The organism is Pedobacter cryoconitis (genome assembly GCF_014207135.1).
Taxonomy (GTDB): Bacteria; Bacteroidota; Bacteroidia; order Sphingobacteriales; family Sphingobacteriaceae; genus Pedobacter; species Pedobacter cryoconitis_D.
Map to the genome: position 1 here is coordinate 1 of NZ_JACHCC010000008.1, position 57,671 is coordinate 57,671.

Sequence of the window (57,671 nt, forward strand, 5' to 3'; positions counted from 1 at the left end):
CTGTCTGCCAGGTAATCTGGCCAGTATAAATACTGTTGGAAATACTTTTGTGATTTTCGGAAATGAAAGAAATGTAGGTCTCGGCAATTAAGGGGATCCTAGTTCTGGGCATTGACAAATAGCCTGTTCCTTCGACTCTTTTAGCCGCATAAAGCTCATGTATGGCAATTCGTTTTTCTGGTATATAAGCCAACAACATCACCTGATCACTATCCTTTATTCCATGGGCCACAAATTTAGCATCCCAACTAAATAAAAGGCTACCTTCTGTTGCTTTTACCCTGGTCATCGGGGTTTCCGGCATTTTGCCCTTGCTCAATAAAACTTTGGTAAAATCAATATGTTGCGAAGGATATGTACCGGTAATTGCATTTAACCTGGTATATGATGTAGCCACAGCATAATAGCTTTTAGAAATTTGCTTTGCTTCCAAATCGAATCCAATTTTGATAAATTCTTTAACAGGTTTCAGAAAAGCCGAAGTCAATGCCGTTGCCTGCCAAATAGATAACACTGGAACGGTGGGGGCATCTGTACGAATACCAATTGCTCTTTTCACAATTTTTCCATACAGACTATAAGTTACCGTATTGCCAATTTTACCTGTAAATCCTCCATTTAAACCTTTTTTAAGTATAGCCATAATTGCATGTTTTACATAAACTACCTCAATTTTCTATTAAAGATATAAAATTATTAACAACAGACAATCATAACCAAATTTAGTTTCTAAACTATATTTAAGTGGGTTTGAACTGGGATTGAAGTGGGGTTGAACTGGGTTAAGGCACTTCAACCCTACTTCAACCTCACTTCAACCCCAGCTCAATATAAAACAGAAACCGACTAGAACCACAACTGTCCTACATCTTCTTACAATAGAAAAACTTTCATAATTCAAAACAAAAAAGTCGTCCTGACACATCTAAACACAGATCAAAAGGACATACATTTAACAAACAAATAACATTACCTTAACTACACAAACACATAATTAAGATTTCATATTATAAATTTACAGACATTATAACATCCAATCTTATCAACTTATTGTGAGAAATCTATCAGACATACCATAGTGTAAAAAACACCTTGAACTTTTATTCATTACATAAAGCAGAACAGAGATATTTTGTCCTGAAAGACAATAATGTCTATAAAATGAATAAAATCTCACTAAAAAGTTAAAGTAATTGACCTCTATATCTGACAGAATTAAAAATCAGAAGGTATGAAGAGTTAGTGGCAACATAATCTCTAGAAAACCTATTAATCCCCCAAACAACTATAATATCAATGAAAGGAAAATTTCTTTTTTGTATTTTTTCTTTTTGCGTAAACTGTGTTTTTGCCCAAGAAGAGTATTCCAAAATAAACCAAGTCACACCTCCCTCACCAACAGCTGCATCTCTTGGGGCATATGGAAACTATCCATTAAGTGATTTCCGTGGCGTTCCAAATATAAATATCCCTTTGGCTGAAATCAGTCTAAAGAATACAAAACTACCTATTTCATTAAGTTATGACCCTTCTGGGATTAAAACAGACCAGATTGCCGGTTGGGTAGGTTTAGGTTGGTCACTCAATTGTGGAGGAGTAATTACTAGATCCGTAGTTGATATAGCTGACGATTTTAATGGGCTTGCGAATGTAGGGCGCCAGACAGGTATGTTGTATAATAATTACTATAAGCCGGGTCTTGTCAATTCAAATGGAGCTAGACAGCCCGGATTAGATCTTGCTGTAACCCCACCATATCAGATCACTCAGAACTTAATGTTCATGAGACAGCAGAAAATGGACACCGAGCCTGATGTTTTTTATTTTAATTTTAATGGTCAATCAGGGAAGTTCGTTATTAGACCAGTTACCAATTCGGACCCATCAGGTCATCAGATAGCCTTCTCTCCCTACAAGGATATCAAAGTACAATATAACATGGAAACTGCCGCAGGTAATCCTGACATGTCAGGCTCCATAAGTCAATTCATTTTAACAGACGAAAAGGGTGACCGATACTATTTTGATGTTACTGAAAAACAATTCAGTAACACATGGAGTGGAATTGTTGACTATGTAGCCGGAATAGCTACCTGTAATGGAGCAGGAAGCAGCAATAGCCAGTCTCCTTTTTACAATTCGTCCTGGTACTTGTCCAAAATTGTTACTTCTTTAGGAGAAACGGTCAATTTCACTTATGCAGATGAGCAATACACCTATAATTCTGTTGGTAATATCTCTGCAACCAACTCTCCAATAAACCTTTCTGATACCGATGGGTGCAAAATTGGCCCTAGCGATTTTAATAATGGATATGCCGAAGATCAAACAACAACAACGGTACAAGGAAAGAGACTTTCTGCTATCGAGGGAGACGACTTTAAGATTACCTTTTTAGCTAATGCACAAAGAAAAGATATACCAGGTATGTCTGCACTTACCAATATTAAAGTTTTCTCAAAAACTGGTGGAGTTCTTACTCCTGTTAAAGGATTTGATTTCAGTTATCACTACATGGCAGACCTCAGTAAGCCACAAAAAAAATTCGATCAGGTTTTCATGGCAACTGGCGATTCAAGGCAGCATTTATTCCTCGATACAATACAGAATAAGGATAACGCAAATAATATTATATCGAATTATCAATTCGTTTATAATGAAGCTTTAACATTGCCCGACCGTTTTTCTTACCAAAAGGACTTTTGGGGATATTTTAACAACAACAACTGCAACTCCCCAATTGCCAAACTCTACATCTATCCAAATGCAAGTACACCAGACGGTGGCCCTATTCAATCTAACTACAGTATATTTCCACAAAATAACTGGGGAACTCAGTTATCATTACCAGGAGCCAACAGAAATTCAAACTCTGCGGCAATTTTAACCGGAACCTTAACTAAAATCATATTCCCAACCGGCGGTTACACTCAGTTTAATCTTGAGCCACATACATTTAATTTTAATGGACAAAATATTACAGGTGGTGGTTTGCGTTTACAACAATCAATCTCATATGATGGCATTGATCACGCTCATGATAATATAAAAAGCTATAGTTATCTAAACTCAGCAGATCACACAAACTCAAGTGGAGTTATATTTAATATGCCAATTTTCGCTTATTATGAAGCACTTACCAATACCAATTTGGAGACGAATCTTTTTTATAGTAAGAATACTATTCGTTCCGATGTTTCGCATAGTCCTTTAAGTGGATTTGATGGATATAGTATTGGTTATCGTGAAATCACTGAAACACTATCAGACGGTAGTAAGACATTGCGAAGATACAGTACACCAGGAGCATTTGGCATTTTGGGCGATTATGCTATTAATGGTTGTACAATAGAACAATCTGGTTTTTGTGACGGTTTCTTTAATGCAGTCCCTTCAATCACAATGCCCTGGGTTGTAGACAACGGAACAACTCAGGGACAGGTACTTGATGGCCAAATCAGTGATGAGACACCAAACATCTACCCTTTTGCACCTAATACAAACTATGATTGGAACCGGGGTTTATTATTAACGGAAACCGCATTTAACAACGGTGGAGTTAAACAAAAACAAATAGATTACAATTATCAGTTATTTACACCAAAGAATAGCGGTCCTGTTTTCGTTAGAGGGCTAAAAAAAGGGAGATTAAAGAACTATAATTTTTTCCATCAAAGAACAAATGGTTCTTCTTTGACCTGCGATTTGGTTAGGTATGATATTGTTGCTGAGTACCAAACAATCACTCAAGTAGCCAAAGTTCCCCTTAATGAAGTGATTTCAGAGTATGATGCAAGTGGAAATGTATTAACCAACACTAAAACATACACCTATAATTTCAATAGTCTGAAGTCATCAAAAGTAGAGACGGATAACAGTGATGGGATGCACAGTATATTTAATATGACCTATGTGAATGATCTGGATCTGACTCAAGCATCTATACAACCAGATTATGCAGGATATAAAAACCTATCTGACAATAATATCAACGCCCTTGTCGAAAGCTTTGTACAGCAGAAAAAACCAGATAACAGCTTGAGTACAATTGCTGGTACCTTAGTCACCTATAAACCAAACCTTCCGCTACCTGGTGCATCTTATGTACTTCGCACCAGTACCCCTTTAGATAGCTTCAACCCTATCTCTGTATCAACCGCAGGAATTACTAAAGATGCTCATTATGATTTGGACCAGTCCCTGGATCAATATGATACTAAAGGAAATCTACTTCAGTTAACGAATAATTCAGTTTCAACCAAATGTTACCTGTGGGGATTTAACAAGCAATATCCTATTGCCCAGGTTACCAACGCCACCAGTAATAATATTTTCTACACAGGCTTTGAAGAAGGCGATGGAAATACATCCCCGGAAGATTGCAAAACCGGACATTTAAGTTACTCGGGTAATTATAATAAAACACTAGCAGGAGTTGACAATGGTGCCTATAAACTAACTTATTGGCAAAAAACAGCAGGTAACTGGTCTTTACAGGTACTTGATGTAAATGTTACAGGCAATAGTTATTCCATAGCGCTAAGCGGCCAGATAGATGACGTAAGATTCTATCCCACCTATTCGCAAATGACAACCTACACTTATGATCCACTTGTTGGAGTAACAAGTAGTACTGATCCTAAAAACCAAATTACCTATTATGAATATGATAGTCTGCAGCGATTGATGAATATAAGAGATAAGGACAAAAACATCATCAAACACAATACTTATCATTATCAGGGACATTAAACATCAATTCATAAGACCAACATCACATGATCGTTTATAAAATATTCAGAACAAGGTTAGCGCGTTTATTTATCTCTTTAATTCTTTTACTTTCGCCTTGTTTCACACAGGCGCAGACCGAAGTAAAATCCCCGTTGATTGGTTCACCGACTGCAGGATCATACTACAGTTATAACAGTATTATTTTGAATCCTGATTTCAGTTTCATCGCTACTGATGGCAACAGCTTGGATCTATACATTGCTGATCCAGACTGCCAACCGCTAACCATGGCATTAAGTGCTAACCAAAACTACATTTACTCATCAACTCCACGGATAGCTGGTTATAACCCTGCGGCAAATACTTACTCTACATGTGATCTGATGCAAACTGTCCAATATATAGACGGACTGGGGCGCCCCCTGCAAACCATACAGGTTAAAGGCACAACTTTGGGTAAAGATATGGTTCAGCCTTTTGTATATGACGCACTCGGCAGGGAAGCACAAAAGTACCTCCCCTATGCTGCACAGGGCACTGCAGATGGTAGTTATAAAAGTACCGGCCTAACTGATCAGGGAGTATTCTACAGCACCCCACCAGTAGGTGTATCTTCGATTTCCCTCCCATCTGCAAGTACCATTTTTGAGGCTTCACCATTAAGCCGGCCATTGGAACAAGGTGCTCCCGGTCAGTCCTGGCAATTGTCAACGAGTAATTTACCAGGTAGTGGGCATACTGTAAAAACAGTATATGAAAATAATGTTGCCGGTGAGGTGATTCTTTGGACTGCAAATACAACGGGCACAGGGGCAACAGGAAATACAAATTACGATGCAAATCAATTATATAAAAAAACGACTGCAGATGAGAATGGAAATAAGGCCATCGAATATAAAGATAAAAAGGGGCGTATAATCTGCAAAAAACTGCAGTCTGATGCCACAACTTTTCTTATTACCTACTATGTATATAATGCTCTGAACAATTTGTCCTATGTAATTCCTCCAATACCTACGAGCACAACTTACCCAACCAGTTTTACCGAAACCGATGCAGTGTTTACTAATTTTGTCTACGGTTATCATTATGATGATCGGAACAGACTGTCCCAGAAGAAAATACCTGGTAAAGACTGGGAGTTTATGGTATACGATAAGATAGACAAATTAGTTGCTAGCCAGGATGGTAACCAGCGGTTGAATAATCAATGGATGATCACTAAATATGATGCTTTAGGCAGAGCGGTGATGACTGGTAGCTGGAGCAACGGCAATACGGCCATCAGCCCTCAAAGCTTAACAGCCTTGGTTTACGCTCAAAATATCAACTGGGAAAATAAAGATAATACACAGGGTTACGGCTATAGCATGACCAATACATATCCTCATACCATGGATAATGTGCTGACGGTAAATTATTATGATAATTATAGTACTCCCTATACCAGCCCTTATACTTATTCGGTAAACAGTCAGATCAGCCCCGCTATGCCAGCAGCAGCAAGTACCATGACTACGGGCCTGTTAACAATGAGTTTGACTGCGGTGTTGAACGGGGTCAATAACAATACGAATCCGGGTAATATGCTGGGTACGGTTTATTATTATGATGATCTGGGGAGGGATATCCAAAGTTATGAAATGCATTACCTGGGAGGCAAATCTATTAACGCAGGTAACTATGACCAGATCAGTCATAGTTATAATTTCACCAATGATATTACTCAGACTGTAAGAATCCATCATAATGCGACCAATTCAGCTTCTCCTGCTGTGATTACCATAGCGAATAGTTATGTCTATGACCATATGGGTAGGAAGCGCCAGACATTTGAACAGATCAATGGAGACAATAATGTTTTACTGAGCCAGAATGATTATAATGAAATTGGCCAGAAGTTGAATAAACATTTGCATTCCGTAGATAATGGAGCAAGTTTTTTACAAAATATTAGTTATGCTTATAATGAGCGGGGTTGGTTGAGTACTCTAAATACTGATGGGAACCTACTTAACTTCAGTTTGAATTATAACAACTCTGGCACAGGTATCACTCCCCAATGGAACGGGAATATCAGTCAGATGGGCTATAATGTAAATAAAGGGACAAATACAGGCGCTCATCAGTTCATTTATAATTATGATGGTTTAAACCGCCTAACGCAGGCTCAATCTACGGGTAGTTTACTAGATGAAAGTCTGAGCTATGACAGAATGGGTAATATCAGCAACTTAACCAGAGGAGGAACAAGTGCGGTCAGCCTTGCTTATACCTATACTGATGCGAATGGGAACTACAGTAACCGGTTACAAAAGGTCACAAACAACAATGTAGCCTTTAGAAGTTATGGATACGATGCGAATGGGAATGCGACTTCGGATGGTGGTACTCAAACGATTAATTATAATCTATTGAACTTGCCGCAAAGTGTTTTGCAAGGTGGAACGACCAAAGCGACTTATATCTATAATGCAGCAGGAAATAAGTTAAAGAACACCGGAAGTGATGGTAGCTGGGATTATGTGAATGGTATCGTTTACCAGAATGGGGTGATCTCTTTTATTCAGACTGAAGAAGGCAGGGCAAATTACAATGTGCAGAATAGTACTTACAATTATGAATATAACCTGAAAGACCATTTAGGAAATACGAGGGTATCATTTGATAAAGACCCATCAGCGGGCACAGCGCGAATCATCCAGGAAGATGAATATTATTCCTTTGGGCTAAGAAAGATAGGAGGTTATGATTTTGCTAACAATAATCGTTATCTCTATAATGGAAAGGAATTACAGACAGATTTAGCTAACCAATACGATTATGGGTCAAGATTCTATGACCCATTAATTGGGCGTTTTAGCATGATAGATCCATATTCAGAGTTCTTCCCATGGATGACCAATTATCAATACGCGTCAAATGGGCCTTCAAGTAAAATTGATTTAGATGGACTGGAGGGTATTTTCTTTTTTGAGGAGACAGCTATTACTCCTGAAGCAGTACCATTTGGGGACCCCGTTGCTAATCTTGCAAAAGCAGGCGGAGAACTTAATGGAGCGCCAATTTCTGAATCAGTAACAAAATTTGAATGGCATCATCTCATACCACAGGTCCTCAGAGGGACTATTGATTTAGTCAAAGAAGCAATAAGAGAAGGTTTTGGTTTTGACAAAGAGGAAAACCTCTCTCTGCAAGAAAAATTCGGCAAAGCTACTGGGAAGGGTGTCCATGGTAATCATCCAAAGTATACCGAGGCAATTAAAGGACAACTTAAAGAAAGTGCGAAAAACAATCCTGGCTCTTCAGCATTAGATATTGTAAGAGGGGTAGCCAATAACGCTCGACAGACGATTATTAATAACCCAGGTGTTAAAATAAATGATCTATTTAATCTGTACTTTTTGGTTCCTTCTAAAACTAGAATACCTAACGTGATCCCAGGAAAGGTATTTAGTGGGCCTATACCATCTGATCCAGAACCAGCCCCTAAAGAAAAACCTAAACCAGAACCTCAATCATGATTTTAATATAATTATGACTATAATCAATGATAAATTTCTTTAATTCGCACCTAATGAAATCTAGCGTGCGAATTAAAGAAATATTTTACTTGTGACTTGAATATCACAACCAGTAATTTCATTTTCGACCAAAGCATCTCTTAAAGTCTGGCTGATATAAAAATTAATATCAAATCTACCTATTTCAAAAAGGTCTAATCCTTTATCAAACTTTGAATTGAGATAAATCTCTTTTGAACCAATAGAACGATAAGGAAGTTTTTTTACAAAAGAATCATCTTGCAACTCTTTAGCCTTACCAAGGAAGTCCTCCTTTGAGGTTAAGGTAATGGGCTTCGGATCAGCATTGGAATATCCAGAAGTTACAAAGTTGGACTTGGGATAATCTACAAAATCTGTATAATCCGAAATTATATGTACGAAAAAGTAACCATCTAGCTCAGTTTTTTTGTGTAATACTTTTGCTGGGTAAAACCGGTGTGGTGGAAGTACAGACTTATCAAATAATGCTTTTAATTTTTCGCTTATAATAAAACCTGATGATATACCAGAGCTTATAATGTCAGTGGGTTTAGCTCTTCCATGAAGTATTAAGCTATCCATATTCGGAGTAAAATCAGGAAAACCGCCGCTTTTTGCTGCAATATAATAGGAATAAAAAGAGTCAGGTTTGTCATCATCATATCCAGGCTTCCATTTTTGGATCTGTGGATAAACAGGACCGGTTTCTTTTGTGGCACAGGACTCTTTGAAAATATAGTATTGCATAAATTAGATCTATCGTTTTGTTACTATGGTCAATATCATAATAAGGGTTATTTAAAACCCTTATTATGATGCTAATTTAGTAAATATTCTTTACCTAAACAGCTAAGATTTTATAACTCTTAACCATTGAAAAAAGATAAGAATGAAATCTCCGTATATGCCAAAAGCAGGAACAGCAACAGCCAAGAGCGGAGCCGTTCCGCAGGCCATAAATGCGGGACGGCCAGTTTGCGGGCATTAATATTAATATTAATAGATAATCCTTATACAAGCTTATAGTCAGTTGTCGATCTCGATAATTTTTGATAATTATGGCGACGCTGCCAGAAAAAGATCTATATTTCCTATTTTCAACCTATTGTTGCAATCACGTTTTACACATACAGTTTTTCAATTAGGTCTTTTAGCTCATGAAAAGTATTAATAATATAAGTTGAGTTTTCTGTTTTCTTTATGCCTGGCCTAAGAATTTGAACCGTTGTCATTCCCAGAGCGTTTCCCGCTTTAATTTCTGATTCAGGATTATCCCCTATGATCCACATCTGAGTAGCCTCTATTTCATGACGATTAGCGATGTCCGCAAAGATATTTTGTTTACCCAACCTGTTTTCCTGATAAGGGTCATCGATTATAATTTCATCAAAATCTCCATCTTTAAATATGGAATTAATTTTTGCTTGTTGCAATTTCGTAATGCCAGTTGTTACTAAAAACCGTTTGCACATGATTTCTTTAACAACTTGATAATCATCAAAGGGTACTAGAGTGAGTTGGTAATCTGTATTAAGTAAAGCCCCCCTTCCTGCCGTAATCATTGAATCGGTGAATCCAAAATTTGAAGCTACAATATCAAAAGGCATCCGCCAAAGATCATCGAAGGCTTGTTCTAGCAAATTTGGAGGGACTACTCCTTGATTGGCGTATTTTATTGCATCGAAAACAGGCTTAAATGTTGAACTGGGTATTGATCGTGTAGGGATGATGGTGTCGTCCAAATCATAAATTAGCGCAAGGTTTTTCATTAGATTATATTTTCTGCTAAAATAGCTTTTCGAACTAGCTTTTTAAATTACCCCAACTTCTTCTTTAGATAATAAACATCTGACCTCTAATCACACTACTAGGTGTAATGATGAGGTTCAAAGGGATAGGAAAAGAGATTGGTTAGATTTATTTATATCTGGGCATGCTTATCGAGCATTCTCTACCCCAGATGAATCAAATTCTAAAACTGCTTTAAATACCATTTAAACCCTTGACATTGTCTTAAATTCGGTAGGTCTCATATTCGTCAATTGGTGAAAATTATTACTGAATGCAGATATATTCGAATATCCAATCTCATAGGCGATTTCGGTCATATTCAGGTCACTGTCTTTAATCAATTCCATAGCCCGAATAATCCTCAACATCTTTACATACTGAATAAAGGTGATGTGAAGTTTTGTCTGAAATAATCTTGTCAAACTTCTTACGCTCATGCCCCATTGTTTGGCCGTACCTTCTAAGGTAAGGTTTTCATTCAGTAGAGTCCGAAGCTGACCAACAATAGCCTGGAGCCGCTGATCGTTAGTAGTAGGAAGTTGAATCGAAAACTTTTTAAGGTTTTCTTTAGGTAGCACGTTTCTCAGTGTTGTTAAAAACTCAAATTCCCAAGATCCTTTGAAATAATCACCGTGCCATTTTTCGCTAAAAGACAGCATTTCAGATAAGAGCTTACTCACCGGATAAATGCCCAGTTCATTATAAAATTCGCCAGAAGTTTCTCCCGGAAAATAAACGTTTATGATATACAGATCCTGCGTGTTGAACATCAGGTTGTGTGGATAATTTTTAGGTATCCAGATATAATGATTGGACGGAATATAGAAATCCTTTTCATCTGTTTGCAGATAAGCAATCCCTCCAAAAACCAATAGTAACTGAGTTTTATGATGTTGATGTGAAGGCAAACGTTGTTCGGTTTGCTGTCGCACCACCAAGATAGAGTCAGGATTCTGGTCAACACTATTTACAAGTTGCTTAAGCATATCCATATGGCCGAATATAACAAATATTAGGCCGATTATATAAAAGGATGTTTCACCAGCATGAATAATTTTGCTATGTAAATAATAGAGTCATTATGAAACAGAAAATCACAAACCCAAATAAAGGCGTTGAGCTTGTGGCACAAGAGAAACCTTGTGATCATGTAGAATCCCATTCAGCAGAAGAAATGGAGGCACTTAATCTCTTCTGGCTTGCCTATTCTTATCCTTTCATGCCCATGATCGATTTAACCATTGTCTTCAGTGAATTAAGAAAGATGATAAAAAAATGGTTCTTAAATAAAAGAGAACGTACAAATCATTTATAAAAAGAAAATCCATGAAACGATATAAATCAATCCCAATTTTGGGAGTTATACTGCTATTATTCGCACAATCTCTCCATGCCCAGGATGTAGAAACTACCCAGACATGGAGTTTGGAAGAAATATGGAAAATCGCCGAATCGAATAATCGCCAACTAAAACTATCGGATTTAAATCTTCAGCAAAGTAATTTAGAAGTACTTGAAGCCAAAGACCGTCTGCTTCCAGAAATTTCAATAGGTGGAGACGTAAAACTCAATACTAAATTTCTCATTTATAATACTGGATTATTCTCATCTCCGCAAGATATACCTGTAAAAGGCTATGGCTACGGAGTCGGATACAACTTAAACTTTAACCTCTTCAACGGTGGTAAAGAGAGAAGAAATATCAAGATGAAGCAGGAAGAAGAGACACGCAGGCAGTACGAAGTCGATCTGCAACTGCACAGCGTAAAATACAATCTTGCTATTGCTTACTTTGATCTGTATAAATATCTGCACTTCCGTGATTTTCTTGCTGCAGAAATTGCTGCTGAGAAAAAACAGCTATCACTCATTGAAAGCTTACACAAAAACGGTATTGTGCTGAAGAGTGATGTGCTGAGAACCTCGGTGAAATTGTCACAGTTGGAATTAAGCCTGTCAGCTATTGAAAAGAAAATCGACGTTACCACACAACGCCTCAATATTCTGATGGGGCGTGATACCAAAGAGGAATTAAAGATCAATTATCGGAGTGGTCTTAAAATGGATGCTATCACGGATTCTGATTACGCCGATTACATAGCTATTGCACTCCACCAATCTCCCGCATATAAGATGGTCAACAGCGACATCAGATTGAGCAAGATGAATATCAAGCAAATTAAGGCTACACTTTTACCTAAAATTTCCTTGTACTCCAATTACAATTATACCTATCCGCAGATCTCATTTTATCCTTACTCGAATGATTTATGGGGATTTGGGCAAACAGGAATCAAGGTGCAATTTTCTATTGATAATTTATATAAAAGTAAACATTCCATAGCACGGGCTCAACTCATCACTAATCAGGCACAAGAAAAAGCCAACATTAAAAATGATGAAATTTCAATTCAGGTAAAAGAAGCTTATTTACAACAGCAACAGGCTTTGGAAAGTGTAGAAACGGTAGAAAAAAATATCATTAAAACTGCCGAAACTGTTCGAGTCATCAGAAACAGTTATCTCAATCAAGAATCACTTTTGATCGATCTTTTGGAAGCAGAAAATGCTTTGTTGGAGGCAAAATTTAACCTAACAACCGCACAAACAAATTTAAAACTCAGTCATATCCAGCTACTGGCAATCGTAGGAATTCTTTAATGCAAAAATTATGAACAAAAACAGAGCAGATAAAATAATCGTAACCCTAACCAAATGGTTTGGCATCGCCTTATTTACAGTAATCATCATTTGGGGAGCAATATATTTCCTGAAAGGATACCGCTATGAACAAACCAATGATGCACAGATAGATGCGTATTTATCACCTGTAAATGCAAAGGTAGGTGGCTATATCCGCAAAATTTATTATAAAGACAATCAGCAGGTTCAAAAAGGAGATACACTTGCTGTTATTGAGCTTGACGAGTACGGACTGAAAAGAAATGCCGCATCAGCAGAACTGATGAGTTCGCATACCAAATTTCCTATTTTGGCTGCTAACGAAGAAACACAAATCAAAAGCATCGAAGTCATAAAAGCACAACTCTCAGGTGCAAAAGCGAGACTGAACCAGCAGCAAAGAGAATTCGACCGTTATAAAAATCTGCTAGCTGATGAATCTACCACACAACAAAAATTCGAGAACGTCAGTATGTCTTTGTCTATCACGCAATCTGATTATGATCAGACAAAAGCCTCCCTACAGGTCGCCGAATCCAAACTAAATGATATTAGCGCACAGCGTAATGCGATAGAGGCAGAAATAAAGATCAAGGAAGCTTTACTTGAACGGCAGGAACTAGACATTAAATATACCGTAATCACTGCACCTTTTGACGGACAGATCGGTAAAAAGACCATTCAGGAAGGGCAATTAATACAGCCGGGGCAAACGTTGGCATTTTTGGTGAACAAAGCCGAAGAAAAATGGGCGATGGCGAACTTCAAGGAAACACAGATCAGCCATTTCAAGATAGGGCAACGCGTATCAATAGAAGTAGATGCTTTTCCAAACGAAAAATTCAGCGGAGTCATCGAATCGCTTTCTCCAACCACAGGTTCCCGTTATTCATTGTTACCGCCAGATAACGCCACTGGTAATTTTGTTAAAATTATTCAACGTATTCCCGTACGAATCAAACTTACTGATACACCTGAAAAATTAGTTAAGCTCTCAGCTGGAATGAATGCCAATGTTTACGTTTTAAAAGATTAATCATGCAAGCACATCAAATTCCGGTTTTCAAACCATGGGTATCCGAATGGATGGCAAGATCCGTGATCTTTGCCATTCTAATGACATGCCTGTTTAGTTTCGCCTTTTACAGCAGTCCTGTTACGGTAATGGGCTATTATGGCGTACAGCCTACCGATGTTCAATATGGCATGGTAGTTATCTATGGCTCAACTGTAGCTTTTCTGGCACTGGACTTTCGTATTGTAAAGTATTTTGCGCCAAGGAAATATCTGATGATGGCACTCGCCACCAATGCGATATGTTCCGTCATCTGTTTTCATTCCAAAGATTGGACACTTTTTGTCATTTGCCAGTTTGTGCAAGGGATTACCTGTGCATTGATGTCAGGCATCGTCTTGCAACTTATTTTTCCAAGATTGCAGTCTACACGTGCCCGGGTAATTGCGTATAGTCTCCTTTATGGAAGTATACAAATCTCCGTTCCGTTTTATTCCATCTGTTCCAGTGCAGTACTTCATTTTTATGACTTCAATTGGCTATTTTATGGTTTCAGTATCATGCTCATCACCCTGGCATTTGTTGTGTTGCTGACGATGAACAGCAAAGCAAGATTTACAAAAAAGATACCACTTTATCAGGTGGATTGGCTGGGGTATCTGTTTTATGTATCTTTTATTTTGCTATTAGGATACATCCTGATCTACGGACGGCAATTGGGCTGGTTTGACAGTCCCTTAATCGTTCTTCTCAGCCTTAGCAATTTAATCATCCTTATGCTATTTGTTATTAGAGAATCGAAGCTTAAACGCCCATTGATCAACTTACAAATTTTCAAGGTAAAGAATTTTGTCATCGGCCTGCTACTGCTTTTTACGTTTTACATTTTCAAAGGAAGTACAGGTCTTACTTATGGTTATCTTGAAGTCATCTTAGGTAATGATCCCCTCAGTACTATTCCGATATGGGTCGCAGTAATTGTCGGAACCATACTGAGTATGTTTGTTACCTCCCGATTTGTCTTGATGGGTTTTAACCTGATAAGGATTATTATAGTAGGTTTTGGTTTTATGGCTTTATATTATGCCTATATGATACTTTTTGTTTCTGTACAGGGAGAAACAATTAACTTCATCCTGCCTATGTTTATTTATGGTATTGCAACAGGAGTTTTATTTGTTCCAATTGTTTCATTTACCAGCTCCACAGCACCGCCAAAGATTGCATTAAATGCATCACTTGTCGGAATATTTGCGAGGTTCACTGGTTTTACAGCCAGTCTGGCTCTTAATAACGAAATTCAATTATTTTCCAAATCTGCAGTTAGAGAGAAGGTTCGGGAAACATTAACCGAAACTAATCCACAGTTGCCAATTACCTTACTGGATATTCAAAATAAATATATAAATGCAGGCAGCGATATCTATACAGCAAAAGCCGTTTCGGCAGGTCACCTCAATAAATTAGTCGGAGAGCAGGTATTGGCTAGTACTACACGCGATTATTACGATTTCATGCTAGTGGGTTTAGTTTTCATAATTGCTATTCTTCTTTTTTCACCACAGATTCAGAAGGTTATTTTAAGGTTAAAAGAGGGAACTATTCCTTATTAGAGTCATTATATTTCCAAAGAAAATTCACTATCTTGAACAGAAAATCATAATCTACAATGAAAAAATTAATTCTTTCAGTTCTTACAGTATTTTTTTCATTGTGTGCCCTGGCTCAAAAGGACAATAAAGTGACCATCGGAACAATTGATAGCATCCAATCGAAAATTCTGAATGAACAAAGAAAAATCTGGGTATATGTACCAAGTAGCTGGAGCGCTGATTCTAAACAGCGATATCCTGTATTATATTTATTGGATGGTGATGCCCATTTTGCTTCAGTAGTAGGTATAATTCAGCACCTCAGTCAGGGTAATACTATTTGCCCCGAAATGATTGTAGTTGGCATTCCAAACACAGACAGAATAAGAGATCTGACACCAACACATGTAAATGCTCCCCCACCCTATACCGACAGTTTAATGTTAAAAACAACAGGAGGTGGCGAACGTTTTGTTTCATTTATTGAAAAAGAACTGATGCCGCGTATTGATTCCCTATACCCAACGCAACCTTACAAAATATTAACCGGACATTCATTTGGAGGCCTAACAGTGATGAACGTTGCATTAAACCATACAAAATTGTTCAACGCCTACATTTGTATAGACCCTAGCATGTGGTGGGATCAAATGAATTTGTTAAATACAGCTAAGAAATCGCTGAAAGAAAAGAATTTTTCAGGTACCACTTTGTATTTAGGAATTGCAAATACCTTGAGAGAGGGCATGGATATAACTAAAGTCCAAAGCGATACCTCTAAAAGTACCAGGCATATCCGTTCAATTCTTAATTTAGATCAATATATTAAAGATCAAAAGCAAAATGGGTTAAGGTATGAAAGTAAATATTACAGCGATGATGATCACGGATCTGTACCTTTCATTACAGAGTATGACGCTTTGCGTTTCATTTTCAACAACTATCGTTTTAAAATTTCCCCTAAAGACATTACAGATCCTACGGTAGACTTAGCAAATAAATTCGAAAAACATTATCAGGAAGTTTCAAAAATGCTGGGTTATAAGCTTTCCCCCCCTGAAATTATAATAAACAACCTGGGGTGTGATGTTTTAGCGCAAAAGCAATATGCCAAAGCTGCAGGACTATTAAAAATGAATGTTGAGAATTATCCTGAAAGTTATAATGTCCAGGATTCTTATGGCGACTATTTCCTGGCAATTGGTGATAAATCAAAAGCAACTGAATATTTCAAAAAAGCTTTGTCCATCAAAGAAAATCCAGAGTCCCGGAGAAAATTAAATAAGTTATTGTCAGGGAGTAATGAATAAACCCTGATTTCCCCTAATGTCAGGTAATTTACCTGCTTACTGATATTCTTAAAGTATCAAAATTTATTATTCTACTGATAGAATAGGGATCATTTTCTAAAGAAGTGCTTCTCGATTTATAATTTTTCGTACTTGTAAGCAAGCATTCTACTGCTAACTTTGAAAATGCTATCCTGTTGTTTATTCTTCTTAGCCTCAGTTAAAAAAACAAAATCAGTGCTTATATAAATCGAAAGATTTACAGGTGGGTCAGACGATGCTAGTATTGCCGGCCCATCTTTTTTGACTGATGCTCTGTAGAGATCACGTCTCCATTTATAAACTGTAGTATCATCACCGTTGTCTTTTTTACAACCTGTTACTAAGATTATCATTACTACTAGCAAAAAAAATCTCATCTTAATAATTTAATTCTGCAACCAGAATGTAAAAACTATCATTAATCGTATTCTTTATACAAAAGAAACTTCGTAAAATAAAGACGGTTGCCATCCAACATTGCCGTCTTTAACCTAACTAACTATTAACTTTTGCACCTAAATTCTTTTGTCCAGATCAAGTTCTTCAGCTTCTTTCGTTTTAAACTAAGCACGGTCGGTAATAGCTTCAATATGCTTAGTATCTTTTAGGCTATAAGCCACAACCAAGAAGTTATAACACAGGTTCTCAATAAACTATACGCGATTTACAGGAATACCCATATGCACAGCAATAAGTTGCTGGTCAATTTCTGGTTTACTCAAAATAGGAAAGAAAACGCTTTCATTAGAACAAATTACATGCTGTACATCTCCTCTTTTCCATATACAGACTAAACCAGCACTTGTGATTTTTTCAAATTCGTTAAAAACGCTTAGATAGCCCAGATCGACATCAAACAAAATAACACGCCCTTTAACAATTGCATAGTTTTGAAACTCTACAGTATATTTTTCTTTATCGTTCATAACTTTTGATACAATGGAAACCATGTCTTGGATTTTTTCACAGCACAAAAGAGTGTATTTTATATGCTAAACTCAACATACAGTTATACGCAACAGCTACTCAATTACACCCAATCAATAAAACCGCACAATTCTGGTGTTTTTTCATCAGCAAATTCAGAGACAAAAGTTTATCAATATGTAATACCAACAGAACCCCATAGAGTATAACCTATCAATCAAAAAAGTGTCGAGATCTGAGATCTGGACGCTTTTTTGATTGAATAAAGAGGCCAAAACTTCAGCTATTTTACTCTTATTTAATAGCCAAAATCTGCTCTAAGTTTGTTTTAAAATCAACATTACTTATTTATTTTATCCTCTTGTTCGGTAATCAGTTTATGATCAGCTTCCATTTTTCTATCTTCTGCCATAAGCATGGCAATTTTGACGGATTTCATAGTTTATGGATATATTAAATAGTTTGTTTTTATTTTTTTATTGTGTTAATACTTATTTCGTTAATCCCCATTCTTGAGTATCAACAATAGCAACCTTAGCTATTTTATTCGGGTTTAAGTTGCTTTTTTTTCCTGTGGCTCCCTGTACTTCATTAATGCAAAGTTTGGGATCAGTTTTAGGGTATAACTTGTAATGTGATCCATCTTTATACCCTGGAACAATTTGCCATAATTGATTATTATTGTTCGCTGTAAATGCTGATACAGTTAGCGTTGAATCTGTGTTCATAGTAAGGGCATTTGTTTTTGTATTTCCGTTTTTATCTTTTGATAAGGTCAGGATCTTATAATAACCATCTTTTACATGTGAAACTTCCCAGGTATAGCGATCTGATCGATCGGCTGTAGTCAGTGTATCGGTAATTACATTTACCCCACTATCTATTTTAGCTTTAGAGTCTGATTTACGGTATTCTATTTCCAGTACCCGACTTGGAGAGCCATACTGTGTAAGTTTATAATTTCCAGTCGCTATATAAGTATCTTTTCCATACCAATACTTAACTGCCTGCTTGTCACCTGCTGAAAGGGCATCCCTTTGATACGTCCAGGCATTTCCATCTATCCTGGTCATTCTGGTTGGATAGAGCATGATAGACCCAAAATCAAACGATCCGACTCCAACTGAACCAACTTTTTCAGCATATTGATAGGTCCAATCCTTTCCATTCTTGTCAATCATGTTATTCCAATTAATATTTATAAATAAATCACGGTCAATACGACCTTGTTCGTGCTCAAGACCTATATGGTGACCAATTTCATGTGCAAAAGAACCAGCTGAAAATGAACCCGGGTCAAAAGTTATGTATTGTTTTCCCCCTGCATAACCAATCGAAGATGAGGCAGCAGAACCGGCTTTGTTTTCTCTTAATTCAATGATATTAGATTGGGTACTATCTAATACAAAGGTAAAACCCTCGTCTTCCCACATCTTTTTCCCTGCATTCCATAGTGTTTTATAGTTATCGGAAGGAGCAAAATATGATGTTGTGGCTTTTCCAGTGTAAAACTTATAATAAATTGTTTTATTTGGCCAAAGATTATTATGCACTGTACCTTCAGTTTTTGGTCGTTGACTCTGACCATTCACCAGTATAATGTCTTTAGCTTCCAGCAAAACATCTCCACCCAATAAATATTGACCATTATCAACTTCGAGCATACTATAAAGATTGTTGTTGTAATAAGCCTGAACAACTTTCCCAATACTCGAGGGGTTATACTGCTCTGCATTATTCTTTGCATCTCCAGAAGATGCATAATTTCCATTTGACGTGTTTTCATTTTTTTTACATCCGATAATTGCGGCCGTCCCCGTAAACAGGACCATCAGGATCAAATAAGACTTTGTTTTCATAAGGTTTTTCATTAAGGTTTAGTTTTTGATATATAATTAATTGATTTTCGAATTCATTTTCATAAAATTTATTGTTGCTGTTGCTGCTGTTGCATGAGCGCATCCATATATCGCTGATAACTATTTTTGGCAGGCAGGCCTGGATCGGCTTTACTGTAGTTAATCTCTTTCGGCTGAAAGTAATTTTCTGTTTCCATAACCTCATCATCATCAAGCCCCACCGATACTGTTACTTCTAGAACATGTCCGGACGCACCTTTAAAAACCCCTTTGACTGGAGAACAGTCACTAAAATTACGGCCGACAGCAAGCCGCACATGATTCTCACTAGCAATACAATTATTTGTTGGGTCCAGCCCCAACCAGCCATACTCAGGAATATAGACTTCGGCCCAGGCATGTGTTGCCCCCTCACCCCTCATTCCATCTTTGTTTGGACAGATATAACCGCTCACATACCGCGCTGGAATTTGCACAAACCTGAGCATCGTAGTAAGTATATGCGCAAAATCCTGGCATACACCTGCTTTTAATCTCAATATTTCATTGAGAGTAGTATCGACACTGGTTAAGCCTTTTATGTATTCAAATTCGGTATAGATGTAATTACAGAACTTAGCTGCAGTTTGGTAAGGCGTATCATTCTCATCCATCAGCTCCATTACCTTTTGTAATAAATTTTCCGACTCCTCAAAATACTCCTGCTTCAGATAGTCCACGAATGGCACTTCATACTTGATGTCTTCAAGCATACACCATTGCTTGCTTACAGGTAGATCATCTTGTGGAAAAGGTTTTGCTATTGTTTCCACATAGATCTTTGAAAAAATCTTTAACTGATTATGCGGCTCGCTTTGGGTAAATATTCCAATTTCATTACCATAATAATCAATGAAAATATCGACTTCCGGACTCCCCGAGATATTAAGATCATGTTTAATGACTTTCTGCCATTCATCCTTAATAGGAAATAGTATGATCTGGTTTGCACTATCACGCACCGGCGATTCATATTTGTAGTTGGTGATGTGTTTTATTTTAAAAACCGGCATTTTATTTAGGATTAAGAGTTCGCAAAGTAATATTCATTCAAAAGGTTGCCAATGGTATATAGTTCGTTTTTTATATTAACCAGATATTGATGCAATCCTTCTTCTTTCATGCTATAAACAGAGCTATAGGTAATACTACTGTTTAGTCTGCCTATATTGAACAATAGGTTATTGTAATGATCTATGTTCTTTTCGCTTTTTAAGCGCTCAAAGTAGCGATGAATGTTGTTGACAGAATAAATTGCAGATCTCGGAAAATCCTTATTCAGCATCACCAGCTCCAATACATTTTCTGCACCAAAACCTTCACGATAAGATTTCAGATAAAGCTCATATCCTCCCAGAGAAAGCAACAAGTGTTTCCAGTAAGAAGTATCAGTAAGTAAATCAGGATTGTCAGAGATCGATATAAATTTTATATCCAGGGTATCTATAGACTGAATACTTCTTTCCAGGTATTTACCGATACTCATAAAACTTCTGATCTCCCCCCTCTCCATTGTACTATCTGCTGTACCGTAATAGAGCATCACCTGCTTAATCAGAATATCCAGAGCAGTGATCGGATCATCTTTTTGAATATGCCATAACAACTTAGGATCTTTAACCGTATGATAATACTCATTGAGACATTGCCATAAATCTTTTGCAATATGTTCCTGAACACTTCTGGCATTTTCTCTGGCCAGTGTAATGATATTAATGATAGAATTAGGATTGTCACGGTTAAATAACAAATACTCCACAACTGAACGACTATCATTCTTCACTGCAGAAATTTCCTTTTCGTTCCCTCCAGAGGAGATCCTTATTACGGGATCCCATGTGAATTCGTGAATGGTATCCTGAGACGAAGCATAATTTATTTTTAACATTCTTAATATGCCATCACTTCGTTCAACATATCTACTTAACCAATATAAACTTGATGCTACTCTGCTTAACATAATGATCCGATAAAATTTAAGATGATAAAACCCAAGTGTCTTTACTACCCCCACCCTGAGAGCTATTTACGACCAATGAGCCTTCCTTCAAAGCAACTCTGGTCAGCCCTCCGGGCACTATTGAAATACCATCAGGGCCATACAAAGCATATGGCCTTAGATCCACACGACGAGGCTGCAACACACCATCCATATAACATGGTGCCGTGGAAAGGCTAATGGTCGGCTGGGCAATAAAGTTGCGTGGATCCTTAAGAATCTCTTTCTTATAGTTTTCAATTTCCAGCTCAGATGCTGCATGCCCCATTAACATTCCATAGCCACCACTTTCGTTGGTTTTTTTGATCACCATTTTATGCATGTTGCTGAAAACATACTCTTTTTCATCAGCGTTTCCCAATCTATAGGTAGGTACATTCTTTAGTAAAGGTTCTTCATTGAGGTAATACCTTATCATTTCGGGAACATAGCTATAAATAGCTTTATCATCTGCAACTCCATTTCCAACAGCATTAATGATAGCCACATTACCCTTACGGTAAGCACTCATTAAACCAGCAACCCCCAGGGCGCTGTTAGGGTTAAAAGCTAAAGGGTCAATAAAATCATCATCTACCCTTCGGTAGATCACATCGACCTGTTGCATTCCTGTTGTCGTTTTCATAAATACCTTCTGGTCCCTGACTATCAGATCTCTCCCCTCAACCAGCTCTACCCCCATTAACCTGGCCAGGGTAGTGTGTTCATAATAAGCAGAATTGTACATTCCCGGACTTAACAAAACTATTGTAGGGTTAGACACTGCACGCGGCGAAAGTGCCAACAGGTTTTTATACAGGATAGAAGGATATTCGGTAACGCTGCGTACCTTGCACCGGGGAATCAAATCAGGGAATAATCTCTTGGTTATTTCCCTGTTTTCTAACATATAACTTACACCCGATGGTGTCCTCAGGTTATCTTCAAGAACATAAAAGGTTCCATCATAATCGCGAATAAGATCTATCCCGGCAATATGGATATAAATATCATGGGGCACATTAAGCTGGTACATTTCCCTTAAAAAATGAGGACAGGAATAGATCAGTGCAGCTGGTATAACCCCGTCCTTTATAATAAACTGACTATTATAAACATCTTTGAGAAAGAGATTCAGGGCTTTTAGGCGCTGTTTGATACCATTTTCAATCAATGACCATTCAAGAGAAGTTATTATACGGGGAATAATGTCAAACGGAAAAATTTTCTCGATCCCTTCACCACTATCATAAACAGTAAAAGTTATCCCCTGGCTCATAAATAATCTTTTAGCAAGCTCCTCTTTCTTATTGAGATCACTCAGGGACTCTTTTTTCAGATAATTAATAATTTCATGATACTGACCTCTTAAATTACCATCATGAACATACATTTCATCCCATGTATTCAATACATTTTTGTAATTATTAACATTTATACCAATCATATTAAATACATATTTGTTAGATTATCATTACATAAATTTTCAACAAATGCTATTTCTAATATCTGACAAAGGATTAATACTATTTACAGCAACACCCAGGTATTCGGCTATAAGTTTCTCATCAGTTACAGGTTTACTCAAAACAGAAAAGTGGACACCTTCATCACAGCAGATGACTTGTTGCCCATTTCCTTTTCTCCATATACAAACTAAACCCGCACTTGTGATGATCTCACCCTGATCAAACATAGTGGAATGATCGAGCCCAATATCAAATAAAATAACATGCCCACTGATAATAGCATATTTTCGAATTTCTACAGTACAATTCTCCTTGTTAAACATAATCTCAATTTTTAATGAATACCTAAAAAATCACCTATAATTTTTTCGTCCAGATCAAGTCTTTCGCTAACAGTTTTAGAAGCTTTCTCATCAACACATAATATTTTCAATTTTTCCATATCATGAAGAATAATAAAAAGACCTGCACTCTCTATTCCATCGGTTTCATGATTTAGACCATTAAATTTAAAGTCAGCTGAAAACAGAATGGGCCTACCATACGTTATTATGTATTTATTCATATTACTTGTTTTGACCTATTGCGTTCATAAGAAAACAAAGGTCATAGTTAATCATAATATTAGTAATCATTCAGGACCCTCACATTCACCCATTTAGCTACTCAAATGCACCCAAACTACAAAAGATGATATTTAGGCTTATTAAAAAGCGCTCCGATCTGAGACCGAAACGCTTTTTGAAATATAAATTAAGGCCCCTTTAATCTAGCTACTTTTAGTAACCAAAAATTTGTTCTAAGGTTAGCTTACTAATTGTTCCGAATTTCTCCAGATCGCCCATATTTATCCTTTTTTCGGAAGCAACAATACAATAGTTATAAGGTTTGCTTGATAAATTAGTTTGATGAAAAGCTTTTATATCATTAAAAGTTAGCGGTTTCAAACCAGTATATAGATCTCTTCTTGAATCATGATCAAAACCAAGTTTTTTATCTGCCAGGTAAGCATAAATAATCCCGTCCTTTGTAATACGTCCAGTTTCAAGATTGTTCAGACTATTGCCCTTAGACAAGTTGAAAGATTTATCAGATTCAGGTAATGTGGTTAATAATTCATTCATCCCAGCAACCGCTTCATTCAATTTATCTGCCTGTGCGCCTACATAAGCAATCATTGTAATTTCTTTTTCTCTACTGTCCGGGATAGAATAACTGGCCTGTGTAGCGTAAGCCAGTGCTTTAGCTTCGCGGATGGTTTGGAATACGACAGAGTTCATATTACCACCATCGCCAAAATAATCATTGAACAGATTTATTTTAGCTGCGTTTACCGGATTGTATAAACCGGAATTACGTACCCAGATGGTTTCTGCCTGTACCATATCGTAATCAGCAAAGTAAACTTTGTTGGTGTTGGTAGTGGTGTATACAAATTTCTTTAATGGAGCTTCTGGTATAAATTCTTTTGGCAATGTATGTAGCTTGATTAGCTCAGTTGAGAAAGAACTTAAATCTTTGGGACCAAAGTAGGTAACAGTATGTTTATAGTTGGTTAGATTATGCAAAAGACTGATTAAATCATCAGCCTTGATATTTTTAATCTCATCGCTACTTAAACTATAATTAAATGGGTTATCCGCGCCAAAAATTGCATAACTCACCAAACCACTTCTAATTATATCTTTGTTCAGTTTGTTATTCTCTCTGACTTTTAAAAGTCGTCCTTTTAAATCTTCAAGCATTTTTTCATTTGGTTTGCAATTAGCTAAAACATGCTCAACCAGAGCAACCGCTTTGTCAAAATTTTCTTGCAAGCCGCTTACAGATACGGTGGTTTCATCCCTGCCCACATTGATACTATAGGTACAGGCAATGTTGTAAAACTCCTTACTAATTTGTTCAGCGCTGTATTTATCTGTACTCAGAAAAGTTAAGTACTGGGCTGCATAAGGTAATAATTTGTAATTATATGATCCTTTATCAAAACGGTAAGTCATACGAAAAATACTATTTTCTGTGTTTTTTACCGCAATCACATCAGCAAGACCAGCTTTACCAAAATTTAAATCTTTGGTATAATTTAAAAACTCAGGCACAATTGGCTTTACCTTTTCATCAATAATCAGTCTGGTAAACGGAGAAACATCATTTTCGTTAGTTTTCACAGCAGTAATAGCCGGTTTTTCAACCTTAACAATACTCTTATCTTCACCCTTATGTTTCAAGACCAAAACATAATTATCAGCGAAGAATCTGTTGGCAAAATCAACAATTTCTTTTTTAGTAACCTTTGCCATTGCATCCGTAGCAGATAAAGTTTTGTTCCATTCCCCCCCTCTGTTTTGAATAAAAGAAGTCATCGTTGCATCAGCGCGCACATCATTGTTGTCATAAGCCCCCAATTCGACCAATTTGGTATTGGCAACAGTTGCCCTAATTAAACTTTCATCAAATTCACCTTTTTTTATCAGATCAACTTGTGCTAACAGAAGTTTACGTGCATCCTCAAGATCCTGACCAGTTTTAGGAGAAGCGGATAAATTAAATACACCATAATCTTTCAACTGATTATAACTGGCACCAGATCTCAATACTCTTTGTTGCTTATTTAAATTGATATCAAGTAAACCAGCTTTACCGTTAGATAAAATACTGCTGATTAAATCTAAGACCAGACTTTCGTGCGAATTTTGAGCATAACCACGATAAGCCACAGAAACATTTTCAGCACCTGGACCATAAACATCAACTTTTTGAATTTGGGTTAATGGCTTTTCGGGTGCCGGATTGTATAATGCTAACGCCTTTGGTACCATATAAGCAAAACTCATGTCTATTTTTTTAATTAATTCATCATAATTGATGTCACCAGACATAATAATAGCCATGTTATTTGGCACGTAATATTTGTTATAATACTTTCTGATTTCTGATAACGAAGGCTTTTTCAGGTCTTCAATGGTACCAATAGTTGTTTGCTGGCCATAATTGTGTGTTGGAAATAGTGCTTTAAGACGGGCTTCAGATACCTTCCGGGAATCATTATCCAAACCCATATTCTTTTCTTCGTATACAGCTTCTAACTCTGTATGGAAAAGGCGAAAAACAGGGGCACGAAAACGTTCTGCCTGTACAGCTAAGAATCTATTGATATTATTTGAAGGTAGATTTTCTTCATACACGGTTTCTTCTACAGAAGTGTGTGCATTAGTTTCTTCACTACCAATAGATTTCATCATCTTGACATATTCATTCGCGATAGAATATTTCGAAGCTTCACCAGAAGTTATATCAATTTCTTTATAAATCTCTTTACGTTTTGCAGCATCGGTAGTTTTGCCATAAACCTCATAAAGTGCCTCTATTTTATCCAATAAAGGTTTCTCTTTTGCATAGTTTAAAGTTCCAAACTTATCGGTTCCTTTAAATAAAAGATGTTCCAGGTAATGTGCCAAGCCTGTATTGGTTTTTGGGTCTGTATTACTTCCTGCACGAACTGCCATTTTAAATACAATCTTTGGCTCTTTACTGTTTTGTGATAAAATTGCAGTCAGACCGTTTTTTAAAGTATAGAAACGTGTTTTAGTTGGGTCATTTGTTACGTACTTATACGTATAACCGCCCGATGTTCCTGTTTTCCACTGATATACTGTCTGAGCCTGGGCTACAGTGCTTACGATCAGGAAACAAGCAAAATTAAATAGCTTAAATTTCATATTGTTTCGATAAATTTTGAATAACTGAAACTAAGATTATTAAATCCACCTAAAGAAAATACAGATATACACTATTACTCAAGACACCTCTTATATCTACTCAATTTTATACGGACCGTCTTTTTTTTAAATATTTAAATCTAAATCCGCTTCATTCTTCCAAATTATAATTTGAAATAAACAATTAAAAAGATTTAGCAAGGCAATAAAGAGGAAATAATTTAATTCAAGACCTCTCAATCCTATTTAACCTACCCAAGTGTACTCATACGTACCCATATCAACACACATACGCACTCAACCAATTATCCAATCTACAAAACGCAATATCTTACAATCAGATCCTCTGGTGATCCTGATTAAATTTTATAATTATTCCAATTTCATTTATATCTCAATGTCATACAGGTGCTTATTTCTATGAATTCCACTCGTTTCTTTCGTGTTATAACTGGTTATCCAGTGAATTTCAATTATATTTTTGCGCTCCTGACCTTGATCTTGTGTCCGTTCCTGGTTTCCGCACAACCTCAAAGAAACAAGGACCTCAAACTGGCACAACGGGTAGATAGCCTGATTAACATAATGCAAAATGCCAATTCAATAGAAGAAAAAACGGAGATAGAGCATGAGGTTTATGACCTATCCACATCGATTGGCTATCATGAAGGATTAATAGCGGGCAAACTTCACCTGTTAAATGAAATGGTTAATAGCTGTAGATTTGATCAGTCTTTGAAACTGATCAATCAACATATGGATGAAGCTTTACAGTTAAATGTCCCTTTATACAGTCTGGAATTACTGAGCCTAAAGTCAACCTGTTATTTATCACTTGGGTTCAAACAGGAAAGCAGAACAGTGATGGAACAAGCCAGGTCATTTGCCCAAGAACTTAAGAACGACAATGAATATCATTATGCCATGGGCCAGATTTACGCTCAAATGGCCTGGAATTATAAAACAACCAATAACGAGCTGGACAGTGTACTCTTTTATTATAGAAATAGTAGTAAGGAATTCGCAAAACTAAATATCAAGCCCGAAGCCAATATTTTTCTTTTCGATGTATTTAATAGAATGGGCATGATTTACTTCGAAAAAAAACAATATGATTCAGCTCAAAAATATCTGCCTTACATTTATCGGATCAAAGAGAAAGGCCGGAATAAAAGTAAGTTGAAACTTTTAATGGAATATATGACGGATGCCAACTTGAGTTTCATTAGAAAAGATTATCAAAAATCGTTGGCAGGCTATCAAGATGCATTAGACCTATCTATATCTCTAAAATTGATTTACTATCAAAAAACTATTTATAAAGAATTGGTTCAGGTTTACGCTCAACTTGGTAATCAAAGAAAACAGGTCATTTCAATAAAACAATATGCTCAGATGAGTGACAGCATTAGTAGAATAGAAAAAAGGGAAATAAGACAATCGTTAGAAACCATTATTAAAGATAAAGATGCAGCCGGGAATAAGGATACAACCTATTATGTGATGATTGTTACCGTACAAGTCTTTCTTATCGCTGGTTCTCTTTTTTTTCTTAGCAATAAAAAAAGAGGGCTAAAGAAAAGGACAGAACCAATTGTTAACTTATTACCAATTAACCGCAATAGTGAGCAAACTCTAAATGATCTCATCGAACTGGCAAAAAGAAACAGTTCCATACTCTACACCAGATTTAATGAATTTGATTCCACATTTTGCAAAAGACTATTAGCAATTGCTCCAGGTCTGCTTATCACTGAACAAGAACTGTGTATCTATATCAGGCTAAACTTTGATACCAAGGAAATAGCCACATACAACAGGTCCTCAATAAAAGCCATCCAGGCTAGAAAACATAGACTTCGCAAAAAGCTCAACATCCCAACAAAAGAAGACTTAACAAACTGGATTTTAAACTTTTAGACACCTATTAGTTGTTTCAGCCGTTCAGTATAATTTACATACACAAGCGGAAAACCTTGAAAATTCAATAAAGCTTTTCTGGTAGTTATGAAATCACCCCGAATATTGTCTTTCAAAAATCCCCCTCCAATGTTGGAATAAATTTTGTAACTTAAATAAAACATTGATTTTGATTATATTTTACTATTGCATTAGTTTCATTTATATCTTCAGGTCATTTAAAGGGCTTGTTTTATGAATTACTCTCGCTTTTTAACTACTCATGCCTTGAATAAATTCAATTACCTACTTATCCTATTAGTACTGTGCCCCTCCATGATCCTCGCTCAACAAAAAAAAATTATCAACCCCAAATTGGTCAGGCGTGTGGATAGCCTAATCACAGCTATTATAAATGCCAATACCACTACAAAAAAAATACAAATAGAGCACGAGGTTTATGATCTGTCTAAAGCTGCTGGTTACCGCGATGGGTTAATAGAGGGCAGAATTAATCTGATCGCTGGGTTAAATGCTTTAGGCAATCAGGACAAAGCTTTGAAACTGATTGATGAATCTATAAATGAAGCTATACAGTTCAATGATTCTTCATACATCATACAATTACTCAAGCTAAAAGCAAGCTGTTATTCGATGCTTGGTTTTTTCGATGAAAGCAAGGCTGCATTGACCCAGGCAATGTCCTATGCACTAAAACTTAACGACAACAATCTATATCGTAGTGCATTGGGGAGTATTGATGAAATGATGGCCTGGAACATTGAAACAGCCAAAGGCAATCCAGATAGCATACTTTTTTATCTGAAAAATGGTAGCCAGCAATATGCAAAATTAACTGTTGAACGAAAAAATAATATTTATTTTTTTAATATACTGAACAGAATTGGTATGAAATATTTTGAGAAAAATCAATATGATTCGGCCCGAAAATATCTGCCATACATTTATCAAATCAAAGAAGAATACCGGAAAAGTAACAGCTCAGGTATTTTTTCAACCTATTTTACAGATGCCCGCTTAAAATACATTAGCAAGGACTACCAAAAGTCTTTAATCGCTTACCAAAATGCCCTGGGAGTATCACAAAACTATCCATATTATCAAAAATATGTTTATAAAGACCTGGCTCAGGTGTATGGTAAACTTAATAATCAAAAAAAGGAGGCTTTCTTCCTGAATAAATATGCAGTACTTAATGACAGTATTAACAGGGCAGAGAAATTGCAGATAAGGCAGCCTCTGGAAAGGATTATAAAAGCTAAAAACACAGCAAAAAACAAAGATAAGGCCTCTTACATTTTGCTTATTGCGGCGCCAGCCTCCCTCCTCATAGGAGTTGTGATTTTTTATAGTTACAGAAAGCGAATCAGAGAGGAACAACAGATAGCAACACCAGGAGAAGACCAGACTGAACTAGCATCCAATCAAAATGAGGATACCCTAATTGAGCTCATTGAGCTGGCAAAAAGAAACAGTCCTATACTCTACACCAGGTTTAACGAACTTGATCCCACATTTTGCAAAAGACTTCTCACCATTGCCCCAGGCCTGCTTATTACTGAACAAGAACTATGTATTTATATAAGACTCAATTTTGATACCAAGGAAATAGCCAGATATACCATGTCTTCGATAAAGGCAGTCCAGGCCAAAAAATATAGAATTCGAAAAAAACTAAATATCTCAACAGAAACAGACATAATGAACTGGATTATAAACTTTTAAAATATCTATTTTATGCTACGTTTAAAAAACTTATTTTTTTTTCATGAAATACACCTGTTTTCTTCGTGTTATGACTGTTTATACAGTAAGGTTATATTATATTCTTGTCCTATTGATCTTCTTCTGCCCTGCCCTCGCTTTTGCCCAACAAAAACAGACCAAAGACCCCAACCTGGCCCAACGGGTAGACAGCCTGATTACGATAATGCAAAATTCCAATTCAACTGAAGAAAAAACAGAAATAGCGCGGCAAGTTTATAACCTCTCCAAATCAATTAGTTATGATAAAGGATTAATGGAAGGCAAACTGACCTTGATATCTGGATTAAATGGATTAGGTAAACAAAGTCAGACCCTGAAACTAATCGACAGTGAGATGTATGAAGCCATACATCTAGGTATTCCTTCATACATCATAAAATTACTTACCTTAAAAGCAAGCTGTTATGCGGAACTTGGGTTCTACGAGGAGAGCAGAACAGCATTGAGCCAGGCTACATCCTATGCCCAAAAGCTCAAAGATAACAATGCATATCACTATGCCCTGGGAGATATTTTTGCTTTTATGGCCTCGAATATTGAAGCAGCCAATGGCAATCCGGACAGTGCACTCTTGTATCTTAAGAATAGTAGTCAACATTACGCAAGATTAACAATCAAGCCAAAAAACAATATTAATCTCTACGGCATATTAAATAGAATTGGCATGACTTATTTTGATAAAGAACAATACGATTCTGCAAAAAAATATCTGCCTAATATTTATTTAGTCAGAGAAGACTACCGGAAAAACAACAAAATTGAGGTTTTAATAACCTATTTAACGGATGCCAGATTAAAATACATTACAAAAAGCTATCAAAAGTCTTTAATAGCTTATCAAAGTGCATTGGATCTATCCATAGCACTCAAAGCATCAGATTTTCAAAAGGCTATATATAAAGACTTATCCCAGGTTTACGATAAGCTTGATGATCAAAAGAATAATGTTTTTTTTATGGAGAAATATGCGAAAATTACAGATAGCCTGAATCTGGCAGGGAAAAAAGAAATGAGACAACCATTAGAAGGTATCATAAAAGATAAAAATAACGCAGCAAGTGCGGGTAGAAATCTTTATATTTCAATTATTGCTGCATTAACTATTCTCATTGTATGTTCTGTTTTTTTTTATCGCTATAGAAAAAGAGATGTAAGACTTAGAAGGATATCGGTACCCCAAGAAGCCCGGTATGAGACACCCTCAGGTCAAAAGGAGAATACTTTAAACGAACTCGTTGATCTGGCAAGAAAAAACAGTCCCATACTCTATGACAGGTTTAATGAACTAGATCCCGAATTTTGCAAAAGACTTCTAGTCATTGCCCCAAGTCTGCTTATAACCGAACTGGAACTGTGTATCTATATAAGGTTAAACTTTGATACCAAGGAAATAGCAAGATATGCCAGATCTTCAGTAAAGGCTGTACAGGCCAGAAAATACAGGCTTCGCAAAAAACTAGATATCCCAACAAAAGAAGATCTAACAAACTGGATCATAAATTTTTAGATAATTTACACACCCACGCATACCTACGTTCACACTCAAAAGTACTCAGTTATCCACAAAAAAATATAATCCGCGGTATATTGGAAATAAAAATCTCTCCGATTATTTCCAATATTACATTGTAGTAATTCTATTTACATTTCAAAATCGACTAATTGCCTTTTTTATGAATTACACTCGCTTTTTTCTTATTAAAACTGCTTATGCAGTGAATTTCAATTCCCTTCTTATCCTGTTGATCCTTTGCCCATCCCTGATTTTCGCTCAACAACGCAAAAAAACAAAATTGACTCTACGAGTAGATAGCCTGATCACAGCCATGCGAAATGCCAATACGATGGCAGAAAAAACAGAAAAAGAGCAGGAAGTTTATGACTTGTCCAAATCTATCGGTTATAATGAAGGACTAACAAAAGGCAAACTTTATCTGTTAAATGAAATAGTTAATTTAACTGGATATGATCACGCTTTGAAACTGATCGATGACCATATGGATGAAGCTTTAAAGTTAGATATTCCTTCTTATACCATAGAATTACTAACACTAAAAGCAAACTGCTATTCTGGCCTTGGGCTTTTCGACGAAAGTAGAACAGTATTAAACCAGGCTAAGTCTTACGCACTAAAGCTTAAGGACAATAATGAATACCACCAGGCACTGGGAGATATTTATGCGCTAATATCCTGGAATATTGAAGAAGCCAACGGCAATCTGGATAGCGTGCTTTTTTATCTTAAAAAAAGCAAAGATCAATATGTAAAATTAACAATCAAGTCTGAAACTAATCTTAACCTCTTCGGCATATTGCATAGAATTGGCATGGTCTACTTTGAAAAAAAACAGTATGATTCGGCTGAAAAATATCTGCCCTACATTTACCAGGTTAAAGAAAAATACATGAAAAACTTTCAGGCAGGGCCTTTAGTAATCTCTATAACAGATGCCCGCTTAAAATATATTAGAAAAGATTATCGAAAGTCTTTAGCAGCCTATCAAAGTGCATTGGATCTATCTATAACATTAAAATCGCCAGATTATCAAAAGGTTGCTTATGACGGCATGGCCCAGGTTTACGCTCAACTTGATGACAAAAAAAACGAAGCTATTTTTCTAGAAAAGTACGCTAATATTTCCGATAGCTTAAATCTAATAAGAAAAAAAGAGATGAGGCGGCCGTTAGAAAACATTGTAAAGAATAAAGACAGTGTAGCCAATACCGATAAAAACTTATACATTCTGGTTATTGCTGTATCAGCCATTCTAATCTTATCTTTTCTTTTTTTATATCGCTATAAAAAAAGAACGACGGGACAAAGAGGTACATCTGCACCTAATGAAATCAGGCATAAACCATTGTCAACTCATCACTATAATGAGAATGACTTAAATGACCTGATCGAACTGGCAAAACAAAATAGCCCCATACTGCGTACCATATTTAATGAATTTGACCACACATTTTGTAAGAAGCTGTTAGTCCTTGCCCCTAATCTGCTTATAACTGAACAGGAATTATGTATCTATATAAAGCTAAACTTTGATACCAAGGAAATAGCCAGATATACCAGGTCTTCAGTAAAGGCCGTCCAGGCCAGAAAATACAGGATTAGAAAAAAATTAAATATTCCAACAAAAGAAGACATAACAAACTGGATCATAAACTTATAGACGGCAATGAATCTTAATCTCTTATACAGGTCTTAAACCTGTATAAGAGATTACTTATTACCGGGTCGTATAACCACCATTGGCAAAAATAGTCTGCCCGGTAATCCACCAGCCATCTGTCACCAAAAACTCTACCAACGGAGCAATATCTTTAATGTTGGTGAGCCCTCCTAATGCCGAGGCCGATTTATGATAAGCAACCGCATCCTCGGCTTCCTGTCCATAAAAAAAAGGCGTATCCATTGGACCTGGGGCAACTGCTGTTACAGAAATACCACGATTACCAAATTCCTTTGAGGCCGCTCTCGTAAAATGTTCTACTGGTGCTTTTGCCCCGGCGTAAGTAGAATACAAACCGGTATAAGCTGCTAGCAATGAAGTCACAATGGTACAGATCTTACCATTGTCATTTATTTTTTTACCCGCTTCCTGGATAAAGAAATAGGCCGTTTTTGAGTTTACATTAAACATCGTATCATACTCTGCTTCTGTAGTATCCACAAATGGCTTTTTCAATACCATCCCAACAGTGTTGATTGCAATGTCCACTCCCCCATATTTTGCGATGGCTTCATCGAAAAATTTAGAGATATTTTCTACTTTGGTCAAATCCCCCTGAAACAAGAAAGCTTCAGCACCTAAAGCTCTGATTGCTTCCAGTGTTTTTGTACTTTCAGCTTTTGAGCTTTCACTATTGAAATGGATAGCCAGTTTTGCACCCAGAGCTGCAAAGTCTTTGCTGAGCAATCCTCCCAGATTCTTACCACCACCTGCAATAAGTATTACCTTATCTTTTAAATTGTTGTGTGACATAAATATTTATTTTACGTTTTTCATTTTTGGTAAATATTGATGTTAATTATAAATATTACGAATATTTAGGCCCACACATATACCCATTTATCTATCTATAGATACTTAATTACAAAAGACAGAATTTCATCAGAAAAACATTTGAATTATATTATATCATAATAACCGGTTAAGCCCGGATACAAGTCTGTCAATCATTCCCATAAAGTCCGTAATAGCTATTTATATTTATGTGCATCCGGATATCCACAGACTGAACGAACTATTTTATTAATTAGACGATTCCCTTCCAAAGACTGTCTTTTTCCTGGGTTGAATACATTTAAGTACCTAAATAGGTACATATGAGGACGTTGAATCGGCGCAATGCTGTGATATAACAAGATCTTTGTTCGGGATTAATAATGTATCTCTAATTCCGCCTTAGAAAAACGAATCAACCTAATTTTAAAAATATGCATCTCCTTAAAATAACAATATGAATTGCTTAATTGTTGATGATGATAAAATATTCCGCACTATCATAAAACAGATGATAAGTCTGGATCCTTCTCTAAAACTAGTGGGTGAATGTGCCAATGCTACCGAAGCTTATAAACAAATTATGAGCGGTCAGATTGACCTGGTGTTCCTGGATATTAACCTACCTGATATCACTGGACTGGACCTGGCAAAAATGCTGAAAAACACAAAACCTTTGCTGATTCTAATGACTGCAGAACATAAACATGCAGTCGAGGCTTACGAACTGAATGTTACAGACTACCTGGTCAAACCTGTGATTCTTTCGAGGTTTCATGAAGCAGTTGAGAAAGCTAAGATCAAATTTGGCAATCGTGATTTGGTTCAGAAGACTGAAAGTGATGAGTTTATTTTTATTCGTGATTCTTATATAATAAGAAGGATCTATTTAAATGAAATTCTATATGTAGAAGCGACGGATAATTATACCAGCATTCATCTTGCCGGCCGGAACTTTTCTATTCATTCACCAATTAAATTGGTGGAACAGAAGCTACCACCCACTTCTTTTTTCAGGGTACACAGGTCCTTTATCATAAATCTTAGCAAAATAGATTCAATAGAAGGTAAAACAATAATGATAAACAATAAACCTGTTCCCGTGTCCGATACTTACCGGGCTGATTTAAACAAGAGGATACGAGTTCTTTAAATCTCATTTATACATGTATTATAAAAGAATGAAGATTAATTCATTAATAGACATGAATTATATATCTATAGATATTCAGGAAGAAGTATTCGAGGTGTCGGAATGGCTTAAAGATGTAAGATATTTGGTCCCTGTTAATGAAAACTTAGAAGCCGTAGGTATTGTGACAATCGATGACGTCCATAAACACCCCTATGGAAAGGTCATAGATTGTGTCATTGACAAACCTAGAATCAACCCCAGTCAAACTGTGTTGGAGGTAATTAATATAATGCAAAAGGCAGATCTGCATTATTTACCTGTTTTTGATAAGGATACATTTATTGGTGTTATAACTCTAATCAGTCTGGCAACTGTCAGAAATTCACAAATACAAAACGCACATAGCTACAATTATAAAGCAATACAAGATATAAAGAATTCTATTTCAAATATCAAAGGCTTAACCAATGTTTTGAGCCAGCTAAATACTGATAAAGCAATTCAGGAATTAATACAATTACTCAACGTATCCTGCCTGCAAACAATGCTTACTATAGATGATCTTTTGTAAGTATGTACTTACCCCATATTTCATTGAAGTGCAATGAAGAATCTTCACACAGCTTACTGCAGTAGTGAAGAACAAAATTTTAAAGGAATAAATATTTTTTTACTAAAAATTTAAAATAAGATGAAGAGAGCGAACATTGTATTTGTTCATGGCCTTTGCGCGGATGGTGCTGGTTGGAATGCCCTTATTCCAGCGATTTTGGAAGAGGGAAATGAGATTATTTTAGTACAAAATGCATTAACATCGTCGCTGGAGAGTGATGTAATGGCTGTACAAAAAGCAAACCGGGCTTGCGGGCTCATGGATAAAAATATCAATAAATATATTCCAGTTAAAAAGTTTTTTCTCCTTTTATGTGCATTAAGCACACTACTTCTAAGCTCTTGTTTGGTTTCAAAAAAGGTGGTCTATTTACAGGATATGAAACCTGACTCTCCTTATAAGGTAATTTCAGCACCGCCAGTACGCATTCAAAAAAATGATCGGTTAAGCATACTGATTAGTGCGAAAAAGCCTGAGCTGGCAGCTCCATTCAACTCAGAGGGAGGAGTCTACAATGTGAATGAAAAAGGCGTAGTATCAACAACAACCCCCTCCTCTTTCTCTGAAAAGGGATATCTGGTAGATCAGTTAGGCAACATTGAATTTCCGGTTCTGGGGACATTAAATGTTGAAGGTCTGACATTGGATGGGCTCAAGGATATGATCCGCGATAAATTGCTCAACCAGAATCTCATTGGCTCTCCTATTGTGAAAATTGAATTGTTGAATCTCAAAGTGATGATGATGGGAGAAATCAATAATGTAGGGGTACTCACTGTACCCGATTCAAGAATCACCCTATTGGAAGCAATTAATCGTTCCGGAGGACTGACCCGAAACGCAACTGTGAATGAGATATCCGTCATACGGGAAGAAAATGGAGTACGTAAGGTGTATCAGAACGATATACAAAAGAGTGATATTTTTAATTCTCCAACCTATTACCTGCAACAGAATGATATTGTATATATCAAACCTAAGACAGCTGTTTTATCTACCAAAGAAGAATCTACCTGGCGTTACGTAGGCATTCTAACAGGCTTATTCACACTGGTCACTAGTATATTACTTTTAACTAGACACTAAACAAATATTATGAGTAAATCGAATAAAAAAGATGAGAATGAGGATAAGTCTGTTCATTTGTTAGACTTATTAAAACACCTGTTTTTTCATTGGAAGTGGTTTGTATTATCCATCCTGGTTTTCGGTGGTTATTTTTATTTTCAATACAGTAAAACGCAATTTACCTATAACCGTTCCGAGACAGTAATGATCAAAACCGGAACGAATAGCATTTCGGCTGTTCGTATTGCAAGACCTAATAACTTCTACAATACAGTTAATGTTAATGCTGAAATTTTGCAATTACGTTCCAAAGAACTAATGCAAAATACCATTCGTATGATTGATGCCGATATGAGTTATGTGATGATGAATGGGTTACGGAAAAATGAACTTTATACAAACTCGCCTTATAAAGTGGCACAGCTACACTATAATCCTGAAGCTGCTTTTTCATTTACGATCACCCGAAAAAATACCAATCAAGTTGAATTATCTGGTTTTTCAGTGGGTGATCCCTCAAAAACCATACTGGTCAAGCTAAATGGGTATGTTAAAACTCCGGTAGGGATAGTATCAATCTCACTCAGACCAAATTATAATAAAGCAATACTAGTTAACTCGGTTTTGGTCACCAAAAGCCCCTTAAAAGCTGTGGTTGGCTATTTTCTCTCGAATTTGACTATTGTGCAACTGGAGGATGCGGCCATGTTGCAGATTACTTTGGAGGATACCTCACCATTAAGAGCAGGTGATTTGATTACCAAATTGATTGAAGTCTACAACAGTATGACTATTAAGGAGAAAAACCGGATAGCCATAAATACCTCCGAGTTTATACAAAAACGTTTATCCATTATTCAACAGGAGTTAGGTTCAGTTGAATCGAATCTGGAAAATATGAAAGCGGCAAATCAGGGGCTCGACATCAAATCAGCTAGTGAAACCTATTGGACAACAAGCCGGACTCAGCAATCTTCAATTCAGGATATTGAGACACAAAAGAAGATGGTCGAAATGATGCGTGAGCATCTTATTAAGAAAAACAACGATTTAATCCCGAGTAACACCGGTTTGGTAGACAATAATATTGAAAATCAGATTGCTGAATACAATATAGTCTTACTTAAAAAAAACCGCCTGCAGGAAGGAAATAACTCAGAAAATCCAGCCATAAAAGATTTAGATGCTGCCCTGATGGCAATGCATAAAAATATAATACGTATCATGACTAATGCAATCACTGGTTTTACAGTTAAAATTAGTAATCTGAAACAGGAAGAGGCAAAAGCCTTGCACAGTGCACATGAACTACCGGCTAAACAAAGATTGATGCTTTCTGAAGAAAGACAACAAAAGGTAAAAGAAGATCTCTATATTTTTTTACTTAACAAACGGGAAGAGAACGCTTTGAATCTGGCTATGACAGATGACAATATCCGTGTCATTGACCCCGCATCTGGTAGCGACTCCCCTATTTCTCCGAATAAATTTCGTAAAATGATGATGGGTGTGGGTATTGGATTCGCACTCCCGACAAGCATGCTGTTATTAGTTTTATTACTCAATACCGGAGTTCGTTCACGTAAAGACATTGAAACCCAAATAACAGTACCTTTTTTGGGAGAAATACCATTCTCATCTGAGATCAGAAACAGTAAGAACGGAATAGTTGTACAGGAACAGGGATTCGATGAAGTGACTGAAGCTTTTAGAATTACACGAACAAACCTCGGTTTTATGAGTCCCGGAGATAAAAAAGAACAGGTATTGACTTTTACTTCATTTAATCCTGGTGCTGGTAAAACATTTTCTGTGATTAACTTAGGTATGAGCCTGAAATTCTTAAATAAACGGGTAGTATTATTGGATTTAGATCTAAGGAAAGGGACATTAAGCCATCTTACAAAAGTACCTATGCCTATAGGGATAACGCACTTTCTTGCAGATGCCAATATCCAGATAGATCAAATTATTTACAAGGATAGAATTGCAGAACATATAGACATCATTCCTATAGGTGTTATTGCTCCAAATCCAGTAGAGCTTTTATTAAGTGAAAGGTTAGACTTATTGATCAATAGCTTGAAGCAACAATATGACTATATTGTTGTGGATGGTGTCCCTTTGGGAATTGTTGCAGATTCATCCATTGTTAACCGAATTTCCGACACTACAATCTTTGTCATAAGAGCTGGTAAAATGGATCGCAGGCAACTTCCCGATTTAGAAAAAATTTATCGCAAAAAAACTTTTAACAACCTGTCTATCATTTTGAATGGAATAAATTCAAATGGAGGCAACTACGGTTATAGTTATGGCTACGGGTATGGTTACGGGTATGGTCATAAGAAAAGCTCTTTACTCTCCCGCTTAAGTTCTAAAATATTTGGTTAGTGAATAAGAAACAGCAAAAAGTTAACCATCCTCAGAGATACTTGTTTATACTCACTTATACCATATCAAAATAATACATTATTTATTTGTTTTATTTTTAAAATAGCATAGTACCATTCATGTCATGGGTTTATGCTAACTAGGTTAAAGGACCGGGGAGTAGATTACCCGGTCTTTGCCAGAGAGCGTTAATAATTAGTCAGGGGATAGACTGGATGGTCTATCCCCTTTTTGCTTGCTTCATATTACTAATTTTATGGTAACAAAGCAATGCTGCCTCCCCGTTAGGTAAACAATATAATTCCCCAATAGGAACACATTTTACAATATGGGTCAATACCCCAATCATATTAGAAAAAAGATCTTTATTCCAGCGAATTCCCGAGCAACTTGGCAGTACGGTTACTAAAGCTTCCTTATTACTTTTTGGATAAAATTGATTTGATCCGGATTGCTTCAGTCTTACAAATCCTTTCAATGTTCTCTCCTGATTTCGATAACAAGCTGTTTTTCCACTCCAGGGGGTACCAAAAACGGCTATCTTTCCATCGTTTTTAATCTGTATAACAGGGTTATCATCATTTAACAAAGTAAAGTCTTTCAGGTTTTCTACCCATAAACCACTGTGGGTACTTTTTCCGGTCCCACTTTGTCCTAAAAAAGCATATGCCTCCCCCTCTCTTTCCACCACAGATGCATGAATTAGAATACTTTGGTGAAACACAGCTACCTGGGCAAAAACAATCATCAAAAGCCAACTCAATATCATATTAAGATCTGTTATCTCTTTTGGTATAAAAACCCGCACTATACTAAAATCCTTAGTGCATGTCATACGACAAAGTAGTCCAGTTTGATCAGTCTGTACCTGCGTTAAATACTCCGCACCCAAATCATAAAACTGGAAACGGTCACCCCATAATATAGAGATATCACTCAATAATTTTGCTTCACTAACATCAATATCCGTCTCACCAAAAACAAGTTCAATACGACTTACTATATCCGATCCTGTTTCTTTTTCTTTCTGAACAAAGAATAAAGAAAAATTCGGCAATAAGACCTGAGCTGACAGCCCCTTCGGGACGATCAGTTCGAATAATAAATTTGCAATTTTATAATAAACTACCTGCTTTTCCATTAAGTTCTTTATTGTATTACTTTTGGGTAAATTAATTCATGTGAATAGTCTGGCTACACTTTTCAGCCAGCAACAGATCATGGGTTACAAAGATGACAACTTTCTCTTTCCCGGCTTTCAAAACCCTATCAATCAGCAATGAGGCGGTCTTTTGATCTAATGCAGAAGTTACTTCGTCAAATAACCAAACGTTACAATCCCGCATTAAGGCTCTGGCAATGGATATACGCTGAGCCTGTCCTTCCGATAAACCATATCCAGACTCACCGATCTTTGTATTCAGACCGTCGGGCAAATCGAATACAAATTCAGCACAAGCCACATACAGAGCATCATTTAATTTATCTTCTGACAAAGGCTCATCTGTTACAGTAAGATTTTCAGCTATTGTTCCTGTAAACAGGATATTCCCTTGTGGCACATAAGCGAAATTTAGCTGATGTTCACTTGAAATACTATACCGATTATGTTTACCTTCAATAACAATTTCTCCATTCCCCGGCTTTATCAATGCAAGAAGAAGCCTGATAAATGTGGTTTTTCCCTTCCCACTTGCCCCAACAACAGCTGTTGATCTGCCCACCTCAATCTTCGCATTAAAACCATCAATTACAATACTGTCCTCATAGCGAAAAGATACGTCTCTGAATTCAATACTTTTGATATCATTAAGTAATTTCGGTACCAGGCCACTGTCCTGTTCTACACTTTCAAGTTCTATGAGCCGCTCTGCTGATGTTCTGAAACGAATGAAAGAAGGAACAAATGCAATTAATGACAATATAGGTGCTTGAATACGACCGATAAGCTGTAGAAAAGCTGTCATGGTTCCAAAAGTAATCTGGTGACTGTGCAAGCGATATATTCCCCAAATAAAGGTCAGCAAATAACCTGTACTAATGGCAAATTTCATCATTCCTTGTGTAAGGGTGAGAAAATTTAACTGATCCAATTTTAATTGGTAACTCTGTTGCTGGTTATCTTCAAACTTATGCTGACGAATTGACATTAGACCCAATGATCGAATGATCAGTCTGAATCTAAGATTTTCCTGCATCAGATTTCCAATACGGCTTTCCGAACTTTTAACATCCTGATTTAATTTTCTCATTCTCTTAAAATAAATTTTCGAGAACAGGAACAGAGGAGATATAGCTATGATCATAAAGGCCAGCATAGGATCAAAAAACCATAAAAGTCCTAATGTGGCAAACAGCTTAATTATAGTAATTAAAAATGCAAGGGCTGTGTTACACAACATTTGCACCACTTCTACACTATCAGAATTAATCCGGATCATTAAATCGCCTGTATGTAATTGCTTTACAAATTTCCAGACTGAGTACATTTGCTTTTTAATGAGTAAGTTTTGAAGTACCACCGTCATACTCAACTTGTTTTTTTCATTGATCAGGCCTGAAAACAAACGTATAACCACGGCCATTGTCGCACTTAAAATCACTAAAGCAATTACCAGTTTCAGATTGCCATTTACCGTACCCATAGCAATATCTACGGCCTTTTTAGAATAGTAAACAAACAATAATGACAAAACTATCGCCAGCATCTCCAATAAGAAAAACAACGAAAGCTTAGCTCTGTACCCTTTGGTTAAAGACCATGCCCATTTCACTTGATAGGATAGCTGCTGGTTCATATTTTTCTTCTTCTTAATAGAGTTGACCAGATCCTAGAAAATGGGAACCAAAGGGCCTCAGAATGAGCGTATCTTTGAGCTTTTAGAAATCTCGGGAATAAGCCCCAGGTCATCGTATGTTTTCTTTCCTGATGTGTTTGTGGAGCAGAAGAAAACTGACCACTATAAAATCCAAAATTTCCAGCGTTCAGTACATCATTCATTAACCACTGGTTATCCTCACACTGTTGAATCTGATAAGGGAGGAATTCGGGGTTTAATCCTAATTGGTGCACAAGAAAAGAATGCGTTAATTCCATCCAATTGTAAATCCCTAATTTTTTATACGCAAATTTAAGTTGATCACAATCCAACGACTGCGAAGTATTGAAATAGAGCCGCGCAACATCACAAAACTGCCTCAATCCAATACCAAAACCCAGAAAATGTTTCAATATATGTGCATTTACCTGAATATGTGTCATCAATACAGAAGGTGAATTAATCTTCATCCCATCCAGAATGACAGGTGTTTTTCTGTCTGCCTCTTGCCTTTCCATTTTCTTCAGATATCTTTTTTGAAATGGATTTACAATATCTATCAATTTCGAGTGGTGTTCAATTTCACAACCTTTCCAACTATAGTATGTACTGTTCAAAGCGCCATACTTTATCTTTATCCCTTTTTGTTTAATCAATTGGTTGGCCTTTTTGAAAGCATCACTATTTTCGAAATAAAAGTCAACATCCCCACTCAGACGTAACAAAGGCTTGGCATAATGGACCGCCAAACTACTACCTTTTAATAAAGTCACATCAATATGGTGAGCTTTTAATAAGCCTGCAATCTCCGCTATTATCTTTTCCTTTTTTAAATTTTCACGTTCTATAGCGTCTATTCTTACAGCCCACTTCAATGCAAGCATTTTTGGCGGCTGATATTGACCGGGCAGTTTAGTTATAGCATCAAAAACAAGACCTTCGACAGTCTGAGCTATAGCAACCTGATAAAGTACCAGCCATTCTGAAGATGATAATATAAATATGTCGAATGTATCAATTACACTATTCCAGAGACCTATTTTAAGTAAAGAAATAAACGCTCTCTGGACCTTACGCTCTCTACTTTCAGATACCATCTGACAATAAACCGTTGTCTCTGAAAAGATTGATCAATTTTAGCGCATCAGCCTTTATTTGCTCTTCGCTCAAAGTATCCAAATTGTAATGATCCAAAAATAAATTCACCACTGTTTCCAATGTAAACTCAATTGATTGCAATTGATACCAGACCCAGGCTGCCGATTCATTCATGGTATAAACTTTCGATAGATCAACCATATCCAGTTCAGGCTCCACTATAATATAATCATCCCCCAATTGACGTAAAACTAATCCATTTTTTAATCTCATAAATGCTTTTATTATAATTTAAACAAAGACCATAATTTAAAAAACAACAAGCGTACTGGTCTGATTATATACCAGACAAAAGCCAGGAAAAGCTGGAAAGGAGATTGTATATTCCGATTCCATCTGCGATCTAAAACTTCTGTTACTACTGCCCAGATATTTTTAATTTCAACAGTTTCATTTTGTATAAGATTTCCATCGCCTGCCAGGGTAATTTCCGAAGCAGATACAGCGACAATTCTATGTAAAATAAATTGCCCGTTTATCTCAGCCAGGACTACTCTTCCTTTTTTCACATCATTCAATTCAATGGATTTAAGTAAGATCCGGCTTCCACTTTTTAAAAAAGGATACATACTATCTCCGGATACAGTAAAAACTATTTTTTTACCCTGATCCAAATAGGTTTTTAAGTATTTGAAAAAGCTTTCGTTCGTTATTCTAACTACACGAGTGCCGTCCTGAGGATCATTATATAACATAACCTTAATTCCAGATTAAACTTTCATAAAACATGATTGCTTTTTCGACCATATTTTGTTGCGTAAAGTTCTCATTGAATCTCCGCTTTGCCCCTTCTTTTAATGTCTGATATAATACTTCCTCAGTACCTACCCGCTCAAGCGCCTCTCCCAATGCTTTTTCATTTTGTATCTCTACTATAATCCCTGACTGTCCATGTGCATTCACCCAGCTGACTCCCGAACCGGGTATCTGAGTAGAAACAACAGGTTTGCCACAAGACATAGCTTCTATCTGAACAATTGCAAAAGCCTCTGTCTTGATAATTGAGCTTAAGCAAAATATATCGCAGGCGCCATAATAACCTGGTATATCTTCGTCCGACACATATCCAAGTAATTTCACCTTATCTTGCAGATTGTATTGAGCGATTAACGCTAACAGTTCGTCTCTTAGCGGCCCTTTCCCCCCAATTAATATCACATAGTCATCACTTAAGTATTGTGAAGCCTTTATTAAGTATTCATAGCCTTTATATTCCACTAATCTTCCTAATGAAAATATAATTTTTTTGTTGGCGAATGTATGTCTGATCTTATCTACCCTTTCCTGTACAGGATTAATTCTCTCTATGCCAATAGGAATAAAATTTGTTTTGTTTTGATAATTCGTCAGAAATGGCGATTCAGCAACATAAACAGGACTTGTTCCTACAATTAAGTCGGCTCGTTTGATCATCCATTTTTGAAATGGGGCGTAAATCTTCAATAACAGTTTTTGTTTCAAAATGTCACTATGCCAATGCAATATTACCTTTCCTTTATAGTTTGACATAAATAGGGCAACGCAAGCCATTGGATCGGGATGATGAATATGGATAATTTCGTAGTTAGCACAAATCCCCTTTAATTTACTAATCATTGCTGGTGCAATCATGGTTGCTGACAACTTCATCAATGCAGGAACACAAATTAATTGAGCGTATGAGTTAATGACGCTTGTTCCGGGAGGATGATCTTCAGATGCAGTACAGAGCATGTCGCAATAAATCCCTTGTCCGGAAAGTCCTATCATCAGGTCATACATAACTTTCTCTACCCCACCCCGTACCGGATAAAATTTCCCTACTTGTAATACTTTCATTTTTCGCAACTATAAAACCTATATCCTACAACCGGATACAATCAAAAGGATAGTTTTGAAGCACACTTAAATGCTGGGGTAATCTGAAATTTCACACCACAATAAATCAAAACTTCTGCGAAGATAGGATCAGTAAAAAAGCCAGGAAACAGACAATGGGTACATCTGCTAAAGTATTAAGTATAAAGGCAACAAGTATGGGCAAAATTATTTTTTGAAATCACAGTTAACGTCTGGTAGATTTAACAGATGATCAAACAATTGTGCCCAGTTATTTGCAACAGGAGGCTGTATAATTTTCACATCTACTGGTTTTAACATTGAATAGTTTCCCTGAATCAGAGAAGCCATCAGGTTTGCCAGTTGCTTTTCATTATCAGGATCAAAAAAAGCGACTCTACCACTCCCCTGAGCTGTTTCATGTGCATATGGTAAATCTGCCAGTAACATCGGTTTTTGATATCTTGCAAACTCCGAAATAGGTAAACCCCAGGTTTCCACTTTAGATGGAAATATTAAACAATGAGAACTGGCATAAAAAGTCTCAAGCTCAATCCGGTTTAAAAACCCTATAAATTTTAGTGAGGTGAACTTATTCCCCCAGTTCTTGAATAACCATCTTGTATATTTATTTTCAATTCCGGTTATGGTAATATATACTTTAAAATTGCGAATCCCCATTTTCTGTTCCAGATGCGTTACAGCACGGCAAATACATTCAAAATTTTTATGGCTGTTGGGGGAGGCGGCAAAGATGAAAACATAATTTTCATCTGATCGATTATTGTCTACCCCGGGTTCAAACATTTTTACTGCCGTTGATGAGGGTTTTGATATAATGATCTGTTTAGGATCTAAATTAAACATGTTGGCCATCGCCTCTCTGAACCAGCTCTGCTGAACAACAATATAATTGTTCTTTTTAATATTGATCCAATAGAAGTACCTTGAGAAAATCGCAAACATAACGATCTTGGGTGCAAAGTACAACTCCCGCAATTTCCATTTGTAGAAAGGAAAGGAATTGTGGCAATAAACTGCTCTTTTTTGTGCTACTACCGTAGGAGAAGTATCATGTAGTGAGAACCACAGATACACAGGACTCAATTCCTTTGAGATCTTTTTCAAGGAAACATATTCAAACCAGAGTCTGTTTACCCATCTCTTTTTGGGCCATTGTGTTTCGATATACTCAATGTTAGGAAAATAAGCCAGTTCTTTTTTATGTATAATGACAAGGACGCGGTAGTCTTTTTCTTCTGCTAAAACGGATAAATACTGCACACAATCACGTAAGATAGCAAGAGTCCCGGCTTCTACAAGATTAACTGCTGATACTACAATGGTTTTCATACTTCTCTGTTTACACCTTCAAATTTTGAAATAATTCCAGCCACTGAAGCATAATTTTTTTCTCTGAAAAATTTTCTGAAAAACGAATCGATTCCACTCCCATTTCAATTCTTTTATCAGGGTCTCTAATCAACTCCATTACACGTTGGGCAAACATTTCTATATTTCCTTCTTCCACCAAAAATCCATTTATATCCTGATGTATAATATCTTTTGGACCACACTTACATACGTAAGAGACCATAGGTAACCCACAAGCTTGTCCTTCAAGCAGTGCCATAGGCAAGCCCTCATACCTTGAAGTCATCAATACCATAGAACTTTGCAAATATTCTTTTTCGAGATCCTGTACGGGTTTACATAAGCGGATAGCCTTTTCAAGATTCAAATCCTTGATTAATCGTTGCATTTCCTTTTCCAAAGGACCTTTACCGAAAATCCTTAAAATCCAGTCAGGATGAACCTGGTATATTTTATGCCAGGCCTTGATTAAGTCTTCAAATCCTTTTTGCTGGTCATAACGACCAACTGCTATAACTTTCTTTTGCGATACATCTGCCTTATCCCGGGGCACAAAACTATTTGCGTTTGGAATAACCATTATGTTAGACAAATCTCCCCAATAGATTTTATCTTCCTGAGTAAGAACTACAAAACGATCATATTTTCCAGCGACACGAAAATCATTTTTGTTTCGCCAAACATCTATTAATCTAGCTATTCCAGTCTGACTATACTGTAAGCGTTTGAACCGGGAGAAATGAATCTCTAATACTTTCTTACTTCCATCCTTAATGCTCCACAAAAATGAGGCATCATGATCAAACATAGAAATTACAATATCCGCTTTAAGACGAAAAAGCAAGTCTGTTAAACCCTTTCGGTGCATCCACTGTTTCAATGGATACTGAAGCAGTTTAATAAAAATACCCTTATTATTATTTTCAGTATAATTTATGCCCAAATCATAATGTTTTATCTTTGGAGAAAAAGTAAAAAAGGGACGCAGCCCTCCCTGGTCGGTAGTAACAATACTGACATCATATCCTCTCCCGATTAAATAGTTAGCTTTATTGGCCAATACACGCTCCATTCCTCCGGAGTTAAAGGTTCCATTGATCAGATATATTAATTTCATGCTGTTTTCCTCCCGCCATTTTTTTTATATTTTTCATCGTCCATACAATAAAACAATGCATATAAAAAAAATATGTCTGTAGAAACCTTAATCCAAACAATAAAGGTATAGGCCAATAAAAAAATAAATAAATCACGATACATCTTGTACCTGATTGCAAAAACAGTCGCATTATATACAAAAAGCGATGCAAATACACTAAAACCGGTTAATCCACAATACAAGATAAACCGACAATAGCCAATATCAGAACTAAATGCAAAAAGTCCGAACCGCCCACTTCCAATAATCCAGGTTTTCAAATCCTTTGGCCAAATCCACATGACAGTATTCAGTTTATCTGTTGATGACGTTCTAAATTCTCCATATTCTACCCAATTAAAAAAACCTTCAAATGCAAAACGTATGTCTGTATGGAAATTCTTATCCGTATTGTATAGATAGGCTGAAATAGCAACAACCACTAATAACATCAATCCAAATATGGCATGAAACGTAAGATATTTCCTTCTCATCACCAATCGAAAAATATCTGTATTTAAGATAAAATAAATAATAGCCATTACTAATCCCACACTAGTAGTACGGGCAATCATATCCCCTATAATTGCTATAGTAAAAAATGCAATTAGTAATATGAAAATTGTTTTTTTGCTGGAAAGAACCTGCTTATCCTTACTCAATACCGCTGCTGTCATTAACAGGACTATCGCAAATCGAATTCCCGCCGTATCCAATGATGCACCGATGCCGTATAATCGTCCAACACTAAGCACAAAGTCCTGACCTTGATTGACTACACTATCTACCAGGTGTTGAAATTCCGGTATCCTATCGATCATTATAGCAGCCACACATTGGATAAAACATACACCTACTGCATAAAAAGTTAACAGGCGCAAATTACAATAACCATGTACCTTGCCCATTATTGTACACACTGCATACGCCGCCCCCAGCCAGACAAAAAAAGTTGTAAAATAATTAGCGTACGAATAATCCGCAGTATTATTATAATCAGCTGAAAAATAGCATATTATCGAAAAAAGAGTAACAATTCCGGTTGCTCCCAGCAGCTCTTTGGAAAGAATTATTTTATTTTCATTTAACCAATTAAACACTAATAATATTACTCCCAAAACGGCTAACATCATTTTAGTATTTATAGTTGATGGCAAGAAAGTGAAGGCAATTGGGAATAGATAAAAGCTCAAAGCTATCCCTGTCATCAGTTGTTTCAGAAATCGTGACATATTATATCTTATTTATATAAAACCCCATAAATTATTCGAAAAACCAATAAATTATACAATTTAAGAGCCCAGTACTGCTTATGTACTGCCAACCATTGTAATATCCGGGTACGTAAGGGCAAGGATTTATTTTTCAAAACAAACTCATTCGCTTCTGGAAACCAGTTGACCCAACAGCTATAATTTAATGTTTTTTGCGACATTAATAAAGGTAATTTAATATTCAACTTCAGGTAAAAGAACAAATCCCCTATTTTATTCTCGAACTTACTATTTCTCAGAAAAAGCTCTACTTCCTTTACATTCTCTGTTACCTGACTGATATGTTGAGCCGAATAGGTTTTTGTCAAAGATTGAGTATTAGATTGTCGATAATGATACAAGGCCTTATCCAAATAAATCACGCGTTGTGCACGCGAAAATAATTTGATGGACACCATCAAATCCTCTCCCATATTATTCCCTGGTATGAAACGAATATTATTATTCTCGTACAGCGATCGTTTGGTTAAAAAAAGCCATAAATTCCATCGCATCCTTCCGCATAACATGAGTGAGATCGCTTCCCACGCCGTATTGAAGGTAGATTGATTCATCCGTCTTTTATTATTGGAAAAGGTTAAAAACCAGTTAAAGCCCACAATATCGGCATCGTTTTTCAAGGCACACTGAACAGCCATCTCAATCGCATCAGTTTCTATACTATCATCTGCATCTACATAATAAATATATGTTCCTGTCGCCTGATCCAACCCAGTATTACGGGCAGCGGCCACCCCCATATTTTGCTCATGCTCCAGCAGCTTAACCTGTATGTATTTATCATTTTGCCATTTTTCAGCAAATGACCGAATCAACTCTGCACTCTTATCCACACTGCAATCATTAATAAAAAGCAATTCCAGATACTGATAGCTCTGAGCTTTCAAAGATTCCAGACAAACCAATAAAGTCGGTTCTGCATTAAATACAGGTATAATTATAGAAACTACCGTTTGTGTATCTCTCATATCAAATTCAATCTTCCTGAATATCTAAATAAGGTTTATTTCTTATTATGGTTAAAATTCTGTCTACAATTTCAATGTGTTTACTGTTAAATTTACGCGCGAACATATACTTAGAGGTTAGTAATTCATGATAATCACTGCTCTCCCAATCGTAAATACGATTATTTTTCCAGCGGATTAAGCGTTGTGAACTGTAGCCTTCATTTTCAGAATCAAATACCTGTTGGCGGAATGGCGAATTCCAACAAATTGTATGTAAAAAAATTTCATCAGCACAATAAGTGCACTTATAGATATGACGTATATCTTGCACATTAGCCAAAAGATAGGTCACAAAGCTCTGCGTAACTGAAACCCAGTTCCCTCCTTTCTTAAAAGATATGTTGAAATTTCTTTTAATTCCTAGTAAATATTGTACTTTTAAAAACAGAAACCGAATCATACGCCGTAACAGACCAGCAAATGTTTGCTGAAATATGAAATGCCGGGGGAACAGGTGATACCGTTGTACCTTTCTATTAATTTGCAAGTCAATATTCCCTTGTGTGTATCCAATAAATTCCTTGCCTTTATGCTGCTCAAAAAAAGAATGAATTTTCTCCTGCGATTGCAGGGGCATATCAGTACCTGACAATAAGTGATAATATTGGTAAACTTCTGTTGTATGTGCCTGCTTAAATAACAGTAACTCGACCTCTATTTGAGAAAAATCCGCCCAGCGAACGTCTATTCGCTCGGGAGATATAATCAGGCGGGCATATCGAACAGAAAGCAAAGGCAAATCTTTCATTTTTTGATCGAAATGAATATAAATATCATTCCGGATATCATCCAAAGCCTGAATTAATCGCTTTAACACCTCAATTTCATGATGCGCTATAATCAGATATGCATGTTTCATCCTTCGCTATTTCTTACTTTTCGATATAGACTTCTTACAGTATTAATCAATATTTTCCCAAACCACGTTCGATAGACTCTGGATAAGATTTGTACTTTAAGATTAAAACTGGCTTGTTGCTTGATCTTACCGGGCAATTTCTCATAATATTTCCACCATAAATCGAAGGCTATAGTAAACGTAACCCAAGGTTTAGGGCCAGTATAATGCACATTCCCTTTATGTTGGACATTCTGCCAGTCTTGCACCGTATAATACTGCAGAAATATTTTTTTGTACTGTGGCAATAAAAAAGTGCGTATGCTGTTACAATAAGGTGGTAAACCTACAATCTTACCCCTACAGAGTTGATTGATAACGTCCTGATCTGGAAACTCAAGACCTTCAACTTTTGCCGCTTCCAGAAATTTTTCCACCATATTGTCTTTACGCAATTGTGCCAAATTCATTAGAAGCAATCCCGAATTTATATATTTCCCAGGCTCGCAACCAATAGCGTTCATGTGTGCTTGTTGAGAATCTAATGTTGCTTCAAACACACCCGCCATATAATTATCCTTTAGATATATAGAATGGTAAAGATCGGCCAGATTATTCTGGAAGATCATATCACAATCAATATATAATACCTTATCGTATTCGGGCAGGAGATCGGGAAGTAACAAACGATACGAAGCCGCGATCGTGTACTTCTCATCAATGTATAAATCTGTAAGTTTTCCTTCTAAGTCTATAAAAGAAAACCTACACCGCGTTCCACCCAGTTTAACCAGCATATCTTCACTTTCCGTAGATAACCGCTGCGTGAGGAGACAAATAAAATGGAAACAATCTCTACTGGTGGCATGATTTTTCACAGAAAGAATACAAGCAGCAGCCGGCACTAAATAACTTGGTGTAAAGGCTAGTATTAGTGGAATATGTTGGGTATTTTTCTCATCCATAAGTTTATGCTACTAAGAGCCTTTAATGAAAATATTTTGTATAGAATGAATAAAATTTGCCTCCAGATTTTCTATTTTGACACGAAAAGCTTTAAACTCATCAATTATTTCATCATAATGATCAAGCATATATTTTATCTTCTTAAGAATTAATACTTCATCATTGAAATCTTCAATTTTAAACTCCTCTGGTATTGCCACATCAAATGAATTAACAGCTGCGTTCCGTTTTCCAACAAGCAGCATGCAACCATTATGAACAGTTTCTTTGGGCAATCGTTCTGGTCCGCCAAAAAATCCAAAATCAATATAGAGTTTGCTTTTACGAAACAGATTAATCATTTGATCAACATCCATTCCCTTGATCGGAACAAACTGAATATCCACCTGTTTTAAAAGTTTATTCATTAAACTTGATGGTTTTGCAGGATTATAGAGAACCACCCTGCTTCTGTTGTTGGATATAAATTCAGGAAAATCCTGTTTCAGAAACGGTAAACCAATTGGCTCAACAAACATTACCACATTTTTATGTCGCCTTTTGACAAAGTTGTAGGCAAACATAGATCCACATAAGTTGATATCATTTTTCTGAATTAAATAAGGCTGAAGTGCAGCCCTTTTAAGAAAAAACTGATTCAAAAAAGCTTGTTTCCACCTCATTATTCTTAGTGGAATCAAATCCCGGATGGTACGATGGAACTTCATTTTAAATCCAACAGGAATTGTCTCATAACCATCGTAAAACTGTAAACTTAACCACCAAATACATTTTGTTAGGTTCTTATACTTTTTTAAAAAACGAGTCGCAATTTCAGGGGCAATAATTACATGCCCCTTTCTATCTTCTATCAGATCAATAGAAATCACTTTAGGTTCATATATCAAATAACGAGGGGGTATCATTGGGCTGCCATAATAACAAATGAATGCGCTATATCCACATTTATTAAGATAATATGCCAATTGATGCAGCGCTTCAGGCCCACCAGAAGAAATAGTCCCTGGAGCGAGAATGTAAATGGTAGACTCTTTAGTCAGATTAATCATAATTTCAATCCTGGTTTTAATGAGATTTAGAGACCATTATTTTTAAATAGTGAGTCAAAACAAAAGCGAAAAAGCATAACCACTTTATCTTTCTTGCTCAATAATTTACAATACCTGATCGCATAAAACTTAGACCAGGGCAAATATTTGATTACCTGATTGTAATAATCGTAGAGACATTTCCCATAAATGTATGATCTATTATTACCCCGATAGAAAAAATGCTCGATAGCATCTTTTGGAACCTCATAATTTAAATCAAGCAACCATTGGTAAAACAAGGTATTCGCCTTTAATTTATTATCAAGCTGTGTTTTACTACTAGAAAGATGAATGGTCGAAATACGGAAATTAAACAGCATTTCCTTCGTATTCACCATCCCATTAGCTGATAATAAAATTGAGGTCGCGGCATCGGAACAGAAGGCAGAAGGAAAATACACGAATTTTTTTTCTTTAATAGCTATGCTTTTGAACATATAATTACCAATACATGTTAAAATAGTTGCCCTTAGCCAATAATATAAAAATGCATGTTTAGAACAGTATTCAGGAATCAACCCATCAATCCCAACCAAGTTATTTTCTTCATTAATGATACCCACTTGTGCACGAATCAAATCCACCTGGGGATAAGACTGAGCCAGCTTTACGCAAGTTTCCAGAAAATCCGGATGATAGGTATCATCATCGGCTGCCAGTACAATATAGTCTCCACTGGCATATCCGATACTCAGATTCCATTGCTGCACCAGGTTCTTACCACCAATATTTTCTGTATTGCGATAATAGCGGATACGTGGATCATCAAAGCTGTTCACAATGGATCTGAGATCTTCCGGCGAAGCATCATCCACGATAATCAACTCCCAATTTGTATAGGATTGTTCTATAATACTGGCAATCGCCTGCGATAAATAAGGCGCTTTATAAGCGGGTAATACAAAAGATACTAAACACATTCTGACCTCATTTAATTATATTATAAAAAACGTTTTTGGTTTAAAAAAGCGTTTACCATTCCTAACCAAAAAACTATATATAGGATAGTTTACTTTTTTTAATACCAAAAATAATTGGAGCGACAGTGGCAATTGGTTACTCCTAAATATATCCAGGATAGAAAACCGCCTCCAAATGGCATTATTTTTTTCGATAGTAGGCAATGCAAAACGCGACAACAATGCGGTATTCAATTGTTTAAATTCGCGCTGGCGGCCTTGCGAAAGGAAAAAATTACGTCGCTGATAAATTGCCTCGGTCTTATCAATAAAGCCATCAGCATTAGTTTCATCTGCGGTAATACTTCCCTTCCTCATTCTGTAATAATACAGGGGCAGATCCAGATGCACTATCGGCCCCGCTGCTCTCAAAAGTTCATGGATCACAAATTCATCCTCATGAATTTTCCCTACCGGATACCGAATCTGATCCCATAAACATTTTGCATATAGTTTGTTCCACGGCACCACAAAAATTGTTTTAAATACATCAGCTATTTTTTCCATAGGATCAACATCTATAGAAACATCATAACTTCCATGATGAAGATGGGCTTTTCGCTCAACACCTTCTGATTCATCAAATAAATTGTATGAACAATACAGCAGTTTGTGCTGGCCAATGTGCTGTAACATGAGTGCTATAAATTGCGTATGCACACGGTCATCGCTATCTACAAATGCAATGTAATCACCCCTTGCATGATCCAAACCCACATTGCGTGCCTCTGATACTCCCCCATTTTTTTGGTGGATTACATGGATCCGATGATCTTTGAGCGCATAGATTTCACAGATTTCTCCACAGCGGTCTGGTGATCCATCATTTACCAAAATTACCTCAATATGCGGATAACTTTGCGCCAGGATATCCTCTATACAAATCGCTAAATACGGTTCCACTTTGTAAACGGGTACAATAATGGAAACCAGGGGCTCTCGCTCATTTACTTCTTCCATAATGCGCCTAGTTTAGCCCGAATTTGTTTTTTGATACGTTCTTTGAAAGATATTTGATCCGCATACAATGCAAAAATTTCCCGATACATAGCTGTTGGCAAAATACCTCTCACACTATAGAAATTACTAAAATGAAACGCAATATAATGCTGCTGCCTTACATACCCTCCCAGCAGTTTATCCAAAAATAAAAGTGTTTTCAATTCCTCCTTAAAGCGCAATCCCGATTGTGTCGCTTTAGAGGTAACATCTAAACCATGCTTTCTAAAGTAGGTGTGAAATTTGGCGCTGATCATGACCTGCCCTTGCAGACCAATCTCCGACCAAAATATCCAGTCGCCACAAAATTTGTAGTTGAGATATTCCGGCGAAAGTTTATAATAAGAAGATTTTCGAAATATCGCCTGGCTCGCATTCCATATACCTGTAAAAGGCAACATGTTTATTTTGACAAACGATGTACCTTCAACTAGCTGTGCCACGGATTCTCCATCAAACCCCGCACTGATACGCTGACTATGCTCGTCCACCAAATACAACTGCGAAAATGCAAGATTGACACCAGGTTCTGCAGAAATATGGAAGACTAACTCCTGTAAAAAGTCGGGTTCAGACCAATCATCACTTTCAGCAATCCAGATCCACTCTCCTTGTGCAAGCCGAATGCCTTTTTCCCATTGGTTGAAAGTAGATCCCGAGTTTTGCTCATTATAAACAATATGGGATACTCTCGGATGCCTGGCATATTGGTCGATAATGTCCTTACTATTGTCTGAAGAGCAATCATCCAATATAATTAATTCAAAATCCTGAAATGATTGGTTCAGCACAGACTCCAAACGCTGCGTTAAATAGGCTGCGTGATTATAATTCGGGACTATAACAGATACCTTAGGCATAAATCTATTTATATCGTAATTAAACACTTCTCTTTCCGAAAAAAAATTTACATTGAAAAACCAGCAACTTAACAAACATCATATAGGGCGTTAGCGTTAAAAAATATATTTTCCATGTTTCAAAGAGGTAGTACAGTGCTAATCGATTTTGATGATGGATCAAACACTGATGAAAAAAAAGCAGGTAATTGTTGCGTTCCAACTGTTTGCTGTATCCTACTCCCTCTTCAACCAGAGGCAATTGCCGGCGATACAACTGATAAAAACAATGCGCTGATAATAGCCATTCACGGTCAAAATTGCCCATTGAAAAATGGCTCAATAAAATATTTTTGACCACAAGAATCTTCCATCCCTTTGCTTTGGCTTGCAGCGATATGGACAAATCATAGTTATGAAATCCATCCAGTCTTTCGTCGAACATCAAACCTGTCGCCTTTCGCATAGCGATAAACACGCCATCAATAACAACAACCGCTTCTGGCTTCTCCCACTTATCACCAGGAATATAATCGGTAATTAATTTTCCCTTGTCATATTGTTTGATACATTCGACATTATGCTGTTTTCCGTTTTCATACCATGCTGAAGGAGCCCTGGTTTTTAACCTGACACCAGCCAAGCCAATTAAACCCACATTTTCATCTTCTTCAAACTGTTTTACCAGTACCTCTCCCCAACCTGAACTATCAAATAGTACATCCTCATGAACAAAAAGCAAATACGGGTATTTGCTCCTGACCAGCCCATGGTTATATGCCTTGTATATACTCATGGTTCCTGGATTCCAGATACGAACTATTTCATAAGGGATACCACACGTTTTCCGGAGATTCTCTTCGAAATCCAGATAATACTGCTCTTGATAGGAAGATACTATAATGGAAAGCATTTATATTTCATTGAGAGTAAAAAACTATATATCAAAGGGGATTGTATGGCAAAGTCTACCTTAAAACGTCTTCCCTTGTATTCGTTGTAATCTTTTTTTAATTCACTGATATGGGGATTATGCTCACAAACCTGGCGAAATATATTGCGGTTAATATCATCAGCATATTTACCTTCCTGATCAAAGTCTAATTGTTGTTTAATAGTCTTCATCTCCAGATAATGAAACCTCGTATTGGTAATATTCGAGTCGTGCCTTCTATAATAAATGAGTGAATCACTAACGGATCCTATAATCAGATTTAACCTCGCCAGTTGTAATGCCAGATAATAATCTTCCAGCAATACATCTAAAGGAAACTTACCTATACGCGCGAAAATATTGGCCTTCAAAAAAAGAGTAGATCCGGGCACAAAGTTCTCGCGCAGCAATGACTTTATCATTTCTGCTGTTGTGGAGTACTGCACTACAGGAAAATAGGACTCTCTAACCACTTTCGATTCTTCATCTACAGAAAAAGCGTTGGTATATACTGCTTGCAAAGAGCTCGTTTCTAAATATTGCACACAGGTCATGATATAATCCTCTGAAAAATAATCATCACCCGCAATCATTTTCACATATTCTCCTTCTACCATTTCAATACATTCGTTCAGCATAGTTGCCAAACCTGTATTATTTGCATGGTAGTTCTTACTTGCGGGGTAATTATTTTCAGTCAACCATTCCTCAAAAACCTGAACAGAACCATCTGAAGAGGCATCATCTCCAACAATAAGTTGAATGTTTTTATAAGTCTGATTCTTTATACTATCCAAATTCTCACGAATAAATTTTCCGTGGTTATAAGACACTACAATGATGCTGACAAGTGGTTCTTTCATGCT

General features: G+C 36.5%; 46 protein-coding genes. 15 read left to right on the forward strand and 31 right to left on the reverse strand.

Annotation, left to right across the window (positions count from 1 at the left end; translation table 11 throughout):
- Window positions 1-643: DUF6266 family protein (locus HDF25_RS15165; RefSeq protein WP_184626200.1), on the reverse strand; the 643-nt coding region annotated here is incomplete at its 3' end.
- 653 nt (window positions 644-1,296) lie between these two features.
- Between HDF25_RS15165 and HDF25_RS15170 the strand changes: the two genes are divergently transcribed.
- The gene (locus HDF25_RS15170; RefSeq protein WP_184626202.1) at window positions 1,297-4,752 is read left to right on the forward strand and encodes a hypothetical protein; all 3,456 of its coding nucleotides are present in this window, start codon (window positions 1,297-1,299) and stop codon (window positions 4,750-4,752) included.
- A gap of 26 nt (window positions 4,753-4,778) precedes the next feature.
- Window positions 4,779-8,258 carry a DUF6443 domain-containing protein gene (locus HDF25_RS15175; protein WP_184626204.1) on the forward strand — a complete coding sequence of 1,160 codons (3,480 nt, stop codon included), beginning with the start codon at window positions 4,779-4,781 and terminating at the stop codon, window positions 8,256-8,258.
- Between the two features lie 72 nt (window positions 8,259-8,330).
- Here the strand turns inward: HDF25_RS15175 and HDF25_RS15180 are convergent, their stop codons facing one another.
- The 3 genes from HDF25_RS15180 to HDF25_RS15190 all read right to left on the reverse strand — a co-directional run bounded on the left by HDF25_RS15180 (window position 8,331) and on the right by HDF25_RS15190 (window position 11,056).
- Window positions 8,331-9,026, reverse strand: a complete 696-nt coding sequence (locus HDF25_RS15180; RefSeq protein ID WP_184626206.1) for an imm11 family protein — start codon at window positions 9,024-9,026, stop codon at window positions 8,331-8,333.
- A gap of 374 nt (window positions 9,027-9,400) precedes the next feature.
- Window positions 9,401-10,048 (reverse strand): HAD family hydrolase, encoded by a 648-nt coding sequence (locus HDF25_RS15185; RefSeq protein ID WP_184626208.1) that lies wholly within the window; start codon window positions 10,046-10,048, stop codon window positions 9,401-9,403.
- Between the two features lie 225 nt (window positions 10,049-10,273).
- Complete coding sequence (locus tag HDF25_RS15190; protein WP_260409381.1) at window positions 10,274-11,056, reverse strand: AraC family transcriptional regulator; 783 nt, start codon at window positions 11,054-11,056, stop codon at window positions 10,274-10,276.
- A 95-nt stretch (window positions 11,057-11,151) separates the two neighbouring features.
- Here HDF25_RS15190 and HDF25_RS15195 point away from each other — a divergent pair, with 95 nt between their 5' ends.
- The 5 genes from HDF25_RS15195 to HDF25_RS15215 are packed head-to-tail and all read left to right on the forward strand — an operon-like array spanning window position 11,152 to window position 16,669.
- Window positions 11,152-11,385, forward strand: coding sequence for a hypothetical protein (locus HDF25_RS15195; protein ID WP_184626213.1), 234 nt, complete (start codon window positions 11,152-11,154; stop codon window positions 11,383-11,385).
- An 11-nt stretch (window positions 11,386-11,396) separates the two neighbouring features.
- Window positions 11,397-12,731, forward strand: a complete 1,335-nt coding sequence (locus tag HDF25_RS15200) for a TolC family protein (RefSeq protein WP_184626215.1) — start codon at window positions 11,397-11,399, stop codon at window positions 12,729-12,731.
- Window positions 12,732-12,741: 10 nt separating this feature from the next.
- Window positions 12,742-13,788 carry an HlyD family secretion protein gene (locus HDF25_RS15205; protein ID WP_184626217.1) on the forward strand — a complete coding sequence of 349 codons (1,047 nt, stop codon included), beginning with the start codon at window positions 12,742-12,744 and terminating at the stop codon, window positions 13,786-13,788.
- A gap of 2 nt (window positions 13,789-13,790) precedes the next feature.
- Window positions 13,791-15,380: an MFS transporter gene (locus HDF25_RS15210; protein ID WP_184626219.1), complete on the forward strand. Its 1,590-nt coding sequence runs from the start codon at window positions 13,791-13,793 to the stop codon at window positions 15,378-15,380.
- Between the two features lie 56 nt (window positions 15,381-15,436).
- A complete protein-coding gene (locus HDF25_RS15215; RefSeq protein ID WP_184626221.1) occupies window positions 15,437-16,669 on the forward strand; it encodes an alpha/beta hydrolase-fold protein in 1,233 nt (410 codons plus the stop codon).
- 674 nt (window positions 16,670-17,343) lie between these two features.
- Here the strand turns inward: HDF25_RS15215 and HDF25_RS15220 are convergent.
- From HDF25_RS15220 to HDF25_RS15255, 8 genes are all read right to left on the reverse strand, one after another.
- Window positions 17,344-17,616 carry a hypothetical protein gene (locus tag HDF25_RS15220; protein WP_184626223.1) on the reverse strand — a complete coding sequence of 91 codons (273 nt, stop codon included), beginning with the start codon at window positions 17,614-17,616 and terminating at the stop codon, window positions 17,344-17,346.
- Window positions 17,617-18,108: 492 nt separating this feature from the next.
- Window positions 18,109-19,476: a M12 family metallopeptidase gene (locus HDF25_RS15225; protein WP_184626226.1), complete on the reverse strand. Its 1,368-nt coding sequence runs from the start codon at window positions 19,474-19,476 to the stop codon at window positions 18,109-18,111.
- Window positions 19,477-19,544: 68 nt separating this feature from the next.
- On the reverse strand, window positions 19,545-20,528 hold the full coding sequence (locus tag HDF25_RS15230) for a transglutaminase domain-containing protein (RefSeq protein WP_184626228.1): 984 nt from the start codon (window positions 20,526-20,528) through the stop codon (window positions 19,545-19,547).
- A gap of 11 nt (window positions 20,529-20,539) precedes the next feature.
- On the reverse strand, window positions 20,540-21,475 hold the full coding sequence (locus HDF25_RS15235; protein ID WP_184626230.1) for an alpha-E domain-containing protein: 936 nt from the start codon (window positions 21,473-21,475) through the stop codon (window positions 20,540-20,542).
- A 16-nt stretch (window positions 21,476-21,491) separates the two neighbouring features.
- On the reverse strand, window positions 21,492-22,940 hold the full coding sequence (locus HDF25_RS15240) for a circularly permuted type 2 ATP-grasp protein (RefSeq protein WP_184626232.1): 1,449 nt from the start codon (window positions 22,938-22,940) through the stop codon (window positions 21,492-21,494).
- Window positions 22,941-22,979: 39 nt separating this feature from the next.
- Window positions 22,980-23,285: a hypothetical protein gene (locus HDF25_RS15245; RefSeq protein WP_184626234.1), complete on the reverse strand. Its 306-nt coding sequence runs from the start codon at window positions 23,283-23,285 to the stop codon at window positions 22,980-22,982.
- Between the two features lie 11 nt (window positions 23,286-23,296).
- Window positions 23,297-23,527, reverse strand: a complete 231-nt coding sequence (locus tag HDF25_RS15250) for a hypothetical protein (protein ID WP_184626235.1) — start codon at window positions 23,525-23,527, stop codon at window positions 23,297-23,299.
- A gap of 214 nt (window positions 23,528-23,741) precedes the next feature.
- Window positions 23,742-26,681: a M16 family metallopeptidase gene (locus HDF25_RS15255; RefSeq protein ID WP_184626237.1), complete on the reverse strand. Its 2,940-nt coding sequence runs from the start codon at window positions 26,679-26,681 to the stop codon at window positions 23,742-23,744.
- Between the two features lie 585 nt (window positions 26,682-27,266).
- On the opposite strand from HDF25_RS15255, the gene HDF25_RS15260 reads away from it, so the two are divergent.
- The 4 genes from HDF25_RS15260 to HDF25_RS15275 all read left to right on the forward strand — a co-directional run bounded on the left by HDF25_RS15260 (window position 27,267) and on the right by HDF25_RS15275 (window position 33,544).
- Window positions 27,267-28,601, forward strand: a complete 1,335-nt coding sequence (locus tag HDF25_RS15260; protein WP_184626239.1) for a helix-turn-helix transcriptional regulator — start codon at window positions 27,267-27,269, stop codon at window positions 28,599-28,601.
- Between the two features lie 366 nt (window positions 28,602-28,967).
- The gene (locus HDF25_RS15265) at window positions 28,968-30,326 is read left to right on the forward strand and encodes a tetratricopeptide repeat protein (RefSeq protein WP_184626241.1); all 1,359 of its coding nucleotides are present in this window, start codon (window positions 28,968-28,970) and stop codon (window positions 30,324-30,326) included.
- 43 nt (window positions 30,327-30,369) lie between these two features.
- Window positions 30,370-31,875 carry a helix-turn-helix transcriptional regulator gene (locus HDF25_RS15270; RefSeq protein WP_184626243.1) on the forward strand — a complete coding sequence of 502 codons (1,506 nt, stop codon included), beginning with the start codon at window positions 30,370-30,372 and terminating at the stop codon, window positions 31,873-31,875.
- A 286-nt stretch (window positions 31,876-32,161) separates the two neighbouring features.
- Window positions 32,162-33,544: a tetratricopeptide repeat protein gene (locus tag HDF25_RS15275; protein WP_184626245.1), complete on the forward strand. Its 1,383-nt coding sequence runs from the start codon at window positions 32,162-32,164 to the stop codon at window positions 33,542-33,544.
- Window positions 33,545-33,601: 57 nt separating this feature from the next.
- On the opposite strand, the gene HDF25_RS15280 is transcribed toward HDF25_RS15275, so the two are convergent.
- On the reverse strand, window positions 33,602-34,357 hold the full coding sequence (locus tag HDF25_RS15280; protein ID WP_184626247.1) for an SDR family oxidoreductase: 756 nt from the start codon (window positions 34,355-34,357) through the stop codon (window positions 33,602-33,604).
- Window positions 34,358-34,835: 478 nt separating this feature from the next.
- On the opposite strand from HDF25_RS15280, the gene HDF25_RS15285 reads away from it, so the two are divergent.
- From HDF25_RS15285 to HDF25_RS15300, 4 genes are all read left to right on the forward strand, one after another.
- The gene (locus HDF25_RS15285) at window positions 34,836-35,531 is read left to right on the forward strand and encodes a LytR/AlgR family response regulator transcription factor (RefSeq protein WP_184626249.1); all 696 of its coding nucleotides are present in this window, start codon (window positions 34,836-34,838) and stop codon (window positions 35,529-35,531) included.
- 28 nt (window positions 35,532-35,559) lie between these two features.
- Window positions 35,560-36,084 carry a CBS domain-containing protein gene (locus tag HDF25_RS15290; RefSeq protein WP_184626251.1) on the forward strand — a complete coding sequence of 175 codons (525 nt, stop codon included), beginning with the start codon at window positions 35,560-35,562 and terminating at the stop codon, window positions 36,082-36,084.
- A gap of 120 nt (window positions 36,085-36,204) precedes the next feature.
- Window positions 36,205-37,212, forward strand: coding sequence for a polysaccharide biosynthesis/export family protein (locus tag HDF25_RS15295; protein WP_260409382.1), 1,008 nt, complete (start codon window positions 36,205-36,207; stop codon window positions 37,210-37,212).
- A 9-nt stretch (window positions 37,213-37,221) separates the two neighbouring features.
- Window positions 37,222-39,588: a GumC family protein gene (locus tag HDF25_RS15300; protein ID WP_184626253.1), complete on the forward strand. Its 2,367-nt coding sequence runs from the start codon at window positions 37,222-37,224 to the stop codon at window positions 39,586-39,588.
- A 220-nt stretch (window positions 39,589-39,808) separates the two neighbouring features.
- On the opposite strand, the gene HDF25_RS15305 is transcribed toward HDF25_RS15300, so the two are convergent.
- The 18 genes from HDF25_RS15305 to HDF25_RS15390 all read right to left on the reverse strand — a co-directional run bounded on the left by HDF25_RS15305 (window position 39,809) and on the right by HDF25_RS15390 (window position 57,668).
- Entirely contained in the window at window positions 39,809-40,729 is a 921-nt protein-coding gene (locus tag HDF25_RS15305) for a hypothetical protein (RefSeq protein ID WP_184626255.1), read from the reverse strand.
- A gap of 31 nt (window positions 40,730-40,760) precedes the next feature.
- Window positions 40,761-42,386: an ABC transporter ATP-binding protein gene (locus tag HDF25_RS15310; protein WP_184626257.1), complete on the reverse strand. Its 1,626-nt coding sequence runs from the start codon at window positions 42,384-42,386 to the stop codon at window positions 40,761-40,763.
- Window positions 42,383-43,504 (reverse strand): nucleotidyltransferase family protein, encoded by a 1,122-nt coding sequence (locus HDF25_RS15315; protein WP_184626259.1) that lies wholly within the window; start codon window positions 43,502-43,504, stop codon window positions 42,383-42,385. The genes HDF25_RS15310 and HDF25_RS15315 overlap by 4 nt, the downstream gene beginning before the upstream one ends.
- Window positions 43,494-43,778, reverse strand: a complete 285-nt coding sequence (locus HDF25_RS15320; RefSeq protein ID WP_184626261.1) for a PqqD family protein — start codon at window positions 43,776-43,778, stop codon at window positions 43,494-43,496. The genes HDF25_RS15315 and HDF25_RS15320 overlap by 11 nt, the downstream gene beginning before the upstream one ends.
- An 11-nt stretch (window positions 43,779-43,789) precedes the next feature.
- The gene (locus tag HDF25_RS15325; RefSeq protein ID WP_184626263.1) at window positions 43,790-44,260 is read right to left on the reverse strand and encodes a S24/S26 family peptidase; all 471 of its coding nucleotides are present in this window, start codon (window positions 44,258-44,260) and stop codon (window positions 43,790-43,792) included.
- A gap of 4 nt (window positions 44,261-44,264) precedes the next feature.
- Window positions 44,265-45,383: a glycosyltransferase gene (locus HDF25_RS15330; protein WP_184626265.1), complete on the reverse strand. Its 1,119-nt coding sequence runs from the start codon at window positions 45,381-45,383 to the stop codon at window positions 44,265-44,267.
- A gap of 207 nt (window positions 45,384-45,590) precedes the next feature.
- A complete protein-coding gene (locus HDF25_RS15335) occupies window positions 45,591-46,736 on the reverse strand; it encodes a glycosyltransferase (RefSeq protein WP_184626267.1) in 1,146 nt (381 codons plus the stop codon).
- Between the two features lie 10 nt (window positions 46,737-46,746).
- Window positions 46,747-47,874: a glycosyltransferase family 4 protein gene (locus HDF25_RS15340; RefSeq protein WP_184626269.1), complete on the reverse strand. Its 1,128-nt coding sequence runs from the start codon at window positions 47,872-47,874 to the stop codon at window positions 46,747-46,749.
- The gene (locus HDF25_RS15345) at window positions 47,871-49,127 is read right to left on the reverse strand and encodes a hypothetical protein (RefSeq protein WP_184626271.1); all 1,257 of its coding nucleotides are present in this window, start codon (window positions 49,125-49,127) and stop codon (window positions 47,871-47,873) included. Before HDF25_RS15345 ends, HDF25_RS15340 begins: the two co-directional genes overlap by 4 nt.
- 8 nt (window positions 49,128-49,135) lie before the next feature.
- Window positions 49,136-50,137 carry a glycosyltransferase family 2 protein gene (locus HDF25_RS15350; protein ID WP_184626273.1) on the reverse strand — a complete coding sequence of 334 codons (1,002 nt, stop codon included), beginning with the start codon at window positions 50,135-50,137 and terminating at the stop codon, window positions 49,136-49,138.
- Window positions 50,138-50,144: 7 nt separating this feature from the next.
- Window positions 50,145-51,038, reverse strand: coding sequence for a beta-1,6-N-acetylglucosaminyltransferase (locus HDF25_RS15355; RefSeq protein ID WP_184626275.1), 894 nt, complete (start codon window positions 51,036-51,038; stop codon window positions 50,145-50,147).
- On the reverse strand, window positions 51,035-51,982 hold the full coding sequence (locus HDF25_RS15360; RefSeq protein ID WP_184626277.1) for a glycosyltransferase family 8 protein: 948 nt from the start codon (window positions 51,980-51,982) through the stop codon (window positions 51,035-51,037). Before HDF25_RS15360 ends, HDF25_RS15355 begins: the two co-directional genes overlap by 4 nt.
- Before the next feature lie 12 nt (window positions 51,983-51,994).
- Complete coding sequence (locus tag HDF25_RS15365; RefSeq protein WP_184626279.1) at window positions 51,995-53,032, reverse strand: hypothetical protein; 1,038 nt, start codon at window positions 53,030-53,032, stop codon at window positions 51,995-51,997.
- 26 nt (window positions 53,033-53,058) lie between these two features.
- Complete coding sequence (locus HDF25_RS15370; protein ID WP_184626281.1) at window positions 53,059-53,994, reverse strand: glycosyltransferase family 2 protein; 936 nt, start codon at window positions 53,992-53,994, stop codon at window positions 53,059-53,061.
- A 15-nt stretch (window positions 53,995-54,009) separates the two neighbouring features.
- Window positions 54,010-54,993 carry a glycosyltransferase family 2 protein gene (locus tag HDF25_RS15375; RefSeq protein WP_184626283.1) on the reverse strand — a complete coding sequence of 328 codons (984 nt, stop codon included), beginning with the start codon at window positions 54,991-54,993 and terminating at the stop codon, window positions 54,010-54,012.
- Window positions 54,981-55,892: a glycosyltransferase family 2 protein gene (locus HDF25_RS15380; RefSeq protein ID WP_184626285.1), complete on the reverse strand. Its 912-nt coding sequence runs from the start codon at window positions 55,890-55,892 to the stop codon at window positions 54,981-54,983. The genes HDF25_RS15375 and HDF25_RS15380 overlap by 13 nt, the downstream gene beginning before the upstream one ends.
- Window positions 55,893-55,911: 19 nt before the next feature.
- Window positions 55,912-56,784, reverse strand: a complete 873-nt coding sequence (locus tag HDF25_RS15385; RefSeq protein WP_184626288.1) for a glycosyltransferase — start codon at window positions 56,782-56,784, stop codon at window positions 55,912-55,914.
- Window positions 56,769-57,668, reverse strand: a complete 900-nt coding sequence (locus HDF25_RS15390; protein ID WP_184626290.1) for a glycosyltransferase — start codon at window positions 57,666-57,668, stop codon at window positions 56,769-56,771. The genes HDF25_RS15385 and HDF25_RS15390 overlap by 16 nt, the downstream gene beginning before the upstream one ends.
- Window positions 57,669-57,671 lie beyond the last annotated feature (3 nt).

Bases quoted from the DNA above. Each gene is read 5' to 3' on its own strand.
- HDF25_RS15195 (WP_184626213.1), top strand. From the start codon at position 11,152: ATGAAACAGAAAATCACAAACCCAAATAAAGGCGTTGAGCTTGTGGCA.
- HDF25_RS15290 (WP_184626251.1), top strand. From the start codon at position 35,560: ATGAAGATTAATTCATTAATAGACATGAATTATATATCTATAGATATT.
- HDF25_RS15295 (WP_260409382.1), top strand. From the start codon at position 36,205: ATGAAGAGAGCGAACATTGTATTTGTTCATGGCCTTTGCGCGGATGGT.
- HDF25_RS15335 (WP_184626267.1), bottom strand. From the start codon at position 46,736: ATGAAAACCATTGTAGTATCAGCAGTTAATCTTGTAGAAGCCGGGACT.
- HDF25_RS15260 (WP_184626239.1), top strand. From the start codon at position 27,267: ATGCAAAATGCCAATTCAATAGAAGAAAAAACGGAGATAGAGCATGAG.
- HDF25_RS15215 (WP_184626221.1), top strand. From the start codon at position 15,437: ATGAAAAAATTAATTCTTTCAGTTCTTACAGTATTTTTTTCATTGTGT.
- HDF25_RS15285 (WP_184626249.1), top strand. From the start codon at position 34,836: ATGAATTGCTTAATTGTTGATGATGATAAAATATTCCGCACTATCATA.
- HDF25_RS15220 (WP_184626223.1), bottom strand. From the start codon at position 17,616: ATGAACGATAAAGAAAAATATACTGTAGAGTTTCAAAACTATGCAATT.
- HDF25_RS15235 (WP_184626230.1), bottom strand. From the start codon at position 21,475: ATGTTAAGCAGAGTAGCATCAAGTTTATATTGGTTAAGTAGATATGTT.
- HDF25_RS15325 (WP_184626263.1), bottom strand. From the start codon at position 44,260: ATGTTATATAATGATCCTCAGGACGGCACTCGTGTAGTTAGAATAACG.
- HDF25_RS15240 (WP_184626232.1), bottom strand. From the start codon at position 22,940: ATGATTGGTATAAATGTTAATAATTACAAAAATGTATTGAATACATGG.
- HDF25_RS15170 (WP_184626202.1), top strand. From the start codon at position 1,297: ATGAAAGGAAAATTTCTTTTTTGTATTTTTTCTTTTTGCGTAAACTGT.
- HDF25_RS15370 (WP_184626281.1), bottom strand. From the start codon at position 53,994: ATGTGTTTAGTATCTTTTGTATTACCCGCTTATAAAGCGCCTTATTTA.
- HDF25_RS15365 (WP_184626279.1), bottom strand. From the start codon at position 53,032: ATGATTAATCTGACTAAAGAGTCTACCATTTACATTCTCGCTCCAGGG.
- HDF25_RS15250 (WP_184626235.1), bottom strand. From the start codon at position 23,527: ATGAATAAATACATAATAACGTATGGTAGGCCCATTCTGTTTTCAGCT.
- HDF25_RS15385 (WP_184626288.1), bottom strand. From the start codon at position 56,784: ATGCTTTCCATTATAGTATCTTCCTATCAAGAGCAGTATTATCTGGAT.
- HDF25_RS15355 (WP_184626275.1), bottom strand. From the start codon at position 51,038: ATGAAACATGCATATCTGATTATAGCGCATCATGAAATTGAGGTGTTA.
- HDF25_RS15230 (WP_184626228.1), bottom strand. From the start codon at position 20,528: ATGCCGGTTTTTAAAATAAAACACATCACCAACTACAAATATGAATCG.
- HDF25_RS15315 (WP_184626259.1), bottom strand. From the start codon at position 43,504: ATGGTATCTGAAAGTAGAGAGCGTAAGGTCCAGAGAGCGTTTATTTCT.
- HDF25_RS15320 (WP_184626261.1), bottom strand. From the start codon at position 43,778: ATGAGATTAAAAAATGGATTAGTTTTACGTCAATTGGGGGATGATTAT.
- HDF25_RS15270 (WP_184626243.1), top strand. From the start codon at position 30,370: ATGAAATACACCTGTTTTCTTCGTGTTATGACTGTTTATACAGTAAGG.
- HDF25_RS15200 (WP_184626215.1), top strand. From the start codon at position 11,397: ATGAAACGATATAAATCAATCCCAATTTTGGGAGTTATACTGCTATTA.
- HDF25_RS15210 (WP_184626219.1), top strand. From the start codon at position 13,791: ATGCAAGCACATCAAATTCCGGTTTTCAAACCATGGGTATCCGAATGG.
- HDF25_RS15225 (WP_184626226.1), bottom strand. From the start codon at position 19,476: ATGAAAACAAAGTCTTATTTGATCCTGATGGTCCTGTTTACGGGGACG.
- HDF25_RS15180 (WP_184626206.1), bottom strand. From the start codon at position 9,026: ATGCAATACTATATTTTCAAAGAGTCCTGTGCCACAAAAGAAACCGGT.
- HDF25_RS15340 (WP_184626269.1), bottom strand. From the start codon at position 47,874: ATGAAATTAATATATCTGATCAATGGAACCTTTAACTCCGGAGGAATG.
- HDF25_RS15375 (WP_184626283.1), bottom strand. From the start codon at position 54,993: ATGGAAGAAGTAAATGAGCGAGAGCCCCTGGTTTCCATTATTGTACCC.
- HDF25_RS15300 (WP_184626253.1), top strand. From the start codon at position 37,222: ATGAGTAAATCGAATAAAAAAGATGAGAATGAGGATAAGTCTGTTCAT.
- HDF25_RS15245 (WP_184626234.1), bottom strand. From the start codon at position 23,285: ATGTTTAACAAGGAGAATTGTACTGTAGAAATTCGAAAATATGCTATT.
- HDF25_RS15330 (WP_184626265.1), bottom strand. From the start codon at position 45,383: ATGAAAGTATTACAAGTAGGGAAATTTTATCCGGTACGGGGTGGGGTA.
- HDF25_RS15205 (WP_184626217.1), top strand. From the start codon at position 12,742: ATGAACAAAAACAGAGCAGATAAAATAATCGTAACCCTAACCAAATGG.
- HDF25_RS15360 (WP_184626277.1), bottom strand. From the start codon at position 51,982: ATGGATGAGAAAAATACCCAACATATTCCACTAATACTAGCCTTTACA.
- HDF25_RS15280 (WP_184626247.1), bottom strand. From the start codon at position 34,357: ATGTCACACAACAATTTAAAAGATAAGGTAATACTTATTGCAGGTGGT.
- HDF25_RS15255 (WP_184626237.1), bottom strand. From the start codon at position 26,681: ATGAAATTTAAGCTATTTAATTTTGCTTGTTTCCTGATCGTAAGCACT.
- HDF25_RS15310 (WP_184626257.1), bottom strand. From the start codon at position 42,386: ATGAACCAGCAGCTATCCTATCAAGTGAAATGGGCATGGTCTTTAACC.
- HDF25_RS15305 (WP_184626255.1), bottom strand. From the start codon at position 40,729: ATGGAAAAGCAGGTAGTTTATTATAAAATTGCAAATTTATTATTCGAA.
- HDF25_RS15190 (WP_260409381.1), bottom strand. From the start codon at position 11,056: ATGCTTAAGCAACTTGTAAATAGTGTTGACCAGAATCCTGACTCTATC.
- HDF25_RS15185 (WP_184626208.1), bottom strand. From the start codon at position 10,048: ATGAAAAACCTTGCGCTAATTTATGATTTGGACGACACCATCATCCCT.
- HDF25_RS15390 (WP_184626290.1), bottom strand. From the start codon at position 57,668: ATGAAAGAACCACTTGTCAGCATCATTGTAGTGTCTTATAACCACGGA.
- HDF25_RS15175 (WP_184626204.1), top strand. From the start codon at position 4,779: ATGATCGTTTATAAAATATTCAGAACAAGGTTAGCGCGTTTATTTATC.
- HDF25_RS15380 (WP_184626285.1), bottom strand. From the start codon at position 55,892: ATGCCTAAGGTATCTGTTATAGTCCCGAATTATAATCACGCAGCCTAT.
- HDF25_RS15350 (WP_184626273.1), bottom strand. From the start codon at position 50,137: ATGAGAGATACACAAACGGTAGTTTCTATAATTATACCTGTATTTAAT.
- HDF25_RS15345 (WP_184626271.1), bottom strand. From the start codon at position 49,127: ATGTCACGATTTCTGAAACAACTGATGACAGGGATAGCTTTGAGCTTT.